The organism is Cyclobacterium qasimii M12-11B (assembly GCF_000427295.1).
GTDB classification, from domain to species: Bacteria; Bacteroidota; Bacteroidia; order Cytophagales; family Cyclobacteriaceae; genus Cyclobacterium; species Cyclobacterium qasimii.
The window spans coordinates 1-40,437 of the sequence record NZ_ATNM01000152.1 but is presented as its reverse complement, the minus strand read 5'-3'; the positions used below and the strand labels follow the sequence as shown (position 1 = coordinate 40,437).

Genomic DNA, 40,437 nt, shown 5'->3' with positions numbered 1-40,437 from the left:
TATAATTTCATTAATGAAGCTCATGTTCAACCCGTTTCAGGGTTGGAGTTTATAGGGGTGATTTCCGGTCCGTGAGTAAAACTCACGGTTATTATTGTTCAGGCCTTTAGGCCTGGGAAAGGGTAAAGCTTTATCTAAGGAAAGAAATATGAATGAATTGTAGGAAGCCTGTAGGGCTTCACCAACAATAATTACGGGTGAAAACCTGTGGACAGGATGAATCATCTTTTTTCCCCAATCCCAAATGGGTTGAACAAAAAAAGGGAGCCAATACCTATGTTGAAAAATCAGGGTACAAGCTCCCTAAAAATTAATTTTAAAGGACAATTATTCTATGAGAATTGAAGTGTACTGTTTCAGGTTCCAAGAAAAGTTTTTAAAGTAGCGATCACTGCTTCGGGCTGCTCTGCATGTAGCCAGTGGCCAGTATTTTTGATGTGGATAATGTGATGGTCAGGAAAAAGGGCTGCGATTTCTTCCTTGTCACTGCTTTTGATATAATCTGAATTGGCTCCTCCCATAAAAAGTGCAGGACCGGAAAAAGGCTTGTCAGCAGTTATTTTCTCGCCAACATTTTCGATTTGCTTGGTAATGATTGGTAGGTTGACTTTCCATGCAAAAACCCCTTCTTTTCTGGTAAGGTTTTTAAGTAGAAATTGGCGAATACCACGTTCAGGAATATATTCGGCCAGTTTGTCTTCGGCCTCTTTTCTGGAGGCGAGGGATTTTATGTCTACTGCATTAAGCGCTTCCAATATTGTCTGGTGGTGCACAGGATAAGGGCGGGGAGCAATATCCGCCACCACAAGTTTGTCCACCATTTCAGGGTATGTTAGGGCAAATTTCATTACCGTTTTTCCTCCCATAGAATGCCCCAGGAAACTGGCCTTTTGCAAACCTTCTGCCTCCATGAACTCCTTCAAGTCTTCTGCCATGGCTTTGTAATTCCAGGTATCACTGTGGGGGGAATCGCCATGGTTGCGTTGGTCCAGAAGATAGAGGGTAAAATTTTCCTCCAGCCCTTTGGCGATACTCATCCAGTTGTCCGCAGAACCAAAAAGGCCGTGCAGAATTACCAAAGGTTTTCCTGTACCGGTTTTTCTAAAGTTTAATGTCATGTTGGTTTGGTTTTATTCTTCCAATTGTCTGCGGTACATCTGTATGGTATTTTCAAGACCATAATACAGGGCATCACAGATAAGGGCATGTCCTATGGAAACTTCATCCAGGTAAGGAATTTGCTCTTTTAGAAATTTTAAATTGTGTAAATCCAGGTCATGGCCAGCATTCAAGCCCAGGCCTAATTCCCTTGCTATGGCTGCAACTTCCAGGTAGGGAGCGACGGCCTTTACTTTGTCCTTGTGATAAGTGCTCGCATAAGGTTCGGTGTACAGTTCCACCCTGTCTGTTCCTGTTTCTTTGGCAGGTTCAAAGTATTTGGTTTCCGGATTGATGAAAATAGAAGTCCTTACCCCATAGCTATGAAGTTCTGAAATAAGGTCTTTAAGCATGTCCTTGTGTTTGATGGTGTCCCAGCCGGTGTTGGAGGTGATGGCCTCCGGTGGATCCGGTACGAGCGTGGCTTGGGCAGGTTTGGCCAGACGAATAATCTCCATGTACCTTTTGTCTGGGTAGCCCTCAATATTGAATTCCGTGGTGACTTGATCTTTGAGTGCCAATACATCGTTATACCTGATATGTCTTTCATCGGGTCTTGGGTGTACTGTTATGCCTTGGGCACCAAATCGTTCTGCATCCAATGCAACCTGAACCAAGTCGGGATTATTATGGCCTCGGGCATTTCTTAGGGTGGCAATTTTATTTATGTTTACACTTAATTTCGTCATGTTCCAAATATCAGCTAATTTTGTGCTAAATTAAATATATTGCGTGAACATCGAAAATACCGATGAGAATAAGACGTTTTTAATTTTCACGTTCCGTAAAAGGACAATATCAGTTTTAAACTTTACAAGTCAAAAAGATAAGTCATGAGCTTAAAAACCAACATAGAGAAAGAAATCAAACAAGCAATGCTGGCCAAGGACAAAGACAGGTTGCGTGGATTGCGCGCTATCAAGTCCATGATCATGCTTGAAGAAACCAAGGGTGGAAATGAAAATGGCCTTTCAGAAGCTGAAGAATTGCAAATTTTGATCAAAGCAGCCAAACAAAGGAAAGATTCCATAGAAATTTTTGAAAAACAAGACAGGAAAGACCTTGCTGAAGTAGAGGCTACTGAACTGGAAGTGATCAATGAATTTCTTCCCAAGCAGCTTAGTGATGAAGAATTGACTGTTGAACTAGAAGCTATCATTAGCCAAACAGGTGCTTCAGGTCCTAAAGACATGGGGAAAGTTATGGGAATGGCGACGAAAAAACTGGCAGGAATTGCGGATGGAAAAGCAATTTCTCAAAAAGTAAAGGCTTTATTAAACCCGTAAAGATATTTTGAGCACGATAGACATAATCATATTAGGCATGCTGGCCGTTGGGGCCTTTAGTGGCTACCGTCAGGGGCTGTTTATAGGGATTTTGTCTATCCTGGCTTTTTTTATTGGCATTGTTCTGGCTTTTCGGTTTATGAATTGGGGAGCAGAACTCCTTACTGATAAAGTAGAAAGCCTGACTTTTATGCTCCCATTTGTAGCTTTTGTATTGATCTTTCTGGCCGTAACGATCACCATCAGAATATTGGCTTTTGTTGTTAAAAAAGCACTTGACCTGACCATATTGGGCACATTTGATAGTTTTGCAGGAGCAATTTTAGGCATCTTTAAATGGAGCATCATGATCAGTCTTTTGATTTGGGTGGCCAACTCCTTTGAATTTCAGGTGCCGCCCGAAATGAAGAAAAATGCAGTCATCTATCCAGTTATTGTGCCTGTAGCGCCAACGATGGTTTCCGTTTTGGATGATTATACGCCTATAATAGATACGGCCATAGCCACTATCAAAGAACTCGTAAATAGCTCTTCCAGTGATCTTGTTAATTGATAACTTTGATTCTTTTGCCCATATCCTGGCAGATTATTTCAGGAGGACGGGTGAACAGGTTACTGTTTTGCGAAACAATGTAAGCCTGGAAGAGATAAATCAACTTCATTTTTCTGCCTTGGTTATTTCTCCAGGACCAGAAACGCCTGAGAAAGCAGGCAATTTAATGGAAATCTTGGCCCATTATTATGACAAAGTACCTGTTTTGGGGATTTGTCTGGGGCATCAGGCAATAGGTACTTTTTTCGGGGCTCAATTAATTAGAAGCTCCTGGCCCATGCATGGTAAAATCTCTACTGTTTTCCGAAAAAAACAGCATGAAGTGTTAAAGGATTTACCCGAGACCTTTAAAGTTACCCGCTATCATTCCCTGGAATTAGAAAATCTACCCGATTGTTTATCGCTTATTCTCGAAGGAGAGAAAGGAGAAATTATGATGCTTGCTCATAAGGAGCTGCCTATTTTAGGTTTTCAGTTTCATCCGGAAGCGCACCTTACAGAATACGGAGAAGCGCTTATCCAGAATTGGGTAAGTCTCATAAAAGAGTTAAAAATCCCTCAAATTCATTATTAATTACTTTTAAACCATTTTTTTAATAGGGCCATTAGGGTAATTGGACTGCCAAAAAGGGTAAGAAATTTAGTATTTTGAACCAAGGAGGGCTAGAACTCGTTTTATTTTTCGAATCCTTTTAATACCTTTAGCTACATGCGGGCAATAGAATTTATAAACAACCTTATTCCCCCCCTAAAATTTACGGACAAAGTAAAGTTAGGGCTTTCTTGGATGGAAGAGATCAGGACGGACATATTACCTGTGGTAGACAAAGGTGCATTTAAGGGTTTTATCACCGATGAGATCATTTATGAACTCAATGATCCGGAGCTAAATCTAGCACATATAGAATTGGTGGGGAGTGCGAGTATCGTGCAGGAAGACCGGCATATCTATGAAGTATTAAGAGTATCTTCAGAAAATCAGGTAAGCATGGTTGCCGTGTTGGATAAGGAGTTGAAGTACTTGGGTGTTGTCACACAGGAAGGCGCTATTTCTGCCTTTACGGAAAGTATTTCAATCCAGTCACAAGGGGGAGTGTTGATTTTGTCCATGTTTATGACAGACTATAGCCTGTATGATATAGCCAGGGTGGTAGAGTCCGAAAACGCAAAAATTCTTAGCAGCTTTATTTCCGATGACCCACTTGATGACAGTAAAATCAAAGTAACACTAAAAATTGATCAAGTAGAGCTTCGACATATCAAAGCTACATTGGAACGTTTCGGGTACAGGGTTATAGACCAGTACCAGGAAGAAGACGGTATCAGTAGCGATCAGGATCGTCTAGGCAACTTGATGCGATTTTTAGATATCTGATCCTACATGAACATATTACTTCACGGTATCAATATATCCTCTCAGTTTCAAACCTGTATTCACCAATTGATTCAAGCCTTTGAAAAAAGCGGATCAAAAGTACAGTTAACAAAAAACCTATATAATTCTATCCGAAAGAAGGGAGGCTTAAGCCCAGCTGCAACGATGCTTGGAGCAAAGGAAGAACTAGCGGATATAGATGTGGTCATATCCATTGGAGGAGATGGTACCCTTTTGGATACCATTTCACTTATTGGGGCTTATGAAACACCTGTTTTGGGAATAAATACGGGTAGAATGGGCTTTTTGGCTACTATTGCCAAGGAAGACATAGATGCTGCCGTTTCAGATCTTTTGGAAAACCGCTATTCTTTGGAGGACAGGAGTCTGGTAAAGTTAGAGTCTAGTGTCCCTCTATTTAAAGGCTTGAATTTTGGCCTGAATGAGTTCACCATTCACAAAAGAGACACCTCCTCGATGATCACCGTACATACTTATATAGATGGAGATTATCTTAATAGTTACTGGGCAGATGGGCTCATCGTATCCACACCCACAGGTTCTACAGGCTACTCGCTGAGTTGTGGAGGACCTTTGATATCACCCCTAGCGAAAAATTTTGTAATTACCCCTGTAAGTCCACACAACCTGAATGTCAGGCCGATTGTGGTTTCTGATGATAGTGAAATCTCCTTTAAAATAGAAGGAAGGAGTGAAAAATTCCTTGTATCTTTAGATTCCAGATCTGCGCCCATAGATGCGTCAGTGGAACTTAAAATCAAAAAAGAAATATTTGTTGCGAAGCTTGTTAAGTTTCACAATTACAGCTTCTTTGACACCCTGAGACAAAAATTGAACTGGGGATATGACATGAGAAACTAGTTTTAACAATATTTAACCCACACTATACTTAGTAGGGTTTTTTATTCGTTGGGTAGTTTATAAATTGCAACGACTTGAATAAATCCAGGTTTTACACATTAGCACTATTGGCTGTCTTTGGTCTTTTAAGTTTGGGAACTACCCAAATGGCAAAAGCCCAACAACATGAAATAGGTTTAGGATTAGGAGCGGGAGCTTATACCGGAGATATTCTTCGGATGATAGACCCGAACCAACTTGGTATTCAAGGAACGTTATTTGGCAGACGAAATTTTGACAATGCTTGGAGCTTGAGAGCAGGGTTTACCGTGTCCCGTTTAAATGGGGCGGATAGCATAAGCCCTATTGATCAGGTGGCGATGGTCAGGAATGCCTTTTTTAAAGGTACAATGGCAGAAGTATCTGCTACGATGGAATTCCATTTTCTCGATTATATGAGCCACAAGTCTACCAGCAGGTTTTCACCTTTTGGCTTTTTTGGCCTTGGTTATGGAATGTTTATCGGCGAAGGTCAAACCTATGAAGCAGACCCTCAGCCGGGAAACTATACACTAGGTACCGTTATTGTCCCTTTCGGGGCAGGCATCAAGTACAAGCTTAAGGATCGAATTTTACTTTCCCTTGAAGGTGGAGCAAAAGCAACCTTTACTGATAATCTAGATAAAATTGGTAATGAGACCCTATATCTACCTCGATATAGAACTGACCCCGGCACTGGAAATCAAGTGTTAGACCCCACAAGTATAAATTTTGGTAATCAATCTGACCGTGATTGGTATTACTTTTTAGGTTTTACCATCAGCTATTCCTTCCATCAGATCAAGTGCTACTAGTACAATAATTGACCTCAGGATAGAATTTTTAAAAAAGAAGTGTCATTTTTGTAAATCAATTGAACCAACAGAGAATTTTGGAATGAAGGAAGTGATTGACAAGGGCAATATTCCCCGACATATTGCAATTATAATGGATGGCAATGGGCGTTGGGCCCAAAAGAAAGGTGCCATGCGAATATTTGGTCATAGAAATGCTATGGCTGCCGTAAGGGATGCCATAGAAGGATCAGCAGAATTGGGTGTAGATTACATCACCTTGTATGCCTTTTCTACAGAAAACTGGTCCAGGCCCAAAGAAGAGGTAGATGCTTTAATGGGTATATTGGTAGAAGCCATTACCGATGAAGTGCCAACGATGATGAAAAATAACATCAAGTTGGAAACAATAGGTGATATTGATAGCCTTCCAGATTCGTGCATAAAGCACTTGAAAATGGGAAAAGCTAAAACAAAGGACAATACCGGTATGACTGTAGTGCTGGCATTGAGTTATAGTGGCCGATGGGAAATAGAGAAGGCCGTTCAGAAAATTGTCAAAAAAGTAGTTAGCGGGGAGTTATCAGCGGAAGCTATCAATCAAGAATTGATTGGAGCCCATTTGAACACTGCCAATATACCAGATCCGGAACTGCTGATAAGAACCAGTGGTGAAATAAGGATCAGCAACTTTATGTTATGGCAATTGGCCTATACAGAATTATATTTTACAGAAGTGCTTTGGCCGGATTTTCGGAAAAAGGACTTACATGAAGCCATACTTGCCTTTCAAAAAAGAGAAAGACGGTTTGGGAAAACGGGAGCTCAGACAAAGAGCTCTAATTGACAATACTTGTTCTGAAAGAAGTGAGTTTCAGAATTATTGCTGCCTTGGAATAACTAAAACCGAGGTTAAATTTTATAGTTTGAAATGAAAAAGAATTTAATAATTATTTACTTGCTGCTATTGACCGGAGTGGCAGAGGCCCAAATCAGATTGGGACAAAGCCGGTATTCCAATCAGGAGCCGGTAAATATTATAGACCTTAGTTATTCCAGCCCTAAAAAGTATCGGATAGCTGAAATAGAAGCCGTAGGTTTAAGCACACTTGATGAGACAGCCATTATTTCATTGGCAGGGCTCCGAGTAGATGATCAAATCAGTGTTCCAGGTGATGCTATTTCCGGAGCGCTTAAAAAGCTTTGGGCCCAGGGGATTATTGGGGATGTGAAAATCCTGGTAACGAAAATTGAAGGGGATGACATTTACCTTTTATTAGACCTTACAGAGAGACCTCGTTTCAGTCGATTTGACTTTACAGGGATTAATAAAACCCAGGAAGGCGAATTAAAGGACAAGGTTAATATCACTGGCCGTGTGGTTAGGGACGATGTACTTAATACCGCTCAACGAAATATTAAGGAATATTTTGTAGGAAAGGGCTTCTTAAATACTGAGGTAAAAGTGGTTCAGGAAAGAGATACTACTCTTCCGAATAGCGTGAAACTTCGGTTTGACGTAGAGAAGAAGAGCAAAGTACGTATCAATGAAATAAGCTTTGAAGGCAATGAGAACATTGCAGACAATCGCCTTAAGAAAAAAATGAAAGGTACCCATGAGCATGCTCGGGTATATATTTTCAAAGACCTTTTGTCTCGCTTGCTGAATGCCAATCCAAAAAATATTGGTACCGCAGTGGCCAAGAGAAATCCTGTGACGGATGAAGAGGTTAAAGCCTATATCAATAAGAATTTCAAGCTCAACTTCTTTAATGGTTCTAAATTTGTAAAAAGCGATTACCGGGATGATAAAAATGCCCTTGTTGCTTTTTATAACAATCGAGGATATAGAGACGCAGAGATTTTATCGGATAGTGTTTTCAGATTTGATGACAGTCGGATCAATATCGACATAGAAATAGAAGAAGGTAAACAGTATTACTACAGAAATATTACCTTTTCAGGAAATTATATCCATACCACCGCAGAGCTTCAAGCAAAGCTGGGGATTTTTGATGGAGACATTTACAACAAAGAAAAACTGGACAAAAGGCTGAATTACGATCCACAAAAAGGAGATGATGTCAGTTCTTTGTACCAAGACAATGGTTACCTGTTTTTTACCATTGACCCGGTGGAGGTCAATATTCAAGCCGATTCTATAGATATAGAATTAAGGATATTTGAAGGACCACAAGTAACGGTAAACAGTGTATCTATAGAAGGAAATGAGCGTACAAGTGACCATGTAGTCATGCGTGAAATACGTATTCTTCCAGGACAAAAATTTGATAGAAGTGCGCTGGTAAGAACCATTCGTGAGCTTTCCCAGATCGGTTACTTTAATCCAGAGAATATAGAACCAGACATGCGTCCAAATTTTGAGGATGCTACTGTAGACATTACCTTCCAATTAGAAGAGCGGCCGAATGACCAGATCGAACTTTCCGGAGGTTGGGGTGGACTATTTGGTTTTGTGGGTACTGTAGGACTTACTTTCAATAACTTCTCTATTAAAAATATCAAGGACTTCTCTAAGTGGAGGCCACTTCCAGTAGGAGATGGTCAAAAGCTTTCATTGAGGGTTCAGGCCAATGGTCGTAGTTTTCAAAACTATAGCATGTCCTTTACTGAACCTTGGTTTGGTGGTAAGAAACCAAATGCCCTTAGTGTTAGTTTCAACCATTCTGTTCAAAGACAAATTGACTTTTATAGTCAAACCAACTTTGGCCAGGAGCTAGGATCCTTTAAGATTACAGGAGCATCAATTGGTCTTGCGAAAAGGGTAACCTGGCCTGATGATTATTTCCAAATCAGCAATAGCTTGCAATTCCAGAATTATAATTTCGACGAATATGGAAATTATTTTGGATTGAGTTTCAACACAGGTAATGCAAAAAGTGTGGCACTGAACACCACCATTTCAAGGAATAATATTGACAACCCGATTTATCCGAGGTTCGGTTCAAACATTACTTTAAGTTCGACTCTTACCCCTCCATATGCGGCATTGAACAATGGCCTGACAACTGAATCAACTGATCAGGAAAAATACCAATGGCTTGAATACCACAAATGGATGTTTGATGCATCTCTATATACACCGGTATTGGGTTCTACCAAATTGGTGTTGAGCGCAAGAACTCACCTGGGTTTCTTAGGTTCTTATGGTACCAAAACGGGAATCATTCCTTTGGAACGCTTTGTACTTGGTGGAGATGGTATGAACATGATGAACTTTGCTTTGGGTCAGGAAATCATTGGTCTTAGAGGTTATGAAAACCAATCCATCACACCAGGTAAAGAGTATAGAAATCAACCTAATGCTCCAATACCTTATGGTGGAGTAGTGTATAACAAACATGTGATGGAACTTCGTTATCTTGTATCTCCTAATCCGTCAGCTACCATATTCTTACTTGGTTTTGCAGAGGCTGGTAATAACTGGGGAAATTACCAAGATTACAATCCATATGATTTAAAGAAATCTGCCGGTTTTGGTGCGAGAATATTTATGCCAGCATTTGGCCTGCTAGGCATTGACTGGGGTTACGGATTTGATGGTGTAGCTACATCGGCCGATCCAAATCCAGGACCAAGCGGTGGAATGTTCCACTTTACAATTGGTCAACAATTCAGATAATTATGGAAAAGTCCCTGAAATTGTTATTTTTGCTTACGTTTTTGCCCATTGTGCTCATGGGACAGAAATTAGGCTATGTTGATACAGAATATATTCTCAACAAACATCCGGATTACAAAAAGATTCAGGGGGAAATGGAAGCCTTAAGTACAGAGTGGAAAAAAGAGGCACAAAATTTGGAAGAAGGAATACAACAAATGTACAGTGACCTTCAGGGAGAGCAGGTTTTGCTTACTGAAGAGATGTACCAGGAAAGACTGGCACTAATAAGAGAGAAACAAAAAGAGGCCAGAGCCTTCAATAATAGGATATTTGGTGACAATGGGCAACTGTATCAAAAACAAGCAGAATTGCTGCAGCCATTGCAATCCACCATTTATGATGCGATTGATAGGGTCTCCAAAAGGAATGGCATTGCCATTTTGTTTGACAAAGCATCTAGTCCAACGTCTATAATTTATACGGACCCACGACATGATTACTCAGATTTTATTATAGAAGAATTAGGATTAGAAGAAAACAATTAAAATTAACCAAGTTTAACAATTATGAAAGCAAGAATTTTCCTATCAGCAATTGCCCTCTTTTGCTTTGGATTTGTAGCAAATGCACAAGACGTCAAAATCGGGTATACCAATGTGGAATATATCATGAGTTTGATGCCAGAGATGGAGCAGATAGACGCTGATATCAAAGATTATAGCAACCAGTTAGGTCAACAAATCCAGACCAAAGGAGCCGATTTTCAACAGAAAGCTGCGGCATTCCAACAAGCTGCGCCTAACATGACTGATGACGCTAGGAATGCTAAGCAACAAGAATTGCAAGGTTTACAAGCAGAGATCCAAAAGTTTGAACAAGATGCGCAGTCTTCTTATCAAAGAAAACTTCAGGAGTTATTGGAGCCTGTACAAACCAAGGTGTACAACGCAATCAATTCAGTAGCAGCAGAAAATAACTACTCTCATATCTTATCTGAAGCTGCAGGTCAGGCACCAGTTCTTTTGTATACAAAAGACAACGATCCTTTTACAGATCTTGTTTTGGCAAAATTAGGTGTTGAAGCACCAGCAGCAGCTCCAGCAGGACCTGGCGCTAATTAATTGCCTATTTTAAAATATTTTATGCCCGGTTGCTTTATAGTGACCGGGCTTTTTTTATTTTTGGACTCACACTATAAATAACCTTATGTACTGGAAATTTTTGATTGTCTGTTTTTTAGGAAGTACTCCACTTTTGGCTCAGGAGGAAAAGTCTTATGATCTCGAGGTGATGGAGGTAATGCTTGATGCTGAGGTAAGCGGCTATCGCTCTTTTAAATATGCGATAAAGAACAATGGGCCTGAAGCTGCTCCTGCCGGGAGTTATCAGGTGTTTTTCAAGGTAAATGGTAAGATGATTAGTTTTGACACCAAAACGACGACCATGAAAGCGGGTCAATCGTTGATTTACACCGCAGGAGAAAAATACCGCGCCAATCAACCCGGTAAAAAATTGAAATATCGCTTGATTATAAAAGCAAAGGATAGCAATAAGAGCAACAATAAGCTTAAAGGAGAGATTGTCCTTTAGTCTTTCATCAAGTAATAAAATTCGATAATAAACCAATAGCTGAATAAGACCAGTTTACCCATGCAAATTTAAACTTTGCATGGGATTACAATGCATAAATTCCAAAATAGCTTGTTATCCCTGTGATGGCAAGCTATTTTAATTGAGATCAGTCTATTTTTTTTTAACTACTAATATGTTAAAACTACTTTCCTCCAAGGGTGTTCGCATAAAACGCTATTTACTACATTTCCCATTCAGGAAATCGTTTATTTTTGGATTGTACGCATTTTTGGATATGTCTGTATTATAAGGTGTATTAGTAGTAAACAACTTGTTTAAAGCACATAAATCTTCTAATTTATCATTGTACCGGATATCAAATATGTTCCCTATAGTAGATAAATTATCCAAGCCTTTTAAGGATTTTAGGTTTGCGTTAAAATCTATTAGTAGCCTTCCCTTGATGGTCGTTAAGTTTTCCAAACCTTCTAGGTTGCCTAATTTAAATATCTTTCTAATGGAAAGGTGTCCCTGCAATTCTTCTCTTACTGGAAGGTCTTTTAAGCTTTCTAAACCGCTGATCTCATTTAAAATTAATGAACCTGTTATTTTAAAATCTTTGGGAAATTTGTTGGTGAAATTATCTATTTCCATAAAAGAAAGGTGTAGGGTATTAATTTCTTTTAATGGGCTAAAAATTTCCCAAAAAGGTTTCAACTTTGGGTTTCTACTTACACTAAATGAATTGAAAGTTGTTAACTTTTCCAAATCCCCAATAGACCGAAGGTTTATATTATCCTCAATTTCAATCTCAGGACAATTTTGTAGATTATTCAACCCTTCTAAACTAGTTAGACTGTTATTTCCTCCGATGCCTAAGGATTTTGTTATAGTAACAAGATTTTCCAAACCATTGAGGTTGTTTATTTTTGAATTTTCATAAATATAAATCTGGTTTTTTACTTCTCTGAGATTTGATAATCCTTCTAAAGATTCTAGAATAGGGTTGTTGAGAATATGTAGGAATTTCACAGTGTTGAGGCTGTGTAAACCTTTAATACTTATTAAGTGGGGATTTAGTGAAATAAAGAGGATTTCAATTTCCTGAATAGATTGGAGGGGAGATAAATCCAGTTCCTCTTCACTGTGCATTATCTTCACTGTGCCTTTTATATTTGAATAGCAGCGTGCGCCAAATTCATCAATGCTTTTTTGATTTGGCATATGGATGTTGCCCTCAAATGTTCCACCCACAAAAGAGATTTCTTTCCTAAAAGTAACTTCTTCGTCGCTTAGACCAAAGTCTGCTGGGGTATAGCATCTTGTCGATAAAGCCGTTGCATAAATAATATTGTCTTGGTTTTTTAGTGTTTCAAATTGGAAGGGGACTGGTTTTGGTATTCTTGATGAAAACGGAGCATCTTGTAGTGGTGTAGCATAAGTCACATTACCATTTTCATCCATAAGTAATAATTTCCCTAATTTATAGTTCCCTGTTGCTAGGTTGTTAATTGTTAAGTGAATGGTATATTCCTCTAGAGAAAAATCCTCAAACTTTTTGGGATACCCTTCGATTATTCCATTTTCATTTTCAATGGATACCCAGATGGATTCAATATCATCTATTCGTTCTGAAGAAAGGTTGGATCTAAAGCAGCCTTCAATGTCAATTACCAAGGAAATATCCCCATTGGGTGGAATTTCGGGTAGTGGTTCTTTTTTGCAGGATACCCCAAAAAAAATCACTAGTATTACAGCTAGTAGACTGGTAAAGCGGAAATTATTCATGGAAAAAATTATAAATATAAAAATGAGGCACTGATTTTAGTGACTAAATTAAAACAAGTAAAATTAAAAAATAATTTCTGTAGTTTATTATCAAATATAATGTTTCAATTCAGTCGAATAACAAATTTGTTTTAAGGTCATTAAGTGTTTTGTAGGTATCAAAAAATCATAGGGTCAATCCGGAAAAAGGCTTTTGTCCATATTGGGAACAATTCGCAAGGCGTTTTTATAATAAACCTTCTTGAGGACTTCATCCGGTAACCCTAAGCCATACATGCGCCAATAGGCATGATATTTCTTGTAGTAAGGGAAATATTCATCTTCGGTTTCCAAGACCCTGAAATAGGTGTAAAACTCTTCCTGGTTGTAGGAATCTTTCCCAAAAAGGATTCTGTCCTGGTAGTCGATAAAAAACTTTTTAGCCGCCTTTGGCTGACGGCCAAATTCAGCAATAACAGCTGCTATTCCAAAGTTTACATTTGGATACTTATCCAGGTGCTTTGCAGCCTTTGCCAGGTCATTGGCCATCCAACCCATGTGGGCATTGATAAAGGTGGTATTGCTATGCTTTTTAAAGACGGCATGCTGTTCTGCAATGATCTGCTCGAATGGCGCTGGATTGTCAGCAGCTCTTTTCCTGTTGGGACGTAATTTTAGTTCCAGCCAGCGTTCGTTGTTGCCATCCATGGGATCCCAAAAGGAGGCAGGATCTGCAGCATGGATCAATACCGGAATGCCTAGTTCTCCACATTTGGCCCAGATGGCATCCAAATCTGGATGATTGATGGGTACCCTTTTACCATTGACGTCTTTGACGTTTAAACCCAGGCTTTTGAATATTTTTAAACCATTGGCTCCATTTTTAACATCTGCTTCTAGTTCAGCTACTGCCTTTTCTTTCCATTCCTGGGTCCCAAACCCGCTGAAGGATAAGTTCGTGAAAACGATAAACCTTCCGGGTGCTTGGGCATTAAATTGACGGATCATGGAATTGAGGTATTCCTGGGCTTCGCTGTCAGCTCTATTTCTTGAAGAACCTTTACCGCTTAGGTTTACCATGGTGGCCATGTTCAGCTCATCCATTTCCTTAATCAATCTCGTAATGAGTGCCTCATTTACATTGGATTGGTGACTGTGGATATCCACAAAAGGGTATTTTGCCCTTGTCACAGGGTTTTCAGGTACCACAAGAGTGGATTGAGGATTGTAGGATTCAAAATCCATTTCCTGTGAAAACAAAGAGTTGTCTAAGGAGCTTACTAGAAATAGGATTAGGAAAAGAGGAATTGTGTCGTAAAAATGCTTTTTCATGGGCTTTGGAAAGTATCATTAAGAAAAGTTAATTTAAAACTTAATTCACAATCTTCAAGCTGAATACCAGTACTTTTGTCAAGAAATGGCGGTTTGATTGGCTTATCGTTTGGCGAAAGTCCTTTCTTCTCCTGCCAAAAAATCACTGGGGTTTTTGCAGTCAACGTTAATAATGGGTTGCTTTTCGCTAACCATCCCTAATGGTAGATGCGTGAAGCTTACTAATATTTAAAAAATATAAATTTGTAATTGTAGCGAATAGTAACTTCGTGTCGTACTGGTTACAAATCAATCTTCCATTTATTCATTCTCATTCATGAAAAAATTTACCTATCTAATTTTGTTCAGTTTATCAATCTGTTTTTCATGTGATATTTTTGATGGTCCTGATAACACCTGCAGTGTAAGTGATCCTATAAATGATTTACCATGGTTGAATACCATACAGCAATCCTATGAATCTGGTGAAATGTCTGAATACAATTATATTGGACAGGGTACCTACAATGGAGAGACGGTATTTTACTTCGCCAGCTGTTGCCCTTTATGTAACTGGGCATTAATAATTCAGGATTGTTCTGGAGATAGGATTGAGGGCAATTATACGCTCGAGGATTTAGAGGATAAAAAGGTGATCTGGAAGTCAGCCGATTCGGAGTGTTTTAATTAACTAGATCGAATAGTTATCTAGTCAATATACTAGACCAATTTTAAGAGTGTCTACCAAATAGCGCTCTCTTCGATGGATGCAATATTGCAATCACACTGTTTGCTTGCTTAGGGAATATTTCCTAAGTTTTCTTTCACATTTTGATATTCAGCCTTCAATTTATCCAACTTACTTTTTTGCTCTAAATATTCCGTATTTAAAATCAGCCCTTTTTTGAGATTACTCAATAATATGGCATTAACGCTGTCAGCATTTTTCACTGTGTTGCAGGTTCTGCAAGAAGATACCAAATTGGATTTCCAGTCATAGCCACCATTGGCTTTGGAATGGATATGATTGAGGTAGAAATCTGGTGCTTTAAGTTCGCATAGGCAGTAGAAGCACTTGTGATTGTCCCTTTTTAAAATCTCATTTCTTTTGCTGCTATCTGTAAGGATATCGTCTTCCGAATCCCCATAAATGCTTTCTTCAATGCTGTCTTCTATTTTAATAAGCTTTTTTATGGCCTTTATTTCTGAGGGCAATTTGACAATGTACTCATTGATTTTTCCTGGTCGGTGTAATTTTTCTACAATACCGAATTTTACCAAATCATTGATTCCCCTTTTCACCACATCCTTTGACATGGGATTACCAAAGTTGGAAAGCATATTTTGACCCAATGCTGATATTTTAAGCTTAATTTTTCTATCTCCGATCGAGTAATAGGCTCTTTTAAAAAAAAGCATGTAGAGGGCAAAAGAACGTACTTTCAGAAATCTCGGCAAGTACTTCGTTGCATAATCAAATTCGGTAAGAAAATCGTGAACTGAAATGGATTCGTATTCAAGTTCTTCAGTTTGCGAAATTATTTCTTCAGCTTTGTTTAAAATGTATTTCTTCATGTTTCAATCATTGCTAATAATTTGTTTCAGCTCACTGTTTGGCCTAATTGTTCTAATTTTTGGGCCTAATTATTTCTTAAAAACGAAATAAATGGGCATTATTCCAAATTATTTCTGGGTAATAATTTTCTTTGGGCTTACAAAGCTTGTGTTGTCAAGGTAAAGGTGCTAAAGCACTTACATAATCGTTATATTAGGGATAAATCATTCTTCTGAGAAGGCTAATTCATGCGCTTATGGAATCCTTTAAAGTCTGCGTTGTCTTTTTGGCCGATTTGAGATATTTACCCTATTTTTGATCCAAATTTGAATTGGACATGATAAAAATATATACCGACGGAGCCAGTAAGGGGAATCCTGGAAATGGAGGTTATGGGGTGATTTTGCTCTATAAGAACATGAGAAAAGAGCTTTCCGAAGGGTTTCGCCTGACCACCAATAACCGGATGGAGTTGCTGGCGGTGATTAGTGGTTTGGAAGCCTTGAAAGTAGAAGGGTTGCCAATTACCATCTATTCGGATAGTAAATACGTCGTTGATTCCGTTCAGAAAGGCTGGATATGGGGTTGGCAAAAGAAGGGATTCAAGGACAAAAAAATGTAGACCTTTGGAAAAGATACATTCCCCTACATACTAAATTCAAGCCTCAATTTCAGTGGGTAAAAGGCCATGCTGGTAACCCCTTAAATGAAAGATGCGATGAATTGGCAGTAACAGCGGCTTTGGGATATAATTTACCTCCTGACCAAGGCTATGAAGCAGAGCAAAAAGCATAATGAGAAGGACGGCAAACACCTATTTTCAGTTCAAGCAGTTTAGAATAGAACAGGACCGATGTGCCATGAAGGTGAGTACCGATGCGGTCGTTCTTGGCTCACTAGCTGTGGCAAAGTCAATTCCTGATACCATTCTGGATATTGGTACGGGTACAGGTGTGCTTGCCTTGATGATGGCTCAAAAGTACCCTTCGGCTAATATTGATGCTGTGGAAATAGACTTGGACGCCTTTGAGCAGGCAACAAAAAATGTTGCTGCCAATAAGCTGGGAACTAACATCACTGTGAAGCATCAAGGCTTTCAGGATTTTGCCACAACTGAAACCCAACAATACGACCTGATCATTACCAATCCCCCTTATTATAGTGGTCAACTGCAAAGCAGCAAACAAAACATCAATTTGGCCAGGCATGAACAGGGCCTCAACTTCACCGATTTGTGGGCGGGCATTGACAGCCTATTAACTGAAGCGGGTGTATTATGGTTAATTCTTCCACCCAATGAGATGGAAACTTTTATCGGCATTGGCGCTGAAAAAGGTTTTTACCCAGTCAGTCAAACCTTTTTGCACGACCGAGAAACCAGTAAAGTCCACCGAGTGATCGTTTCTTTATCCAGAAAAAAGCCTGCGAAAATCGTGGAAAACACATTGCTCATAAAAGATCCCTCCAATGCCTATACTTCGGAATACGTTGATTTGCTCAAAGATTTTATGCTGCATTTTTAATTGCTGTTCCGGGTTTAATTTTCGCTAATAATTTCTATGGCTCTTTCAAGCAATTCGTCCCTACCAGCTTTAATGCCTTCAATGCTTGGTTTTACCTCAATGTCAGGCACAATTCCAATACGTTGTGTTTCTTCTCTATTTGGATAATATACTCCAATACCAGAAATCATTGTTTTAAGTCCACCGGGCAAAAATAATGGAGATACATTTCCATCTGCTCCTGCTGTAGTACTTCCAATAACTGTCGTATTGTCTCCAGCTCGGAAAGCCATGGCAGTATATTCTGCCTGGCTCTGCGAAAACTCATTAGTCAGTACCACCAACTTGCCTTTGTATGTTTTACCCATGCTAGGGATTTCTAAATTTTTTGAAAATGAGAATTCACCAGGGTTATCGATATTCCCTACGGTGAATTTTACAAACGGTGTTGAAGAAGAAACAAAAAAGGAGCCTAGACTAAAAGGTACGAAAGTGGATGGGTAATTGCGAATGTCAATAATTATCCCTTTGGTGTTCGTAAAATCTTTCTTGATATTTTCGATGTCTTCTTGTTTTATGGTAGCCAGCGTAACATAGCCAATGTTATCCTCTAATAAATGATAAGACCTATCTTTGTTTTTTCTAAACCAGGTGAAATAATCAAGACTATCTTTTGGGAATAGTTTAAGAGTTTTAGTTTGTTCTTTAGCACCTTCTGAAATGAAATCAATTTTTACTTCATCATCATTTGAACGTAAAATATCGATTGAAATATTTCTTAATTTTGCTGCGGAGTTGGATGCAGGATAATATTTCGATTTTTCATTTACGATTTCTTCTATAGGTTTTCCATTTATTTTGGTAATAATATCACCAATTTTTAAACCAATAATTTCTTTATGTTCTTCATTATAAAAAATCTGCGACTACTAATTTATTTTCTATAAACCTGAGGTTTATGGGAGGAAAGTTTGACCCTTTCCAAGCATCAATTTTATCTCCTCCTCCCCAAATGTTTGCATGTGTATCCTGAATATCACTTATGAGCTGAAGTGCAGCTAGCTCATATTCCAATTCGTTTTTTGCATCTAAGAAAACGGGAATATATTCTTTAAGCTTTATATTCCAATCCGCATCCATTAAGTGTTTATAAGGGAAAAAATAATTGATCATGTTCCAATACCTGAAAAGAGACAAAAGCCTAAACCCATCGTCAGGATAGGGCATGTTTTCGTAAGAATTTTCATTTATAAAATCCGGGTTACCTACACTTGGAGTTAATTCTATATAATAGTGTTGGCCCTGTGAACGGTTATTGTAAACAGAGAGTAACTTATCTTTTAGCGCTGAATCTTGGTTTTGAATCCAGTTTAGATCTGGCTTGATTAACGCATTTTCATCAGTTTCTTTGCATTCTGTACAGTTTTCTAATGGGTTCAGTGAATCAATCCAGTCGATAATAAGCTTGTTTCTGTCCGCCTCATTTTCAGCCTTGATATAAGTAGTTAAGAATCTAAATAATTCATAGTCCCAATTGTAATTCCCTTTGGCAATTCCAGGATGGTGATATTTAAGAAAGCCCCAAACCCGACCCAATAATTCAAGGTCATCGGTTTTTTCGGCCGTCAATATAGATAAATCCAATAAGGAGCCTTTGTCAAACGCTGTATCAAGTATTGCCTTAGGCTCTTCAATTTCGGCTTCCGTTAACGTTTCAATATTTTCTCCATCGATGGTTAAATTAAAATCATCAAACCAGGCTTCACCTTTTCCGCTAAGAATACCTGCTACATATATAGTCTCTGATTTTTGAGGGTAATTGAGTGTTATGCTGTATTTCTGCCAATCTTTAGTTCCCTCTATTTGCTGGTCATCCATATTGGCAAATGCTAAAATGCCTTCTTTGCCATCGATTCGTAGCAAGAGCCCAGCAAATCCATTTTTGACATTTTTGATTTTCATGTATCCTTCAAGCTTTAATGTTTTTCCGGAATAAATTGCAGGAATCGGATAGGCAATACATCCAAATTTGCCAGAACCAGTAGCGGTGATTTTTACCGCATTTATCCCTGAATAGGCCAGGCTGTCTATAGCTAAATTATAATCGCCCCATTTAAACCACCCGTCTGAAAGGCTGGATTTATCTTTCTGACTTTCAAAGCCAAAATTGAATTTGTCATCATTTTGGGCTTGACAATGAAATGCTGCCACTAAAAAAGGAATACAATAAAGTTTTTCATAGCTCATTTTTTTTAACCTAGCCATTATTGGTACCTAAAGCACAATACGAAATCAGCAATGTTGAAGGCCTAGATATGTTGTAAGTATTTAATTACTACGCGTCTAAAATACAACTATTTTTATAATTGAAATTGTTCAGACGTAAATTTTAGATTTTTTTTAACAGAAGCTGTGAGTGTAAAAAAGGGGAGGATTAGTTAATCCACAAATTGTATTTCTACGCAGATGTAGATTGTGGTTTTTGCGGTCAAGGCATAAACCTAAACCATTGGATTAAATAAATAATGCATCGTGATTTTATCAGCATTGCTGTTTTTTTTCTACAACATTACTGATAAAATCACGGTGTAAATTAGTGGCTTTTCGTTAGTTAAAAATTTCTTCGATTCTGGGTAATAATAAGCCTTTATCTACTCTGTTTTCTATTTTGCCATTTTTATGACCATTGCCATACCCTTGTGTTTTCCCAAGTTGAAATTCATCACATCCTTTGACATTATGGCTCTTGTCTCTAAAGCAACTCTGCTGTGGGTTTTCACTTCTTCATCGTCTGTGAAAATTGTAGCGGTGTATTCTTGATTTGGGTCTAGGAACTCAAATGAGATTTCATTGTCTCTTTCCTTCATCCCATTAAGTGCCCCTACAAACCAGGTTTCTCCACTTTTTCTGGCGACAACCGCATGTTCTCCTGGGTAGCCGGATAGCACTTTAGTGTCATCCCAAACGGTAGGCATTTGGTCGAAAAAAGTCAATTCAGGCACTTCCAATATAAAATTGGTACTGTTACCAGCCCCCTTATGTGCTCCTGGAGAATTTTCCGGACGATCGTACCAATAAAGGAATTGCCATGGGCTGTAAATACAAACTGCCTTGGCCAATTGGGAAGCATGTGAGCCCATTTTACTGTCTACCCGCTCAGCAAAATAGCAATTGGTATGGTCGCCTGCTCCTGCCAGCATACGTGTAAACAAGGTTTTTAAAACGGTGGTATTGTCAGGAGATTCCTCATCCCCACGAATACCCTCCTGTGTCATCAGGTTTGGGTAGGTACGTGAATAACCTGTAGGCCGGTATTCATCGTGGATGTCCACCATCAGCTCATGGTCAGCTGCTTTTCTAACTGCCTCATGCAACCAGCTTGTCCATTCCTGGGGACCAACATTTACAAATCCATATTTAAGGCCTTTTACACCCCATGATTTGGCCATAGGCAGTACTTCATCCAGTTGTTTTTCTAAGGACCTTCTATTGACGTATAAGATTACGCCGATGCCTTTGCTCTCTGCATACTTAATTACTGGAAGAAGATCAAGAGGACCTTTTGAGCGTTTAGGATCCACCGTAATGGTGGTGGCATCTGAGGAATCATCGTATTCATTTCCATACCATCCGGCATCAAACTCAATGTATTGTAGGTTGTGTTTAACAGCAAAATCCACACAGGCCATTCCTCCATCTGTGGTGAGAGTAACTTCACGAATAACTTTTCCGGGTTTTATCCAATCCGGGTTTTTTATGGCGTTTGGGGCATTGAGGCTCAAAATAAGGTAATTGTTCTCCAGTATTTCACCTGCGGTTTTCCCCGCCATGATTGTTCTCCAGGGGCTGGAAAAAGGCCCGTCAAAAACCACTTCACTGTCTAGACTGGCAACGAGGGTTGCTGTTTTGTCTTTGGCCAATGAAAATTTCATTCTTGCAAAATCCACAAGGGCAGCCTCACCAAGTGCCACAAACAAAGAATCGTTCAACTCCGCCAATAGTGGTCGTTCAAATACTTTATCGTTTAATGACGTTAATTTTTGTTTGGTTATTTCTCCTTGTGCCTGCTCGGAAACCCATACTTCTGAATTTGCAGGCAGGGAAAATTCAGTCAGTTCTGCATCAATCGTAACTTGTCCTGAATTTTCAAAGGCATATTTGAAGGCCAATCCTTCATTGTAGGCCCTTATATTTAGTTGGAAGGCAGGTTGCTTTTTGTCGGTCGAACTAAAAGAAACGATTGATTGATGATATTGCTCTGGGTAAAGGTTTCTTTCACCATAAACAGGTTTCCAATCTGTTGCCACTTTACTTTCTTTAATCTCCTTTATTTTAAGATTTTGAGTGCTTATAGTTGTGTCAGAAAGCTCAAAGCCAAGTATAGACTTTCCTACAATCTCTTTATCATCGAAAAAAGCACGATAAAAAAGCTGTGAATCCTCTACCAGCAATTCAAATCTGAACCTTTCATTAGGGCTTGTTACCTGAACATCTTTGGGACTTGAACATGAATTCAATACAAGAACAAAGGCAAAAATTCCAAACAATCTAAAAGTATTTTTCATTGACAGGTTAAGGTTTTTGGGTAAGAATTTCTTCTATAAGGAAATAGAATTAAAGTTTCAATGTAAATTTAAATTTTACAGCAATCAGCTTCCTTTTACATATTTCTGCCAGTTGTGTTCTTCCTTGAACCCTAGCACTTCACGTATTTTTTTATTGGAAAACAAGGCTTCATGTTCTCCCAATTCACGTGTGACAGGCACTCCGGGGAAGAACCTTTCCGCCAATTCTTTGCTAGGAATAATTGCCCCATTGTGGTCGTTTCCAGCATTGAAGACCTGGTATCCAAGTCCATCTTTCTCCAAACAAAGGTCCACAATCTGTCCGAGGTCACGCGCATCGATATAACAGAAGGCGTTTCTGCGACGGACTTCTGGATTTTGGAAATAATGAGGAAACAATTCCGCATATTCGTGGGGTTCAATCACATTGCCAATGCGTAAAGCATAAATATCAATGCCAGATCGCCGCTGAAAGCTGCGCGCGGTTTTTTCATTCACCACCTTTGATAAGCCATAGCTATCCATTGGATCCACATCATAATCTTCCTCCAAAGGCAAGGAATTAGGGTCGGTTGGGCCATCTGAAAAGCAGATGCCATAGGTGGTTTCTGAGGAAGCAATGACAATTTTTTCAATGCCAAGCTTAACCGCCGCTTCAATCACATTGTAGGTGCCCATGGTATTGACCCGAAAGGTCTCATTGTCAGGTTTGATAAGGATCTGTGGTATGGCAGCAAAGTGCACTACTGCATCAAATTTTGGCACACCATTGCCCGGTTCCAGCTCATCCAATGCAGCATAAGAACTCATGGCATTGAACATTTGTCCGGAGTCTGTAATATCAGCGATAAGGTTATCCACACCTGGATAATCCAAAGGCTTCAAGTCAATGTTTACTACCCTGTGTCCCTGGGCGAGAAGGTAGGGGATCACGTGCTTTCCTGCTTTTCCTGATCCACCGGTAAAAAAGATTCGCTTTTTAGTCATGTGTTCTTTCAATTTTAATTAGCATTCCGCAATATTTACTGGGATTTTAGCCAAACCTCCTTCAGATGTTTCTTTGTATTTTGATTTCATATCCAAAGCGGTTTCCCACATTACCTGGATGACATTGTCTAAACTTAGGCGGGCAGCAGAAGAGTCACTGTCCAAAGCCATGTTAGAAGCCGTGATGGCTTTAATGGCACCCATGCTGTTTCGTTCAATACAAGGAATTTGTACCAAGCCGCCAATGGGGTCGCAAGTCATGCCCAAGTGGTGCTCCATGGCTATTTCAGCCGCTTGACACACTTGTTCTTTGGTTCCGCCAAGTGCCTCCGTTAATGCTCCTGCAGCCATAGAACTAGAAACCCCAATCTCCGCCTGACAGCCTCCCATGGCTGCAGAAATAGTGGCCCCTTTTTTATAGAGGGTACCTATCTCTCCAGCAGTCAGGATGAATTTAACAATTTCATCTTCATCAAAATGTGGCGTAAAACAATGGGCGTACATTAATACTGCAGGAATTACGCCTGAGGCGCCATTGGTAGGTGCAGTAATGATTCTACCAAAAGAAGCATTCTCTTCATTTACCGCCAAAGCAAAAACACTTATCCATTTGTTCACCGTGTTAAAATCTTTGGGACCTTTCTTAATGGCCTTGATCCAATCCGCTACACTGCTGAATTTTTGCCCCTGTAAATACTTCTTGTTCAAATCATAAGCCCTTCGCCTTACCTTTAATCCTCCGGGTAGAATGCCAGATTTATTAATGCCTCTAAAAATACAATTTTTTATTTCATTCCAGATGTAAAGGGCTTGTTTTCTGGTGTCAGCCTCACTTTGCCAGGCTGTTTCGTTAAGCATTACAAGCTCTGATATTTTTAGGTTTAATTTATTACAGGCATCCAACAGGTCCTTTTGGGAATGACAGGGGTATTTGGTTATGATTGGATGCTGTGCCACCTGATCAGAAGCTTGTGTGACCACAAAGCCACCACCTACAGAAAAATATTCCCGGGAAATTATAGTACCATCTTTTAAAGTCGCCTCAAACCGCATCCCATTGGGGTGATAATCCAGACTTTTGTTGAACTCAAAAAGGATGTGCTTTTTATAATTAAAATTGATAGAATGGTCCTCTGAAACATTGATCAGGCCACTTTGTTTTATGGTTTCAATTTTCTCATTGATTTTATCCGTATCAATGGTTGTAAAATCCTCATTTGAAAGACCCAATATTACGGCAATATCAGTACCATGACCTAATCCCGTTTTGGCCAATGAACCAAACAAGGATGTGGTAATTTCGGTGACTTCTTTGAGTTGTTTGTTTTTACTCAGGTGACTTAAAAAAGACAGGGCTGCCCGCCAGGGTCCCATGGTATGTGAACTGGATGGTCCAATGCCAATTTTTATAATTTCAAAAATACTTATTGATTCCATGTTGATTTCTGGCCTTACCAATTACAATTAATAATGTCATGTAATTTACGAGTAAGGATCCAATAGGTAATAATCTAATGGGGCTTAAATTGATTTAACGCTCATTGGGTCAAATCAAATTATGAATTTTTGGCTAAACAGAAAATTTATCTTTTTGCCAATTCAATGGATTGGTGGAAATGTAATGTTGTATTCTTTCGAAGGAGGCTGAATTTCGGATGATATGGTCGTGAAATCTGGCCTGCCAGGTAAAATTGGCATTTATTAATCGTGCCTGTTTGGTAACAGCAGATTTGTAGGAACGAATAATCGTTGAAATGCTGCCTGGTTTAGGTGATATTTTTGACATTTGTTCATTTATGGGTCTGGTTGGCGCGGTAGATACGTTGCATTGCAACGTATCTACCGGGGTATATTGGTCACGTTTAATCACCAATATACCATGGGTATGATTGGGCATCACAACGAAATTTCCCAATTCAACAAACGGAAAATGGTTGGGTATCTCCATCCAATATTTTTGGGCGATTTGGCCTAATTCATTCAATTGCATCATAGGGCTCTTGCATTGCAAGGGCCCTATGATAGAGGCATCCACAATTTTCCCAAAAAAATGTTCCCTATTTTTGGTACAGATGGTTATAAAATAGGCACCGTTTTTCCGATAATCATATCCCGGTAAACGAATAGATCCTATGCGGTATTTATTTTGGTATTTGTCCATTTTATTATTGGCAAGTCATTATTCAAACCCTTCCACCCCTATATATTGCCCTTGGATAATCCGACATTCTGATATTGTCTTTCTCTAACTCATTCAATGCATTCTTTGCAATCCATTTGGCTGATGGGCTTTCATTTTCCAGTACTTCTTGGGCTACTAAGATGGCTTTTTTATTGAGGTCGGGGTTTCGTTTTCCAATGTTGCGCAGCGCCCAATTCACAGCTTTTTTGACGTATATTCTTTCATCATTCGCTTCTCGCTTAATGATTGGGAAGAAGGATTCAAAAACCACATTGTCTGACAGTTTATCTGCCATACAGTAGGAAGCAATAATGGTGAATCCTGCTCTTTTTTCAAATTCAGGTTTCCTTTTTGTCCATTCCAGGATCTTTTCTACGGCAAAATCACTTTTAGCAAACAAACCCATAGAAAAGCTATCACAAACCTCCCAATTCTCAAAAGTCTTCACCCATTTTTCCATCAATGTTTCAGTAACATCTCTGGGTTTAAAAATTTTGCTGCATAAAATACGGGCTTCGTAAATGCCACTGTCAAAAAGCCGCAACGCAAGTTCATTATCCTTTCCAATTTCCCTCGCGATACTCTTTAGTTCTGAATGGTATATCCCCAATGAGTTATTGGAAACAATCCCAAATTTCCTCTCCTTAAAAACGACTTTTTCAGGATTCTGAAGCGCATAAAGTCTGTCTATGGTTTCCTCGTAAGTCACTGGTTTCTATATTTTAAAATTTAAATTAGCTGCCAGAATCCTAAATCAGGCAGTAAAATCCCAAAGCATTAATAATTAACCATTAACCATTAATACTTATCATGAATAAAATAAAGCAGTTTTTGCATTTCGGTCTTCTGCACACTGGAGCTGCCGGTGTAGTTGTTAAAGAAGGTGCTGAAGAGCAGTACTTTTCCGCTTTTGGTGAGTAGGAAACCACTGAGGGCGGTGCTCATAGCAAGGGTGCCGGTTTTGGCGTAGATGTATGCGGGCTGGCCGGGGTCTGCAGGGTACCAGTTACGGATAGTGCCAGATTCACCGCCGGCTGGGAAGTAGGCCTTGATTTTTTCCATAGGGATTTCGGTATGTATTTTTTGCAGCAGCTTTATTACCGAGCGAGGAGTAAACATGTTTTGTGGCGAAAGGCCTGAACCATCCACCCATTGGGGTTCGTCGGGAAGGTCTGCCAGCCAGTTCTTTTTTGCATAGGCAATGCCTTCACTGATATTGATAGAATCTAATACCGCATCCGAGACAAGTACCATCAGTTGTTCGGCCAAAAAATTGTCACTTATTTTCATCATTTGAGCATACAATGAATCTGCCTTTACAGTAGGCAATTGTTCATGAGCGCTTTGGGTATAGCCATTGTCTTCAAGGAGCGTGATTTTCTTCCCTACAGCTTCTTGTAGCAGGTTTCTGGTTAAATTCGCTGAGGTAATAAATGGTTTGTCGGTGGCAAAAGTCAGGCTGTCTTTTTCCCTGTTTAAGGCATATTCATAGGTGTTTTTTTTAAAGTCTCTTTGAATATAATAATTGCCGGAATGTTCTTCTACTGCTGGTAACAGGGGCAATAGAACGGATTTTGGATAGGCTTGGGCTTCTTTTGAATCTGCTTTTTTTGAAAACCGCATCACATTTCCATAGATCGGAAGTGGGGATCGCTCGGCAGCAAAATAATAAGGAAACCAGTTCCATGACCAGCCTGGACCATAGCTGGAAAGCTGCTCAAAATTATCTACCAGGTAAAGGTTTTTGGTCTCTTGTCTAAGAAAGTTTACAACTGTGCTGTCTTTAAAGTCTGGATGTAGCAATGAAGGGTCACCATTCCCCCAAAAAATTAAGGAATCACCTTTGTGCGTATAATTCAGACCATTGATATATCCATCGCCCAGGGCTTTATAACTTGTGTAGAAAGTAAATATTTTTGTATTGGAGGCAGGGATAAAGTATTTGGCTTCATTCAATTTTACCAGCGTTTTGTCCTTTGCGGGATCATAGAGCATGAATCCCATGTGTCCTTTTTCAAAGACATCGGAAGTTCGGACCGTCTTGTTGATTTTTTGGACAGTACAGGAAAAGAAAAACAACAAGCACAACCATTTACAATGTTTCATAGGAAGGGTCTCTGAGAAATACATTTTAACCTGGCTTTTAAGCCATAGGAAAAGTAAGATTTTCCGGCCATTTGGGGAAATGATTTTAGAATTTACTGGTTAAAAACCCATTTTGTATGTTGATCAAATAATTTAACTACAGTGTTTAGGTCAGTTGATTTTGTCAGCATTGTTGCAGAAAAAAAGGCGACAATACCACCAAAATCCGTAGTTCATTATACAATTTACCATGGGTGCAGGCGATGGCTAGTACAAATTCCTCGTCCTTTCTGGGCTGGAGGGTTAGTTACCGTTAATTCTAAGAAAAATCCCCTCTTTTTGTCAAAAAGAGGGGATTTCCAAATACTACTCGTTCCACCAAATCCGGTCCAATAGCGTGACGTCAGGCACATTGCTGCCATTCCTACTTACCTCATTGTCTGGATAAGCCAGTCTTCTGATGTACTGTCCGTTTAGATTGCCATTGAGGTTTTCAGGCAAGGTCATGTCTTTGTATCCATAATCAAATCTCCGCGCATCATTCCAGGTTTCGGGATGGAGAAAAAGGGCAACCCATTTTTCTTTCATGATGTCAGCGACCGTAAGGGATGTTGCTCCCATGCTTACCTCCGGATTATTTAGATAAGCCATTTTATCATCCCCACTTACTTCCAGCATGTCCATATGGGCCGTAATTCCTTCAAGGTAGGCAGCATAAGCCCTTTCAGGATCCGATTCTAAAGCTACTTCTGCCTCTATGAATTTCTGTTCAGCATAGGTGGCAATTAATAGTGGAGATTGTTCCGAGGTATAATATTGCCCAGGAATCAAGGTAGACCTTGCACCTTGTTCAGGTGCATTGCCTCTGCCCGCCCCATTGGTGACACCTATGTACTCCCCATCATCCGTGGCTCCAATCATTAATGACAGCCTTGGATCCATTGTGGTATAGGAGGTTCCATCTAATGCTTCTATAAACTGGGTAGAAATCCATCCTCCCAAAAGCAAATTCTCATTGTCAATGGCATCTTGAGCCCAGGGATTGAATCGTTGTTCAAAGAACACCACAGTGGCGTCATCCTCATTGCTCATCATGCCATTGTCAATTGTTGCCAGGATTTCCTGTGCATTGTAGGCATCGGTTCCTTTGGTATGCAACATAAATCTGGCCTTAAGCATATTAGCAAACTTTATCCAGGCGGAAACATCCCCATTAAAGATAAAATCGTCATTGTCCAGAGATACAGCCGTTTCTCCTGTGAGGTTCTGAAGGCCCTGATCTAGTAGGTTAAACACTTCAGAATATAAGGCTCTGTCCACATCATAAACGGGAGTAACAGAAGAAAAATCAAAACCCTCGCTATAAGGAACATCCCCAAATACATCCACTGTCATGCCCAAGTTGAGGGCCATAAGGATCTGCCCAGCCCCCAAATAGTGGCTAGCCTCTTCTTCTTCAGCTTTTTGCATCAAATCCGTAAGGTCCGTCATCACATTGAACAAATCAAACCAAAGGCCACTGTAATTGCTCGCATCCATGATATCTGAAGCGCCCGCTGGATTAGGGGAGGCCAGGTATTGCACATAATGGGAGCTGATACTGCCTATTGCCTGCACATTAAGTGAAGTCTCGTAAGTAGCATTGGTCATAAGCCCTGATATAGGAGCATCCTGTGGATTATTGGGGTTTTCATTGACATCGAGAAAATTCTCACATGAGCTTAACGCTAAAAAAAACATTAAGCCGAGTATAGTATACATCGTTTTCATAATTGCAGTTTTTTAAAGTCCAAGGTTCAGATTAAAGAAAAAGCTCTGTACGCCGGGATAGCCCAGACCTGTTAAACCGATAGCATTGCCTCCCGCTCCAGCAGAAAAGGATTCGGGGTCAAAGCCGTCCCAGGGGGTATACAGGATGATATTATTGGCAGCGATAGAAACCCGTGCTGTTCTAAAAGGAGTTCGCTCCAGCAGATCAGGGTTTAAGTTATACCCAATGGTGATGTTTCTCAACTTGATGAAACTGGCATCACTTACAAAGTTTTCACTGGTCGTCCGGTAATAGTTTCTCCAGTAGCCGGCTCCATATTCTTCTCCGTCAGGTCCTGTTCCCTGGCCAAGCCAAACTTCTTTGGTATTGGTAGATCCATCTGCCAATACGCCCTCAAAGACTCTAAAATCTTCTCTGGCTTCCGTAAATTCATTCTTGCCAAATGCAGACAGGAAGTTCGCATACTGGTTGTATTGTTCCAAACCTGTCCTAAAGTCAATTAAGAAGGAAAGTTCAAAATCTTTGTAGGTGAAATCATTTCGAATACCACCTATCCATTTGGGCACTGCGTTGCCTAAAATCAATTGGGTGCCGGTCCTTACTGGAAAACCATTTGCGCCAATAATTATTGGAAGGCTAGGGTCAAGAAACAAATTGTCAGGATCGGTACCTAACCTTTGGTATGAACTCCCAAAGATATTTCCATAGGCTTCCCCTTCAAGTAACTTCATGGTGACTGTAGAGCCAGAGTAGCCATATTGGGTTCCCACGACAATTTCATCTATTCCTTCTTTGATGGCTTTTATCTCATTGTTATTGATGGATAAATTGGCAGTGATGTTCCATGAAAAATCACTGTTTTCTATAGGGCTTCCACCCAATATAAACTCAAAACCGCTGTTTTGAATTTCGCCAGCATTGGTGATATAGGAGGAATAACCAGTAGCGTCAGACACTGGAACTGGAATGATCTGGTCCTTTGCATTTGATTTGTAATAAGTTACATCAAAGTTTGCCCGGTTATTGAAAAAAGCTGTTTGCAGGCCAAATTCTATTGAATTGGTTTGCTCAGGCTTTAAGAGTGGATCTCCGTAAACCGAATTCCTTGTAAAACCTACCTCCCCATTTAAGGGGAAAATTGAAGGTGATACGTAAGTAGATCCCAGGATATGGGGCTCAGTATCTTTTCCCACTTGTGCCCAGGATGCTCTTAATTTACCAAAAGTCACCCAGGATGGAAGCTGAATGTTCTCACTAAAGGCGTAACCCAGGTTAAAAGAAGAGTAGAAAAAAGAGTTATTGTTTTTGGGTAATGTGGAAGTGATATCATTTCTTCCAGTGATGTTCAGGAAGAGGTAATTTTTATAATCCACCATTAGGTCTCCATAAAAACCTACCAATCTCCTTACAGTTTTGTATTGGCTGGCAAATATCTGGGAAGCCGCATTGAGGTTATAAAAATCAGGAATGACAAAATTCTCACCTCGGGCAGTTACCCTGTCATATTTTCGCTCAAAAATATCATTGCCCAATCTCAGGCTGGTATTTAGGTCTGGACTAAACTGCTTTTTTAAGGTAATGTAAAAGTTTGAGGTAAGGTCCCTGCTATTGATCCTATTTTCCTCCAGATAGCCTGTTGAACTAAGTGGTACTTCTCCGTCTATCCCTTTAGGTCCTGGAGTGATCTCCGTACGCTGATCACTATAAAAATCATTTCCAAGGCGGTAGGAAAAGGCAAGCCATTCCGTAGGCATGTAGTTAAAATTGATGTTTCCAATCACTCTGTTCACATCATCTTCATAGGTGGCAAAACGGGCATCATAGATCGGATTGGTATTGGAATAGGTTCTCATCGTTCCATCCTCATTGATATAGTCCCGAACATCGGTGGTTTCAGACCAGTACATCATTCGCTCCATAAAGCGGTCATGAGGAACCCTATTGCCTCCAGAGTTACTGTAATTCACAGAACCCGAGAAATTAAACTTTTCGGAAACCTTAACACTCCCGGATAATTTGGCGGTGGTTCTGTTCCAGGAAGAAAAAGGAATGATACCTTCCTGCTGCAGGTTACCAAAAGAACCATAGAAAGTTGCCTTTTCATTACCACCGGAAATGCTTAGGTTATTGTCTAGCTGTATGCCGGTATTAAAAACCCGGTTCCAGTTGTCTTCATATTTGTGATCGGCAACTGTTTGCTGCACTTCACTTATAGGAGCTCCCCAGGAAGGCCAGAAACTTGTTGGTTGGTATTCTCCACTAAAGCCCTGACCATATTTGTCCTGTAACTTTGGCAATTGGTTGAGGGTTTCAAATCCTACTGAGCCGTTATAGTTTACCCTGACTTCTCCTGCTTTGCCTTTTTTGGTGGTCACAATAACTGCACCATTGGCAGCCCTTACCCCGTACAGAGCGGTTGCTGCCGCACCTTTTAGCACAGAAATGGAGGCCACATCATTGGGATTAAGATCGGCCATTCTGTTTGATAGGCCCCTTGGTGTACCGGTAGACTCAATGGTAGAGTTATCCACAGGCACACCATCCACTACGAATAATGGTTGGTTGTTAGCTCCGGGATCTAAGGAATTGATTCCCCTGATGATGATCCTTGCTGACTGGCCAGGGGCACCACCTGAGTTGGTCACCTGAACACCTGCCGCTTGTCCTTGGAGGGAATTGACTATGTTGGGTTGCTTTGTCTTGGTGATGGCTTCAGCATCTATATTTTGGGCGGCATAGCCCAATGATTTTTTCTCCTGAGAAATACCAAATGCGGTCACAATAAACTCATCCAGACCTTTTGCTTCTGGCTGCATCAGCACATTTAAGGTCTGTTGGTTGCCAACTGTGACAGACTGCGTGGCAAATCCAATATAGGAAAAAACCAAAACCGTGTTACTTCCCGATACATTGAGGCTAAAATTACCATCAAGATCGGTGACCGTACCTGTTCCGGTACCCTCTGCGACTATACTGACACCTGGGAGACCTTCTTGATCCTCTGCAGACGTCACTTTTCCGTTGACTGTACTTTGCTGGGCGATAAGTGCCCCATTAAATTGCAGAAGTAGCAATGTCAATAAACAATAAGTAAAATTTTTCTTCATAAACTTTAACCAATTAGTTGACGATAAATGAACAATTTAAATACGCTTTAACTTTTAGCCAAAAAGGCCCATAGCAGGTAGGGATAAATAGGGTTTGCCTGATTTTTCTACCCAAAGACATTGTTTTTACTTTTTAACTGATGTTTAGGGTTAATTTGAAATAATGAATTACCATTTAAGTTAGTTATAAAAATTTCAAAAACTCCGTAAAAGCCAAAATAATTACCGAAAAATTAAACCTAAAATAGGTAGTGGGCAATCGATTACGAATGAGATCAACCTATAAAGAGGGAAAGGTTATTGTTGATTTTACGATAGTTGAGTGATGCTAATCTTTAATCGATTCGTTTCTTTTGACATTAAAATATTTATGAGATAGGGCAAGAATCTTTTTTATTTAATTTCTTTATCAATCAATTTTCAAGAAGGTCTATGTAAGTTGATTTTGGCTGTATTGTTGCAGGTAAAAGGTGACAATACGGCTAAAATCAGTGGGCTGATATTCTTATTTACCACAGGTTTTCAGCCTTGGTAGCTGATTATCGTCCATCCATGCTTTTGTTATTTGATTGCACTTCTACAACCTTATACCTAATCTCACTCTTAAGAAAATTGATATATTTGAATATGAAAGAGAATAAAAAAGTCAGCAATATCAATACCATGGAATTGATCCCTGCTGTAAATTTGAATGAAATGCAGGCCAATTTAATTGAGCTGGCTATCAAAGCTAGTGACAATGCCTATGCACCTTATTCAAACTTTCGGGTAGGTGCTGCCGTTATTTTAGCAGATGGACAAACGTTTTGGGCAAATAATCAGGAAAACATCGCTTATCCTGCAGGCATTTGTGCAGAGAGGGTTTTATTGTGTTATACTCATTCCAATTACCCAAAGCTAAAACCACTAACAATAGCCATAGTGGCAAAAAAAGCCAACGATACCGGGATGGCTACAGTTACCCCATGTGGCATGTGTAGACAAACCATAAGTGAATATGAAATGAAATTCGACAGCCCAATAGAGATACTGATGTTGCGCTCTGATGGGAGTGTGCTAAAAGCGGAAGGGATTGACCAGTTGCTTCCTTATAAACTTGAAGATCTAAACGTCTAATGATTCAAAAAGAGCTAAATTTTAAGGCCAGGCATATTTATGCCCTTAGCCATGCCCCCACCGGAAAAGAAAAAGTATTTGGATTGTTTTTCATGGTTATGGGCAATTGGCGGAGTTTTTCCTTAGAAAATTCAATCACCTGTTTCAGGATAACTGCCTTATAGTAGCGCCAGAAGGGCTCAACCATTATTACCATAAAGGATTTTCGGGAAGGGTAGGTGCTAACTGGATGACCAAGCATGAGCGTGAAATAGACATCGCCAACAGTAACAGTTACCTCAATGGGATAATGGAAGAGCTGCTTCCTCAGTTTGACCAGGTTCCTCAGGTCAATGTTTTGGGTTTTTCCCAAGGAGTAGCCACCATGAGTCGATGGGTATGCCAATCCAATATTAATATTGAAAAAGCGGTTTTTTGGGGTGGAGCTCCTGCGCATGATCTGGACCCGACTTTAATGGTTGAAAGGTTGAAAAATAGTCAGGTCATTTTAGCACTGGGGAATGATGATCCTTTTTTGCAATCTGAAATGTATATCCGTCAGCGACATCTCATTTATGAGGCAGGTTTTGTCAATTTCAAAGAGCTTAGCTATAGTGGAGGCCATGATTTAGACCCAGAATTGCTCAAAGAAATATTTTTGATGTAATTTTGCTCTATGAGGATTTTGTATAACCTGGGAATGATTTTGCTCGATTGGCTGATGAAAATTGGCAGTAAACGATCAGACAAGCTCAAACTGGCCGTTAAGGGGCGGGAAAAGACCTTCGAATCGATCAAATCCTTTAGGGAAATACAGTCAGGAAAGTTGGTATGGTTTCATGTGGCTTCCCTTGGAGAATATTTGCAGGCAAAACCTGTTATTGCGGCATTTAAAAAGCAGCATCCCCACTGGGTAGTTGCTGTTTCCTTTTTCAGCCCATCAGGTTATGAGCAGGTCATTAAAAAGAAACAGGAATGGGTAGATTTCATTTGTTATCTGCCCATCGATAGCCCAAAAAATGCCCATCAATTTATTGATTTACTATCGCCAGACATGGCTTTCTTCATTAAATATGATTTGTGGGCCAATCACATCTTTGCTGCCAAAAAAAGAAAAATTCCGCTTTATTTAGTAGCGGCTTCTTTCAGAGCTGAGCAGGTGTATTTTGCCTGGTATGGAGGCTTCTTTAAAAAGCTGCTCGCTTGCTTTGATCATATTTTTGTACAAAATGAGGCATCCCAGGAATTGCTTGAGAGAGCAGGACTTAAAAGTATCAGTTTGACAGGAGATCCTAGATTCGACAATGTATACAAGACCAGTCTTCAACCTAAACTGTTTCCAGAAATAGCGCAAGGCATCACTCAAAAAGTCATGGTATTGGGCAGTGTTTGGCAAGAAGACATGGATAATCTAATTCCATTTATTAATCAATCAAAGAACTTACAATTTATTATTGCTCCCCATGATATTAATGCGGGAGTCATTGAAAATTGGCAGAAGGCCATTACCTTGCCTTCCATAAAATATTCTGAATTTAGCAAAGTAGGGCAACCCACTGCTTGGAATATTTTAATAATTGACAATATCGGCATGCTTTCTTCCCTGTATCAGTTCGCCCAATGGGCATATATTGGAGGGGCCATGGGCAAAGGACTACACAATATTCTGGAGCCTTTGGCTTTTGGAATTCCTGTGTTATTTGGTCCATTAAAGAAGGTTTCGAAATTTCCAGAGGCAGGTATCAGCAATCAAAATGGTTGCGGGTTTACTGTCAAGGATGAAAGGGAAGTTAAAACAGTCATGGAAAAGCTTAGTCAGCCGGCACACTACGAGCAAGCCTGCCAGGCAGCAAAAAACTTGGTGAATGACAATTTGGGAAGTGCTGAAAGGACGATTGAAATCATTATGATAGAAACATGGAAGGAAGAGTGATCAAGACTACGGGATCCTGGTATGAGGTGAAAGTCGGTGACAAAATGATCAAGGCAAGGCTTAGAGGAAAGTTCAAACAGGACAATCTTAAATTAACCAATCCTATTGCCGTGGGAGATTATGTCGTTTTGGAAAAGGAAAATAACCAGGAAACAGCAGTTATTAATACGATTGTTCCCAGGGAAAATTATATCATCAGAAAATCTACCCGTAAAAAACACTTTTCCCATATTCTGGCCGCCAATGTGGACCAGGCCTACCTTATGGTAACTGTTCGAGACCCCAGAACTTCTTTGGGTTTTATCGATCGGTTTTTGGTAAGTACGGAAAGTTTTCGGATTCCCTGCACCCTTCTTGTCAATAAAGTAGAAACCTTGACAAAGCAAAAGGACTTGGATTTCTTAGAAGAGCTTCACGACATTTATGGTCCTTTGGGCTATCCAATTATAGAACTATCAGCCTTACATGATGAGGACCTAATGGAAAAATTTGAACCAGGACTAGCAGGGAAAACGACTTTGATGGCGGGGCATTCTGGTGTAGGGAAATCCACCTTACTCAATAGATTAGTACCGCAAGCATCTCAGTTTACCCAAGAGGTTTCAAAGTTTTCTTCAAAAGGAGTGCACACCACCACTTTTGCAGAAATGTTTCCTTTTGGAGACTCTGGCTATTTTATTGATACGCCAGGAATCAAAGAATTTGGGATTTTGGACGTTGATGACCAAGAGCTTTCACACTATTTTGTTGAATTGAGAAAATACCTTGGTCAATGCAAATACAACAATTGTAAACATATAAATGAACCCGGATGTAAAGTTCTGGAGGTATTGGAACAAGGTTATATTCACCCTTACCGGTATGAGAATTACCTGAAAATAATGAATGAGGAAGATAGCCACCGCTAAAAAGAGTGAGCCAAAAGGTCCCGGAATGCAGCAAAGTAATATTTTGACCAATACTTTGAAAGCAGGGGCAATTCGGTTAATTTCATTAAAATTTTGACAAAGGCACAGAAATGACGCAAAAAGCAAAAATATTGGTTTTGAACCACCATCAAATCCAACAAAAGATAACACGAATAGCATTTGAGATTTATGAAAGAAATGCTGGTGAAAAGCAACTAACCATTGTTGGATTAACCGGTATGGGATATGTATTCGCGGAATTGATGGTAACCAAATTAAAAGAAATCGCTTCTTTTGATGTACAATTGATCAAAGTGGAACTGGATAAGTCAAATCCTAAAATAGAAGAAATTATCCTTTCAGAACATGAACCACTAGAGGGTAAGTCCATAATTTTGGTAGACGATGTTTTGAATACAGGTAGAACCCTGGCCTTTGCAATGGTTCCATTTTTAGAACTGAAGGTAAAGAAAATGGAAGTATTGGTTTTTGTCAACAGGAGCCATAAACTTTTCCCCGTAGCCGCGGATTACACTGGCTATGAACTGGCAACTACCCTTAGCGAGCACATTACCGTAAACTTAGATCCCAACGCGTCCACCGTTCACCTACACTGATATGTCTGTACACCAATCTACCCACCTGAAAAGAATTACAACACACATTCTTCAGGAAATGAAAAAGCGGAAAGAGAAGATTTCCATGCTTACTGCGTATGATTTCTCTATGGCTGGCATAGTAGACGCAGCAGGAATAGACATGATACTGGTAGGGGACTCGGCCTCCAATGTAATGGCCGGTCATGAAACAACTTTGCCTATCACCCTGGACCAGATGATATACCATGCCACCTCGGTGGTAAGAGCAGTGGAGAGAGCATTGGTAGTAGTGGATATTCCATTCGGTTCTTACCAGGGGAATAGCTCCGAGGCGCTAAGGTCTGCCATTCGGATTATGAAAGAATCTGGCGCACATGCGGTAAAAGTGGAGGGCGGAGCAGAGATTAAAGAATCTGTTATTCGGATATTAAGTGCCGGTGTACCTGTGATGGGTCACCTGGGACTAACGCCTCAGTCTATTTACAAGTTTGGCACCTATACCGTAAGGGCTAAAGAAAAAGAGGAAGCCAAGAAGTTATTAGAGGACGCAAAAATCCTGGAGGAATGTGGCTGTTTTGCCCTAGTATTAGAGAAAATTCCTGCCTCCCTGGCAAAAGAAGTATCTGCTGCGGTAAGTATACCCGTAATAGGTATAGGTGCTGGACCAGATGTGGATGGACAAGTATTGGTACTTCATGACATGCTTGGTATCACCCAGGAATTTCAACCCAGGTTTTTTGAGGCAGTATGCAGACATCAGAAACACCATGCTTAAGGCAGTTGGGGATTATATAAAGGATGTTAAATCGGAGGATTTTCCCAACCAGGAAGAAAGTTATTAGGTGTTTGTTTATCCGCTAAGAAACTGCGGCAGGGTAGCTTTAATTTTTGATGGCGGTAAGGTTACCATTGGTACCTGATTTTACCACCTTATGTATGCTATCCTCCTTAGGGTTATTATTTGTCCTTATCTCGGGCTCTGGTCTTCCGATAAAGATATTTTTCGTAATTTAGCTCATAATTTTAAATTGGAATTCATTTTTAATACAATCAGAAAACAGAAATACATATGAGTGACAAAACCCCCAAAATTCTTTATACCCTTACCGATGAAGCACCGGCATTGGCTACTTATTCTTTATTGCCAATAATAAAAGCATTTACTGATTCGGCTGGGGTGTCTGTGGAAACAAGAGATATTTCCCTTTCAGGTAGAATCCTTGCAACATTTCCTGAGTTTTTGAAAGAAAGCCAGAGGGTTATGGATGCGCTTTCCGAATTGGGAGAGATCGCCAAAACACCAGAGGCAAACATCGTAAAGTTACCCAACGTCAGTGCCTCTATTCCACAGCTAAAGGCTGCTATTAAGGAATTGCAAGCTAAGGGTTATGGATTGCCAGATTATCCGGACGATCCTAAAAACGAACAAGAGAAAAATATCCAAGTAAAATACGATAAAATTAAAGGTTCTGCAGTAAACCCAGTTTTAAGGGAAGGTAATTCAGATAGAAGAGCCCCGCAGGCCGTTAAGCAATTTGCCAGAAACAATCCTCATAGCATGGGCAAGTGGAGCAAAGACTCTAAGTCTCATGTGTCAAGTATGACTGAAGGTGATTTTTATGGTAGCGAAAAATCAGTTACGCTTCCTGCAGAAACGAGCATCAGTATCGTTTTGCATGGAGAAGATGGCAAGCAAACAACACTAAAAGAAAGTCTTCCTTTACTTAAAGGTGAGATCATTGATGCTGCTGTTTTAAGTGTTTCAGCCTTGAGAAAATTTCTTAAGGAACAAATTGCTGCATCTAAAAAAGAAGGTGTATTGTTCTCCTTGCATTTGAAAGCCACTATGATGAAGGTTTCTGACCCTATCATTTTTGGACATGCAGTGACCGTTTTCTTTGCACCTGTATTTGAAAAACATGCGGCAGCGCTTAAAGAAGCTGGAGTAGATGTGAACAATGGATTTGGTGATCTTATCGCTGCTTTGGATAAAATGCCAGCAGATACGCGCAAAGCGATAGAAGCTGACATCGATGCCGTTTATGCAGACAGCCCTGATTTGGCAATGGTTAACTCTGACAAAGGGATTACCAACCTTCATGTACCAAGTGATGTAATTATTGATGCTTCCATGCCTGCTATGATCAGAAGTAGCGGACAAATGTGGAACAAAAACAATAAGTTACAGGATACCAATGCTGTCATCCCTGATAGAGCTTATGCAGGCGTTTACCAGGAAACCATCGATTTCTGTAAGAAAAATGGTGCTTTCGATCCTACCACTATGGGCTCAGTTCCTAATGTTGGGTTAATGGCTCAGAAAGCAGAAGAGTATGGTTCTCATGACAAGACTTTTGAAATTCCTTCAGCTGGAACAGTAAAAGTAACTGATGCTTCTGGCGCGGTTATCTTAGAAAATGTCGTTGAAAAAGGTGATATATGGAGAATGTGTCAGGTAAAAGATGCACCTATTCAGGATTGGGTAAAACTTGCGGTTAACAGAGCCAGAGCAACAGGTGTTCCTACTGTATTTTGGTTAGACAAGAACAGGTCTCATGATGCTGCACTCATTACCAAAGTAGAAACATACCTAAAAGATCACGATACTAGTGGATTAGAAATTTCTATCATGTCACCAGAGGAAGCTACAAGGTTCTCTTTGGAGCGTATAAAAGATGGAAAAGACACTATCTCAGTTACTGGTAACGTATTAAGAGATTACCTTACAGATTTATTCCCAATTTTGGAATTAGGCACAAGTGCAAAAATGCTTTCTGTAGTACCATTGATGAATGGTGGAGGTTTATTCGAAACTGGTGCAGGTGGATCAGCACCTAAGCACGTACAGCAATTTGTTGAGGAAGGTCACCTTCGTTGGGATTCTTTGGGTGAGTTTTTAGCACTTGCCGTTTCTTTGGATCATTTGGGAGAAACCTTTAACAATGATAGGGCAAAAGTGTTGGGTAAAACCCTTGACCAGGCTACAGGCAAGTTCCTGGAAACAGGCAAGTCTCCGTCCAGAAAAGTAAATGAACTGGACAATAGAGGAAGCCATTTTTATCTAGCCATGTATTGGGCAGAAGCTTTGGCCAACCAGGATGAAGATGCAGCATTGAAAACCATTTTCACACCTGTGGCTAAAACCATGGAAGACAATGAACAAAAAATTGTTGATGAATTGAATGGTGCTCAAGGAAGTCCAGTAGACATTGGTGGGTATTACCAACCAGATGTAGACAAAACAGCTGCTGCAATGCGACCAAGCAAGACGTTAAATGATATCTTAAAAACCATCGTGGCTTAGTAGCCATAGTTTTATCTACATAAAAAAAGCCGGAAGAAATTTTCTTCCGGCTTTTTATTTCCTTTGACTGTCCCGTCCTGAAATAGCGTTACACAAAAAGTAAAGCTATGAAAGAAGACCAAGAGAGTAAGTATGTTAAGCGGACCCAACGCGATTACAGTTATGCTTTTAAAATGTCAGTAATATCTGAGATAGAATGTGGGGAATTGGGAATTAAAGCCGCCGCTCGCAAGTATGGTATACAGTCACATTCTACAGTTACCAACTGGTTAAGAAAATATGGTAACTTTGATTGGATTAACAAATCCACTATAAAGATGCCTAAAACTAAGGATCAGAAACTGTTAGAACTCGAGCAGAAAGTCCTTCTATTAGAAAAGCAGAAGAAGGAGCTTGAAAGGCAGGTCCATACAGCAGACAAGAAAGCCATCTTCTTTGATATGATGATTGATATTGCTGAAGAAGAATTTAAAATTCCTATCAGAAAAAAGTCTTTACCCGAA

General features: G+C 39.8%; 35 protein-coding genes and 2 pseudogenes. 22 read left to right on the top strand and 15 right to left on the bottom strand.

Features of this window, described 5'->3' with window-relative positions:
- Positions 1-356 precede the first annotated feature (356 nt).
- Positions 357-1,118, bottom strand: a complete 762-nt coding sequence (locus tag ADICYQ_RS19965) for an alpha/beta fold hydrolase (protein WP_020893543.1) — start codon at positions 1,116-1,118, stop codon at positions 357-359.
- 12 nt (positions 1,119-1,130) lie between these two features.
- Positions 1,131-1,847 (bottom strand): pyridoxine 5'-phosphate synthase, encoded by a 717-nt coding sequence (locus ADICYQ_RS19960; RefSeq protein ID WP_020893542.1) that lies wholly within the window; start codon positions 1,845-1,847, stop codon positions 1,131-1,133.
- Between the two features lie 144 nt (positions 1,848-1,991).
- On the opposite strand from ADICYQ_RS19960, the gene ADICYQ_RS19955 reads away from it, so the two are divergent.
- The 11 genes from ADICYQ_RS19955 (at position 1,992) to ADICYQ_RS19905 (ending at position 11,281) form a co-directional block, all read left to right on the top strand.
- Positions 1,992-2,444, top strand: coding sequence for a GatB/YqeY domain-containing protein (locus ADICYQ_RS19955; protein ID WP_020893541.1), 453 nt, complete (start codon positions 1,992-1,994; stop codon positions 2,442-2,444).
- 7 nt (positions 2,445-2,451) lie between these two features.
- Positions 2,452-2,997 carry a CvpA family protein gene (locus ADICYQ_RS19950; RefSeq protein ID WP_040417230.1) on the top strand — a complete coding sequence of 182 codons (546 nt, stop codon included), beginning with the start codon at positions 2,452-2,454 and terminating at the stop codon, positions 2,995-2,997.
- The gene (locus ADICYQ_RS19945) at positions 2,981-3,571 is read left to right on the top strand and encodes an anthranilate synthase component II (protein ID WP_020893539.1); all 591 of its coding nucleotides are present in this window, start codon (positions 2,981-2,983) and stop codon (positions 3,569-3,571) included. Before ADICYQ_RS19950 ends, ADICYQ_RS19945 begins: the two co-directional genes overlap by 17 nt.
- Positions 3,572-3,706: 135 nt before the next feature.
- Positions 3,707-4,372, top strand: a complete 666-nt coding sequence (locus ADICYQ_RS19940; protein ID WP_020893538.1) for a CBS domain-containing protein — start codon at positions 3,707-3,709, stop codon at positions 4,370-4,372.
- Between the two features lie 6 nt (positions 4,373-4,378).
- Positions 4,379-5,254, top strand: a complete 876-nt coding sequence (locus ADICYQ_RS19935) for an NAD kinase (RefSeq protein WP_020893537.1) — start codon at positions 4,379-4,381, stop codon at positions 5,252-5,254.
- 74 nt (positions 5,255-5,328) lie between these two features.
- Entirely contained in the window at positions 5,329-6,087 is a 759-nt protein-coding gene (gene porG / locus ADICYQ_RS19930) for a type IX secretion system protein PorG (RefSeq protein ID WP_040417228.1), read from the top strand.
- Between the two features lie 82 nt (positions 6,088-6,169).
- Positions 6,170-6,913, top strand: coding sequence for an undecaprenyl pyrophosphate synthase (uppS, locus tag ADICYQ_RS19925; protein WP_020893535.1), 744 nt, complete (start codon positions 6,170-6,172; stop codon positions 6,911-6,913).
- A gap of 84 nt (positions 6,914-6,997) precedes the next feature.
- Complete coding sequence (locus tag ADICYQ_RS19920) at positions 6,998-9,709, top strand: BamA/OMP85 family outer membrane protein (RefSeq protein ID WP_040417226.1); 2,712 nt, start codon at positions 6,998-7,000, stop codon at positions 9,707-9,709.
- A gap of 2 nt (positions 9,710-9,711) precedes the next feature.
- Positions 9,712-10,236 carry an OmpH/Skp family outer membrane protein gene (locus ADICYQ_RS19915; RefSeq protein WP_040417224.1) on the top strand — a complete coding sequence of 175 codons (525 nt, stop codon included), beginning with the start codon at positions 9,712-9,714 and terminating at the stop codon, positions 10,234-10,236.
- Between the two features lie 21 nt (positions 10,237-10,257).
- The gene (locus ADICYQ_RS19910) at positions 10,258-10,812 is read left to right on the top strand and encodes an OmpH/Skp family outer membrane protein (RefSeq protein WP_020893532.1); all 555 of its coding nucleotides are present in this window, start codon (positions 10,258-10,260) and stop codon (positions 10,810-10,812) included.
- Positions 10,813-10,897: 85 nt separating this feature from the next.
- Positions 10,898-11,281, top strand: coding sequence for a hypothetical protein (locus ADICYQ_RS19905; protein ID WP_020893531.1), 384 nt, complete (start codon positions 10,898-10,900; stop codon positions 11,279-11,281).
- Between the two features lie 216 nt (positions 11,282-11,497).
- Here the strand turns inward: ADICYQ_RS19905 and ADICYQ_RS19900 are convergent, their stop codons facing one another.
- Both ADICYQ_RS19900 and ADICYQ_RS19895 read right to left on the bottom strand, forming a co-directional pair.
- Positions 11,498-13,051, bottom strand: a complete 1,554-nt coding sequence (locus ADICYQ_RS19900; RefSeq protein WP_020893530.1) for a leucine-rich repeat domain-containing protein — start codon at positions 13,049-13,051, stop codon at positions 11,498-11,500.
- A gap of 174 nt (positions 13,052-13,225) precedes the next feature.
- A complete protein-coding gene (locus ADICYQ_RS19895; RefSeq protein WP_040417222.1) occupies positions 13,226-14,362 on the bottom strand; it encodes an amidohydrolase family protein in 1,137 nt (378 codons plus the stop codon).
- Between the two features lie 316 nt (positions 14,363-14,678).
- Between ADICYQ_RS19895 and ADICYQ_RS19890 the strand changes: the two genes are divergently transcribed.
- Positions 14,679-15,032: a hypothetical protein gene (locus tag ADICYQ_RS19890; RefSeq protein WP_040417220.1), complete on the top strand. Its 354-nt coding sequence runs from the start codon at positions 14,679-14,681 to the stop codon at positions 15,030-15,032.
- Between the two features lie 107 nt (positions 15,033-15,139).
- Here the strand turns inward: ADICYQ_RS19890 and ADICYQ_RS19885 are convergent, their stop codons facing one another.
- A complete protein-coding gene (locus tag ADICYQ_RS19885; RefSeq protein WP_020893524.1) occupies positions 15,140-15,916 on the bottom strand; it encodes an HNH endonuclease in 777 nt (258 codons plus the stop codon).
- A gap of 317 nt (positions 15,917-16,233) precedes the next feature.
- Between ADICYQ_RS19885 and rnhA the strand changes: the two are divergent.
- Both rnhA and ADICYQ_RS19875 read left to right on the top strand, forming a co-directional pair.
- Positions 16,234-16,691 (top strand): annotated as a pseudogene (gene rnhA, locus ADICYQ_RS19880) (ribonuclease HI).
- On the top strand, positions 16,691-17,419 hold the full coding sequence (locus ADICYQ_RS19875; RefSeq protein WP_020893521.1) for a tRNA1(Val) (adenine(37)-N6)-methyltransferase: 729 nt from the start codon (positions 16,691-16,693) through the stop codon (positions 17,417-17,419). Before rnhA ends, ADICYQ_RS19875 begins: the two are co-directional and overlap by 1 nt.
- Positions 17,420-17,433: 14 nt before the next feature.
- Here the strand turns inward: ADICYQ_RS19875 and ADICYQ_RS29030 are convergent, their stop codons facing one another.
- The 10 genes from ADICYQ_RS29030 to ADICYQ_RS19830 all read right to left on the bottom strand — a co-directional run bounded on the left by ADICYQ_RS29030 (position 17,434) and on the right by ADICYQ_RS19830 (position 32,095).
- The gene (locus ADICYQ_RS29030) at positions 17,434-18,000 is read right to left on the bottom strand and encodes a S41 family peptidase (RefSeq protein WP_262485382.1); all 567 of its coding nucleotides are present in this window, start codon (positions 17,998-18,000) and stop codon (positions 17,434-17,436) included.
- A gap of 307 nt (positions 18,001-18,307) precedes the next feature.
- Positions 18,308-19,645, bottom strand: coding sequence for a peptidase S41 (locus tag ADICYQ_RS27860; RefSeq protein WP_020893518.1), 1,338 nt, complete (start codon positions 19,643-19,645; stop codon positions 18,308-18,310).
- A gap of 416 nt (positions 19,646-20,061) precedes the next feature.
- Positions 20,062-21,963 (bottom strand): glycoside hydrolase family 97 protein, encoded by a 1,902-nt coding sequence (locus ADICYQ_RS19865; RefSeq protein ID WP_020893517.1) that lies wholly within the window; start codon positions 21,961-21,963, stop codon positions 20,062-20,064.
- Positions 21,964-22,047: 84 nt separating this feature from the next.
- On the bottom strand, positions 22,048-22,950 hold the full coding sequence (locus tag ADICYQ_RS19860; RefSeq protein ID WP_020893516.1) for an NAD-dependent epimerase/dehydratase family protein: 903 nt from the start codon (positions 22,948-22,950) through the stop codon (positions 22,048-22,050).
- Positions 22,951-22,968: 18 nt separating this feature from the next.
- Positions 22,969-24,387: an L-serine ammonia-lyase gene (locus tag ADICYQ_RS19855; protein ID WP_040417218.1), complete on the bottom strand. Its 1,419-nt coding sequence runs from the start codon at positions 24,385-24,387 to the stop codon at positions 22,969-22,971.
- A gap of 133 nt (positions 24,388-24,520) precedes the next feature.
- On the bottom strand, positions 24,521-25,111 hold the full coding sequence (locus tag ADICYQ_RS19850) for a transposase (protein WP_020893514.1): 591 nt from the start codon (positions 25,109-25,111) through the stop codon (positions 24,521-24,523).
- A gap of 22 nt (positions 25,112-25,133) precedes the next feature.
- Complete coding sequence (locus ADICYQ_RS19845) at positions 25,134-25,841, bottom strand: DNA alkylation repair protein (RefSeq protein ID WP_020893513.1); 708 nt, start codon at positions 25,839-25,841, stop codon at positions 25,134-25,136.
- Positions 25,842-25,930: 89 nt separating this feature from the next.
- Positions 25,931-27,262 carry a D-alanyl-D-alanine carboxypeptidase/D-alanyl-D-alanine-endopeptidase gene (locus tag ADICYQ_RS19840; protein WP_081652401.1) on the bottom strand — a complete coding sequence of 444 codons (1,332 nt, stop codon included), beginning with the start codon at positions 27,260-27,262 and terminating at the stop codon, positions 25,931-25,933.
- Between the two features lie 321 nt (positions 27,263-27,583).
- The gene (locus ADICYQ_RS19835) at positions 27,584-28,987 is read right to left on the bottom strand and encodes a SusD/RagB family nutrient-binding outer membrane lipoprotein (protein WP_020893510.1); all 1,404 of its coding nucleotides are present in this window, start codon (positions 28,985-28,987) and stop codon (positions 27,584-27,586) included.
- Positions 28,988-28,999: 12 nt separating this feature from the next.
- On the bottom strand, positions 29,000-32,095 hold the full coding sequence (locus ADICYQ_RS19830; protein ID WP_020893509.1) for a SusC/RagA family TonB-linked outer membrane protein: 3,096 nt from the start codon (positions 32,093-32,095) through the stop codon (positions 29,000-29,002).
- Positions 32,096-32,722: 627 nt separating this feature from the next.
- Between ADICYQ_RS19830 and ADICYQ_RS19825 the strand changes: the two genes are divergently transcribed.
- The 8 genes and pseudogenes from ADICYQ_RS19825 to ADICYQ_RS19790 all read left to right on the top strand — a co-directional run.
- Entirely contained in the window at positions 32,723-33,211 is a 489-nt protein-coding gene (locus ADICYQ_RS19825) for a cytidine deaminase (RefSeq protein WP_020893508.1), read from the top strand.
- Between the two features lie 106 nt (positions 33,212-33,317).
- Positions 33,318-33,857, top strand: coding sequence for an alpha/beta hydrolase (locus ADICYQ_RS26280; protein WP_152520504.1), 540 nt, complete (start codon positions 33,318-33,320; stop codon positions 33,855-33,857).
- A 9-nt stretch (positions 33,858-33,866) separates the two neighbouring features.
- Entirely contained in the window at positions 33,867-35,123 is a 1,257-nt protein-coding gene (locus tag ADICYQ_RS19815; protein WP_020893505.1) for a 3-deoxy-D-manno-octulosonic acid transferase, read from the top strand.
- The gene (gene rsgA / locus ADICYQ_RS19810; RefSeq protein WP_020893504.1) at positions 35,108-36,031 is read left to right on the top strand and encodes a ribosome small subunit-dependent GTPase A; all 924 of its coding nucleotides are present in this window, start codon (positions 35,108-35,110) and stop codon (positions 36,029-36,031) included. Before ADICYQ_RS19815 ends, rsgA begins: the two co-directional genes overlap by 16 nt.
- Positions 36,032-36,141: 110 nt before the next feature.
- Complete coding sequence (locus ADICYQ_RS19805; protein WP_020893502.1) at positions 36,142-36,648, top strand: phosphoribosyltransferase family protein; 507 nt, start codon at positions 36,142-36,144, stop codon at positions 36,646-36,648.
- Position 36,649: 1 nt separating this feature from the next.
- Positions 36,650-37,472, top strand: a pseudogene (gene panB / locus ADICYQ_RS19800) (3-methyl-2-oxobutanoate hydroxymethyltransferase).
- 227 nt (positions 37,473-37,699) lie between these two features.
- Entirely contained in the window at positions 37,700-39,934 is a 2,235-nt protein-coding gene (locus ADICYQ_RS19795; protein ID WP_020893500.1) for an NADP-dependent isocitrate dehydrogenase, read from the top strand.
- Between the two features lie 107 nt (positions 39,935-40,041).
- On the top strand, positions 40,042-40,437 hold a 396-nt coding region (locus tag ADICYQ_RS19790; protein ID WP_040417216.1), incomplete at its 3' end, for a helix-turn-helix domain-containing protein.

Excerpts from the sequence above, each read along its gene's own strand:
- ADICYQ_RS19965 (WP_020893543.1), bottom strand. The coding sequence starts at position 1,118 with ATGACATTAAACTTTAGAAAAACCGGTACAGGAAAACCTTTGGTAATT.
- ADICYQ_RS19960 (WP_020893542.1), bottom strand. The coding sequence starts at position 1,847 with ATGACGAAATTAAGTGTAAACATAAATAAAATTGCCACCCTAAGAAAT.
- ADICYQ_RS19955 (WP_020893541.1), top strand. The coding sequence starts at position 1,992 with ATGAGCTTAAAAACCAACATAGAGAAAGAAATCAAACAAGCAATGCTG.
- ADICYQ_RS19940 (WP_020893538.1), top strand. The coding sequence starts at position 3,707 with ATGCGGGCAATAGAATTTATAAACAACCTTATTCCCCCCCTAAAATTT.
- ADICYQ_RS19935 (WP_020893537.1), top strand. The coding sequence starts at position 4,379 with ATGAACATATTACTTCACGGTATCAATATATCCTCTCAGTTTCAAACC.
- uppS (WP_020893535.1), top strand. The coding sequence starts at position 6,170 with ATGAAGGAAGTGATTGACAAGGGCAATATTCCCCGACATATTGCAATT.
- ADICYQ_RS19920 (WP_040417226.1), top strand. The coding sequence starts at position 6,998 with ATGAAAAAGAATTTAATAATTATTTACTTGCTGCTATTGACCGGAGTG.
- ADICYQ_RS19915 (WP_040417224.1), top strand. The coding sequence starts at position 9,712 with ATGGAAAAGTCCCTGAAATTGTTATTTTTGCTTACGTTTTTGCCCATT.
- ADICYQ_RS19910 (WP_020893532.1), top strand. The coding sequence starts at position 10,258 with ATGAAAGCAAGAATTTTCCTATCAGCAATTGCCCTCTTTTGCTTTGGA.
- ADICYQ_RS19905 (WP_020893531.1), top strand. The coding sequence starts at position 10,898 with ATGTACTGGAAATTTTTGATTGTCTGTTTTTTAGGAAGTACTCCACTT.
- ADICYQ_RS19900 (WP_020893530.1), bottom strand. The coding sequence starts at position 13,051 with ATGAATAATTTCCGCTTTACCAGTCTACTAGCTGTAATACTAGTGATT.
- ADICYQ_RS19895 (WP_040417222.1), bottom strand. The coding sequence starts at position 14,362 with ATGAAAAAGCATTTTTACGACACAATTCCTCTTTTCCTAATCCTATTT.
- ADICYQ_RS19890 (WP_040417220.1), top strand. The coding sequence starts at position 14,679 with ATGAAAAAATTTACCTATCTAATTTTGTTCAGTTTATCAATCTGTTTT.
- ADICYQ_RS19885 (WP_020893524.1), bottom strand. The coding sequence starts at position 15,916 with ATGAAGAAATACATTTTAAACAAAGCTGAAGAAATAATTTCGCAAACT.
- ADICYQ_RS19875 (WP_020893521.1), top strand. The coding sequence starts at position 16,691 with ATGAGAAGGACGGCAAACACCTATTTTCAGTTCAAGCAGTTTAGAATA.
- ADICYQ_RS27860 (WP_020893518.1), bottom strand. The coding sequence starts at position 19,645 with ATGAGCTATGAAAAACTTTATTGTATTCCTTTTTTAGTGGCAGCATTT.
- ADICYQ_RS19865 (WP_020893517.1), bottom strand. The coding sequence starts at position 21,963 with ATGAAAAATACTTTTAGATTGTTTGGAATTTTTGCCTTTGTTCTTGTA.
- ADICYQ_RS19860 (WP_020893516.1), bottom strand. The coding sequence starts at position 22,950 with ATGACTAAAAAGCGAATCTTTTTTACCGGTGGATCAGGAAAAGCAGGA.
- ADICYQ_RS19855 (WP_040417218.1), bottom strand. The coding sequence starts at position 24,387 with ATGGAATCAATAAGTATTTTTGAAATTATAAAAATTGGCATTGGACCA.
- ADICYQ_RS19850 (WP_020893514.1), bottom strand. The coding sequence starts at position 25,111 with ATGGACAAATACCAAAATAAATACCGCATAGGATCTATTCGTTTACCG.
- ADICYQ_RS19840 (WP_081652401.1), bottom strand. The coding sequence starts at position 27,262 with ATGTATTTCTCAGAGACCCTTCCTATGAAACATTGTAAATGGTTGTGC.
- ADICYQ_RS19835 (WP_020893510.1), bottom strand. The coding sequence starts at position 28,987 with ATGAAAACGATGTATACTATACTCGGCTTAATGTTTTTTTTAGCGTTA.
- ADICYQ_RS19830 (WP_020893509.1), bottom strand. The coding sequence starts at position 32,095 with ATGAAGAAAAATTTTACTTATTGTTTATTGACATTGCTACTTCTGCAA.
- ADICYQ_RS19825 (WP_020893508.1), top strand. The coding sequence starts at position 32,723 with ATGAAAGAGAATAAAAAAGTCAGCAATATCAATACCATGGAATTGATC.
- ADICYQ_RS19815 (WP_020893505.1), top strand. The coding sequence starts at position 33,867 with ATGAGGATTTTGTATAACCTGGGAATGATTTTGCTCGATTGGCTGATG.
- rsgA (WP_020893504.1), top strand. The coding sequence starts at position 35,108 with ATGGAAGGAAGAGTGATCAAGACTACGGGATCCTGGTATGAGGTGAAA.
- ADICYQ_RS19805 (WP_020893502.1), top strand. The coding sequence starts at position 36,142 with ATGACGCAAAAAGCAAAAATATTGGTTTTGAACCACCATCAAATCCAA.
- ADICYQ_RS19795 (WP_020893500.1), top strand. The coding sequence starts at position 37,700 with ATGAGTGACAAAACCCCCAAAATTCTTTATACCCTTACCGATGAAGCA.